Source organism: Salegentibacter echinorum (assembly GCF_900129445.1).
Taxonomy (GTDB): domain Bacteria; phylum Bacteroidota; class Bacteroidia; order Flavobacteriales; family Flavobacteriaceae; genus Salegentibacter; species Salegentibacter echinorum.
The window spans coordinates 1-57,671 of sequence record NZ_FQVT01000009.1; the positions used below are offsets into that span (position 1 = coordinate 1).

The 57,671-nt window shown below is 37.1% G+C and carries 51 protein-coding genes (1 of these 51 running past the window's edge); 16 read left to right on the forward strand and 35 right to left on the reverse strand.

Translation table 11 applies throughout. From position 1 onward, the window contains the following. Positions 1 to 218: 218 nt before the first annotated feature. From hisIE to BUA71_RS12540, 20 genes are all read right to left on the reverse strand, one after another. The gene (hisIE, locus tag BUA71_RS12445; protein ID WP_072880264.1) at positions 219 to 836 is read right to left on the reverse strand and encodes a bifunctional phosphoribosyl-AMP cyclohydrolase/phosphoribosyl-ATP diphosphatase HisIE; all 618 of its coding nucleotides are present in this window, start codon (positions 834 to 836) and stop codon (positions 219 to 221) included. Positions 837 to 972: 136 nt separating this feature from the next. Continuing rightward, on the reverse strand, positions 973 to 1,728 hold the full coding sequence (gene hisF / locus BUA71_RS12450) for an imidazole glycerol phosphate synthase subunit HisF (protein WP_072880266.1): 756 nt from the start codon (positions 1,726 to 1,728) through the stop codon (positions 973 to 975). Between the two features lie 55 nt (positions 1,729 to 1,783). After that, complete coding sequence (gene hisA, locus BUA71_RS12455) at positions 1,784 to 2,545, reverse strand: 1-(5-phosphoribosyl)-5-[(5-phosphoribosylamino)methylideneamino]imidazole-4-carboxamide isomerase (protein WP_072880268.1); 762 nt, start codon at positions 2,543 to 2,545, stop codon at positions 1,784 to 1,786. A 27-nt stretch (positions 2,546 to 2,572) separates the two neighbouring features. Beyond that, positions 2,573 to 2,929, reverse strand: a complete 357-nt coding sequence (locus tag BUA71_RS12460; RefSeq protein WP_245812585.1) for a four helix bundle protein — start codon at positions 2,927 to 2,929, stop codon at positions 2,573 to 2,575. Between the two features lie 35 nt (positions 2,930 to 2,964). Continuing rightward, positions 2,965 to 3,600, reverse strand: coding sequence for an imidazole glycerol phosphate synthase subunit HisH (hisH, locus tag BUA71_RS12465; protein WP_245812589.1), 636 nt, complete (start codon positions 3,598 to 3,600; stop codon positions 2,965 to 2,967). A 55-nt stretch (positions 3,601 to 3,655) separates the two neighbouring features. Then, positions 3,656 to 4,795 (reverse strand): bifunctional histidinol-phosphatase/imidazoleglycerol-phosphate dehydratase HisB, encoded by a 1,140-nt coding sequence (hisB, locus tag BUA71_RS12470; RefSeq protein ID WP_072880277.1) that lies wholly within the window; start codon positions 4,793 to 4,795, stop codon positions 3,656 to 3,658. Positions 4,796 to 4,876: 81 nt separating this feature from the next. Beyond that, entirely contained in the window at positions 4,877 to 5,923 is a 1,047-nt protein-coding gene (gene hisC / locus BUA71_RS12475) for a histidinol-phosphate transaminase (RefSeq protein ID WP_072880279.1), read from the reverse strand. 125 nt (positions 5,924 to 6,048) lie between these two features. Further along, positions 6,049 to 7,332 (reverse strand): histidinol dehydrogenase, encoded by a 1,284-nt coding sequence (hisD, locus tag BUA71_RS12480; protein ID WP_072880282.1) that lies wholly within the window; start codon positions 7,330 to 7,332, stop codon positions 6,049 to 6,051. Beyond that, positions 7,332 to 8,195, reverse strand: a complete 864-nt coding sequence (gene hisG, locus BUA71_RS12485; protein WP_072880284.1) for an ATP phosphoribosyltransferase — start codon at positions 8,193 to 8,195, stop codon at positions 7,332 to 7,334. The genes hisD and hisG overlap by 1 nt, the downstream gene beginning before the upstream one ends. A gap of 298 nt (positions 8,196 to 8,493) precedes the next feature. Further along, positions 8,494 to 9,312: a prohibitin family protein gene (locus tag BUA71_RS12490; protein ID WP_072880285.1), complete on the reverse strand. Its 819-nt coding sequence runs from the start codon at positions 9,310 to 9,312 to the stop codon at positions 8,494 to 8,496. 14 nt (positions 9,313 to 9,326) lie between these two features. Next, positions 9,327 to 11,357, reverse strand: a complete 2,031-nt coding sequence (locus tag BUA71_RS12495; RefSeq protein ID WP_072880286.1) for a hypothetical protein — start codon at positions 11,355 to 11,357, stop codon at positions 9,327 to 9,329. A 309-nt stretch (positions 11,358 to 11,666) separates the two neighbouring features. Further along, complete coding sequence (gene fabG, locus BUA71_RS12500) at positions 11,667 to 12,413, reverse strand: 3-oxoacyl-[acyl-carrier-protein] reductase (protein WP_072880290.1); 747 nt, start codon at positions 12,411 to 12,413, stop codon at positions 11,667 to 11,669. 130 nt (positions 12,414 to 12,543) lie between these two features. Beyond that, positions 12,544 to 13,419, reverse strand: coding sequence for a succinate--CoA ligase subunit alpha (gene sucD, locus BUA71_RS12505; RefSeq protein WP_072880292.1), 876 nt, complete (start codon positions 13,417 to 13,419; stop codon positions 12,544 to 12,546). Between the two features lie 269 nt (positions 13,420 to 13,688). Beyond that, a complete protein-coding gene (locus tag BUA71_RS12510) occupies positions 13,689 to 14,084 on the reverse strand; it encodes a nuclear transport factor 2 family protein (protein WP_072880294.1) in 396 nt (131 codons plus the stop codon). 8 nt (positions 14,085 to 14,092) lie between these two features. Further along, a complete protein-coding gene (locus tag BUA71_RS12515) occupies positions 14,093 to 15,022 on the reverse strand; it encodes a UDP-3-O-(3-hydroxymyristoyl)glucosamine N-acyltransferase (protein WP_072880296.1) in 930 nt (309 codons plus the stop codon). A 102-nt stretch (positions 15,023 to 15,124) separates the two neighbouring features. After that, entirely contained in the window at positions 15,125 to 15,691 is a 567-nt protein-coding gene (gene efp, locus BUA71_RS12520; protein WP_072880298.1) for an elongation factor P, read from the reverse strand. A gap of 8 nt (positions 15,692 to 15,699) precedes the next feature. Further along, on the reverse strand, positions 15,700 to 16,485 hold the full coding sequence (lpxA, locus tag BUA71_RS12525) for an acyl-ACP--UDP-N-acetylglucosamine O-acyltransferase (RefSeq protein WP_072880300.1): 786 nt from the start codon (positions 16,483 to 16,485) through the stop codon (positions 15,700 to 15,702). Beyond that, the gene (locus BUA71_RS12530) at positions 16,482 to 17,879 is read right to left on the reverse strand and encodes a bifunctional UDP-3-O-[3-hydroxymyristoyl] N-acetylglucosamine deacetylase/3-hydroxyacyl-ACP dehydratase (protein ID WP_072880455.1); all 1,398 of its coding nucleotides are present in this window, start codon (positions 17,877 to 17,879) and stop codon (positions 16,482 to 16,484) included. Before BUA71_RS12530 ends, lpxA begins: the two co-directional genes overlap by 4 nt. A gap of 4 nt (positions 17,880 to 17,883) precedes the next feature. Next, positions 17,884 to 18,909: a UDP-3-O-(3-hydroxymyristoyl)glucosamine N-acyltransferase gene (gene lpxD / locus BUA71_RS12535; protein ID WP_072880302.1), complete on the reverse strand. Its 1,026-nt coding sequence runs from the start codon at positions 18,907 to 18,909 to the stop codon at positions 17,884 to 17,886. 23 nt (positions 18,910 to 18,932) lie between these two features. Beyond that, the gene (locus BUA71_RS12540) at positions 18,933 to 20,162 is read right to left on the reverse strand and encodes an HD domain-containing protein (RefSeq protein WP_072880304.1); all 1,230 of its coding nucleotides are present in this window, start codon (positions 20,160 to 20,162) and stop codon (positions 18,933 to 18,935) included. Positions 20,163 to 20,331: 169 nt separating this feature from the next. On the opposite strand from BUA71_RS12540, the gene porX reads away from it, so the two are divergent. The 5 genes from porX to BUA71_RS12570 all read left to right on the forward strand — a co-directional run bounded on the left by porX (position 20,332) and on the right by BUA71_RS12570 (position 25,513). Beyond that, positions 20,332 to 21,885, forward strand: coding sequence for a T9SS response regulator signal transducer PorX (gene porX / locus BUA71_RS12545; protein WP_072880306.1), 1,554 nt, complete (start codon positions 20,332 to 20,334; stop codon positions 21,883 to 21,885). Positions 21,886 to 22,366: 481 nt separating this feature from the next. After that, positions 22,367 to 22,771 carry a tRNA (adenosine(37)-N6)-threonylcarbamoyltransferase complex ATPase subunit type 1 TsaE gene (tsaE, locus tag BUA71_RS12555; protein WP_072880310.1) on the forward strand — a complete coding sequence of 135 codons (405 nt, stop codon included), beginning with the start codon at positions 22,367 to 22,369 and terminating at the stop codon, positions 22,769 to 22,771. Between the two features lie 364 nt (positions 22,772 to 23,135). Further along, positions 23,136 to 23,732: a hypothetical protein gene (locus tag BUA71_RS12560; RefSeq protein ID WP_072880312.1), complete on the forward strand. Its 597-nt coding sequence runs from the start codon at positions 23,136 to 23,138 to the stop codon at positions 23,730 to 23,732. Positions 23,733 to 23,783: 51 nt separating this feature from the next. Beyond that, positions 23,784 to 24,983 (forward strand): alanine dehydrogenase, encoded by a 1,200-nt coding sequence (locus BUA71_RS12565; RefSeq protein ID WP_072880314.1) that lies wholly within the window; start codon positions 23,784 to 23,786, stop codon positions 24,981 to 24,983. A 152-nt stretch (positions 24,984 to 25,135) separates the two neighbouring features. After that, positions 25,136 to 25,513 carry a DUF4258 domain-containing protein gene (locus tag BUA71_RS12570; protein WP_072880316.1) on the forward strand — a complete coding sequence of 126 codons (378 nt, stop codon included), beginning with the start codon at positions 25,136 to 25,138 and terminating at the stop codon, positions 25,511 to 25,513. Positions 25,514 to 26,052: 539 nt separating this feature from the next. On the opposite strand, the gene bcp is transcribed toward BUA71_RS12570, so the two are convergent. Beyond that, positions 26,053 to 26,508, reverse strand: a complete 456-nt coding sequence (bcp, locus tag BUA71_RS12580) for a thioredoxin-dependent thiol peroxidase (RefSeq protein WP_072880327.1) — start codon at positions 26,506 to 26,508, stop codon at positions 26,053 to 26,055. Positions 26,509 to 26,744: 236 nt separating this feature from the next. Between bcp and BUA71_RS12585 the strand changes: the two genes are divergently transcribed. Further along, positions 26,745 to 27,404 carry an endonuclease III domain-containing protein gene (locus BUA71_RS12585; protein WP_072880328.1) on the forward strand — a complete coding sequence of 220 codons (660 nt, stop codon included), beginning with the start codon at positions 26,745 to 26,747 and terminating at the stop codon, positions 27,402 to 27,404. 319 nt (positions 27,405 to 27,723) lie between these two features. Here BUA71_RS12585 and BUA71_RS12590 read toward each other — a convergent pair whose 3' ends face one another. The 7 genes from BUA71_RS12590 to BUA71_RS12635 form a co-directional block, all read right to left on the reverse strand. Then, a complete protein-coding gene (locus BUA71_RS12590) occupies positions 27,724 to 29,715 on the reverse strand; it encodes an aconitate hydratase (RefSeq protein ID WP_072880329.1) in 1,992 nt (663 codons plus the stop codon). Between the two features lie 268 nt (positions 29,716 to 29,983). Further along, a complete protein-coding gene (locus BUA71_RS12595; RefSeq protein ID WP_072880330.1) occupies positions 29,984 to 30,700 on the reverse strand; it encodes an MBL fold metallo-hydrolase in 717 nt (238 codons plus the stop codon). An 802-nt stretch (positions 30,701 to 31,502) separates the two neighbouring features. Continuing rightward, the gene (locus tag BUA71_RS12605) at positions 31,503 to 32,297 is read right to left on the reverse strand and encodes an enoyl-ACP reductase FabI (RefSeq protein ID WP_072880332.1); all 795 of its coding nucleotides are present in this window, start codon (positions 32,295 to 32,297) and stop codon (positions 31,503 to 31,505) included. Positions 32,298 to 32,819: 522 nt separating this feature from the next. Beyond that, a complete protein-coding gene (locus tag BUA71_RS12620) occupies positions 32,820 to 33,515 on the reverse strand; it encodes a YiaD family glycine zipper/OmpA-like lipoprotein (protein WP_072880468.1) in 696 nt (231 codons plus the stop codon). 15 nt (positions 33,516 to 33,530) lie between these two features. Continuing rightward, positions 33,531 to 34,010, reverse strand: coding sequence for a lipocalin family protein (locus BUA71_RS12625; protein WP_072880334.1), 480 nt, complete (start codon positions 34,008 to 34,010; stop codon positions 33,531 to 33,533). A 287-nt stretch (positions 34,011 to 34,297) separates the two neighbouring features. Next, positions 34,298 to 34,459, reverse strand: a complete 162-nt coding sequence (locus BUA71_RS12630; protein WP_072880336.1) for a DUF1328 domain-containing protein — start codon at positions 34,457 to 34,459, stop codon at positions 34,298 to 34,300. Between the two features lie 130 nt (positions 34,460 to 34,589). Then, entirely contained in the window at positions 34,590 to 36,596 is a 2,007-nt protein-coding gene (locus BUA71_RS12635; protein WP_072880338.1) for an alpha-ketoacid dehydrogenase subunit alpha/beta, read from the reverse strand. A gap of 128 nt (positions 36,597 to 36,724) precedes the next feature. On the opposite strand from BUA71_RS12635, the gene BUA71_RS12640 reads away from it, so the two are divergent. Genes BUA71_RS12640 through BUA71_RS12655 form a run of 4 tightly spaced genes read left to right on the forward strand, consistent with a single transcriptional unit; the run spans position 36,725 to position 39,863 of the window. Next, positions 36,725 to 37,675, forward strand: coding sequence for an isopenicillin N synthase family dioxygenase (locus BUA71_RS12640; RefSeq protein ID WP_072880470.1), 951 nt, complete (start codon positions 36,725 to 36,727; stop codon positions 37,673 to 37,675). Positions 37,676 to 37,678: 3 nt separating this feature from the next. Beyond that, complete coding sequence (locus BUA71_RS12645; protein WP_072880340.1) at positions 37,679 to 38,032, forward strand: translation initiation factor; 354 nt, start codon at positions 37,679 to 37,681, stop codon at positions 38,030 to 38,032. Positions 38,033 to 38,059: 27 nt separating this feature from the next. Further along, complete coding sequence (locus BUA71_RS12650) at positions 38,060 to 38,992, forward strand: DUF1835 domain-containing protein (RefSeq protein ID WP_072880342.1); 933 nt, start codon at positions 38,060 to 38,062, stop codon at positions 38,990 to 38,992. 1 nt (position 38,993) lies between these two features. Further along, entirely contained in the window at positions 38,994 to 39,863 is an 870-nt protein-coding gene (locus tag BUA71_RS12655) for a nucleoside phosphorylase (RefSeq protein WP_072880344.1), read from the forward strand. Positions 39,864 to 40,178: 315 nt separating this feature from the next. Here BUA71_RS12655 and BUA71_RS12660 read toward each other — a convergent pair whose 3' ends face one another. Beyond that, entirely contained in the window at positions 40,179 to 41,747 is a 1,569-nt protein-coding gene (locus BUA71_RS12660; protein WP_139277101.1) for a hypothetical protein, read from the reverse strand. 371 nt (positions 41,748 to 42,118) lie between these two features. Between BUA71_RS12660 and ppk1 the strand changes: the two genes are divergently transcribed. From ppk1 to BUA71_RS12675, 3 genes are read left to right on the forward strand one after another with little or no spacing between them, the layout of a single operon-like run. Continuing rightward, positions 42,119 to 44,185, forward strand: coding sequence for a polyphosphate kinase 1 (gene ppk1 / locus BUA71_RS12665; protein WP_072880347.1), 2,067 nt, complete (start codon positions 42,119 to 42,121; stop codon positions 44,183 to 44,185). A 60-nt stretch (positions 44,186 to 44,245) separates the two neighbouring features. Then, a complete protein-coding gene (locus BUA71_RS12670) occupies positions 44,246 to 45,100 on the forward strand; it encodes a substrate-binding domain-containing protein (protein ID WP_072880349.1) in 855 nt (284 codons plus the stop codon). A 26-nt stretch (positions 45,101 to 45,126) separates the two neighbouring features. Continuing rightward, on the forward strand, positions 45,127 to 45,690 hold the full coding sequence (locus BUA71_RS12675; RefSeq protein ID WP_072880351.1) for a hypothetical protein: 564 nt from the start codon (positions 45,127 to 45,129) through the stop codon (positions 45,688 to 45,690). Between the two features lie 4 nt (positions 45,691 to 45,694). Here the strand turns inward: BUA71_RS12675 and BUA71_RS12680 are convergent, their stop codons facing one another. Beyond that, entirely contained in the window at positions 45,695 to 46,360 is a 666-nt protein-coding gene (locus BUA71_RS12680) for a uracil-DNA glycosylase (RefSeq protein ID WP_072880353.1), read from the reverse strand. Between the two features lie 135 nt (positions 46,361 to 46,495). On the opposite strand from BUA71_RS12680, the gene BUA71_RS12685 reads away from it, so the two are divergent. Next, the gene (locus BUA71_RS12685) at positions 46,496 to 48,685 is read left to right on the forward strand and encodes an endonuclease MutS2 (RefSeq protein WP_072880355.1); all 2,190 of its coding nucleotides are present in this window, start codon (positions 46,496 to 46,498) and stop codon (positions 48,683 to 48,685) included. Positions 48,686 to 48,779: 94 nt separating this feature from the next. Beyond that, positions 48,780 to 49,193, forward strand: coding sequence for a thiol-disulfide oxidoreductase DCC family protein (locus BUA71_RS12690; protein WP_072880357.1), 414 nt, complete (start codon positions 48,780 to 48,782; stop codon positions 49,191 to 49,193). Between the two features lie 126 nt (positions 49,194 to 49,319). On the opposite strand, the gene BUA71_RS12695 is transcribed toward BUA71_RS12690, so the two are convergent. The 3 genes from BUA71_RS12695 to BUA71_RS12705 all read right to left on the reverse strand — a co-directional run bounded on the left by BUA71_RS12695 (position 49,320) and on the right by BUA71_RS12705 (position 54,835). After that, positions 49,320 to 50,663 (reverse strand): dicarboxylate/amino acid:cation symporter, encoded by a 1,344-nt coding sequence (locus tag BUA71_RS12695; protein ID WP_072880359.1) that lies wholly within the window; start codon positions 50,661 to 50,663, stop codon positions 49,320 to 49,322. Between the two features lie 30 nt (positions 50,664 to 50,693). Continuing rightward, entirely contained in the window at positions 50,694 to 51,758 is a 1,065-nt protein-coding gene (gene aroC, locus BUA71_RS12700; protein WP_072880361.1) for a chorismate synthase, read from the reverse strand. 158 nt (positions 51,759 to 51,916) lie between these two features. After that, positions 51,917 to 54,835, reverse strand: a complete 2,919-nt coding sequence (locus BUA71_RS12705; RefSeq protein ID WP_072880363.1) for an FAD-binding and (Fe-S)-binding domain-containing protein — start codon at positions 54,833 to 54,835, stop codon at positions 51,917 to 51,919. Positions 54,836 to 54,974: 139 nt separating this feature from the next. Between BUA71_RS12705 and BUA71_RS12710 the strand changes: the two genes are divergently transcribed. Then, entirely contained in the window at positions 54,975 to 55,472 is a 498-nt protein-coding gene (locus BUA71_RS12710; protein ID WP_072880365.1) for a hypothetical protein, read from the forward strand. Between the two features lie 86 nt (positions 55,473 to 55,558). Here BUA71_RS12710 and bshA read toward each other — a convergent pair whose 3' ends face one another. Both bshA and BUA71_RS12720 read right to left on the reverse strand, forming a co-directional pair. Continuing rightward, a complete protein-coding gene (gene bshA / locus BUA71_RS12715) occupies positions 55,559 to 56,704 on the reverse strand; it encodes an N-acetyl-alpha-D-glucosaminyl L-malate synthase BshA (protein WP_072880367.1) in 1,146 nt (381 codons plus the stop codon). A 56-nt stretch (positions 56,705 to 56,760) separates the two neighbouring features. Beyond that, positions 56,761 to 57,671, reverse strand: partial view of a serine hydrolase domain-containing protein gene (locus BUA71_RS12720; RefSeq protein ID WP_072880369.1) — the final stretch only. Its footprint extends 2,014 nt past the window's final position; only the last 911 of its 2,925 coding nucleotides appear in the window; its start codon lies beyond the right edge, outside the window; the stop codon is at positions 56,761 to 56,763.

The following is a 57,671-nucleotide window of genomic DNA, read 5'->3' on the forward strand; positions in this document are numbered from 1 at the left end:
TCGAACAAAAACAACGAAATATCTTGAAAATAGCAAGAAAACTCGGATATGAACTTTCTGAAAAACAGTTGGTTACATAAATACGTCAATGATAGCGACGCAGGAGCGCGGCAATCTGTAGTGGTTCGGAGTTTGTTATTTGGAGTACTGAATACTGCAAGTAAAAACCTTGACTGCCTACTTGATTGAACTTTGAATTTGGAACCTTAAATCATTTTCTAATGTCTTTTTTCTAAAACTTCAGCTATATCTTTTAACGAATAGCCCTTCGCTTTGAGCAAAATGAGGTAATGAAATAACAAATCTGCACTCTCGTTTAGAAAAAGCTCTTCATTATTATCTTTCGCTTCAATAACAGTTTCTACAGCCTCCTCACCTACTTTTTGGGCAATTTTATTCATTCCGGCGTCAAAAAGTGAAACCACATACGAGTTCTTATCCTCTCGCAATTCTGGCTCAACTTCGCTCATTCGCTTACGCTTGTCGATAATTCCTTCCAACTGCGATAAAAACCCAAAATTAGGCTTATTTTCTTCTCCCCAACAGGTATCTGTTCCTTTGTGACAGGTAGGTCCTTCTGGATTCACACTAACTAATAAAGTATCATTATCGCAATCATTTTTAATAGCTATCAAATGAAGAAAATTACCACTTTCCTCTCCTTTGGTCCACAACCTATTTTTAGATCTGCTAAAAAAAGTAACTTTCTTGGTTTCGTTGGTTTTAAAAAAAGCTTCTTCATTCATATACCCCAACATTAGGACATTTTTTGTAGAAGCATCCTGAATTATCGCTGGAACTAATCCGTCGCTGTTTTTATTAAAATCTATGTTCATATCGATATTTTTAATGAATAAGAATAGAGAAGAAAGAGCAAAGAATAGAGATACAATATTTCACAGCTCTTTTTTCTATCCTCTATTTTCTCTTATCTTTGGTCTATTTTCTATCCTCTTTTTTCTTTTTTATAACTTACAACCTAACTTCCACACCATTTTCACGAAGTTCTTCCTTTAAATCTTTAATTTCTATTTCTTTAAAGTGAAAAACACTGGCAGCCAAAGCGGCATCGGCTTTTCCTATTTTAAAAGCATCGGTAAAATGCTGCATATTCCCTGCTCCGCCAGAAGCAATTATAGGAATTTTTAATGCTGAAGATAAAACCGCCAAAGCTTCATTGGCAAACCCCGCTTTTGTCCCGTCATTATTCATCGAAGTAAATAGGATTTCCCCCGCACCTCGCTCTTCTACTTCTTTTGCCCATTGAAACAAATTAAGGTCGGTTGGAACTTTTCCACCAACCAGGTGTACCATCCATTCGCCATTAATTTGTTTTGCATCTATGGCCACGGTGATACACTGACTGCCAAACTTAGCGGATAGTTGATTAATTAAATCTGGGTTCTTTACTGCTGAAGAGTTTATTGAAACTTTATCGGCGCCGTTTTTAAGCAAAATATCCACATCTTCCACAGAAGAGATTCCCCCGCCCACGGTAAAGGGTATATTTACTTTTTCAGCTACCCTTCGCACTAAATTGGCCAGGGTTTTTCGTTTTTCTTCCGTAGCAGAAATATCGAGAAAGACCAATTCATCAGCACCAGATGTTGCGTAAATTTTAGCCAACTCTACAGGATCACCAGCATCCCTAAGGTTTACAAAGTTCACTCCTTTTACGGTTCTACCATCTTTAATATCCAGGCAGGGAATAATTCTTTTTGTTAGCATTTTTTCAATTTAAAGTATAAAGTTAGAAATACGAAATTAGAAGTTTGCGCTATATCTATTCAGATTTGATTATATATCTCTCCAATTCTTTTAGCTGAATACGGCCTTCGTAAATCGCTTTACCAATAATAGTTCCTTCGCAACCAATTTCGGCCAGTTTGGGTAGCTCTTTAAAAGTGGAAATTCCACCGGAAGCGATTAGATGTAAAGATTGCTGCTCCTTCTCGACTGCGCTCGAAGTGACAGCAGTTTCCTCTAAAATTCGCCGATAAAGTTCAAAAGAAGGTCCCTCTAACATTCCGTCCTTAGAAATATCGGTGCAAATCACATATTTCACGCCTTCTTGCTGATATTTCTGAATAAATGGGATTAGTTCTTTTTTACTTTCTTCCTGCCAACCGCTTATCGCAATTTTTTCATTGTTGGCATCGGCACCCAAAATTATTTTTTCTGAACCATATTTTTGTAACCAATTTTTAAAGGTTTCGGGATCTTTTATAGCGATACTCCCACCCGTAATTTGATTCGCGCCAGATTCAAATGCGATTTTCAAATCTTCATCAGACTTTAGTCCTCCTCCAAAATCTATCTTCAAGCTAGTTTTAGAAGCGATTTCTTCTAAAATCCTGTAATTCACAATATGTTTTGATTTTGCACCATCCAAATCTACCAAATGCAAATATTCAATTCCGTGGGCTTCGAAGTTTTTCGCCACTTCCAAGGGATTTTCATTATAAATTTTTTTGGTATTATAATCGCCTTTGGAAAGCCTTACACACTTTCCTTCAATAATATCTATCGCCGGTATAATTCTCATTTGAAGTTAGAAGTTAGAGGTTAGAGGTTAAGAACCTTTATTCTTTTGATTTCGTCTTACGGTATTAATGGACGCTACTATAATAGCCAATATTTCCTCGGCTTCCTTATGTAACTTTTGAGCAATCTTAATTTCCTGATCTTTCATTATTTCCATAAATAATTCAAGAAAATACATGCTTTCATCCGCCTCCTCTTCCACAATTTTAAGTTTATTGATAAAATCAGCGGTCGATTTCGCTCGTTGCGAAGCTCTATAATTGGCACCAACAGAGCTGGAGCAACGTATAAGTTGATTAGCGTATGCATTGTATTCTCGCGAATATGGAATTCTTCTACAGAAAAACCAACACTCTAAAGCAAATTTTTTAGTTCTAATCTTCATATCTTGCATAACTTCTAACTTTTAATTTTGTATTTCTAACTTTCCAAAAAATTCTTTAAAATCTTCTCGCCTGCATCACTGCTTTTTTCGGGATGAAATTGTACACCATAAAAATTATCTTTTTGAATAGCCGAGGTATATTCCACCCCATAATTCGTGGAAGCTATGGTTTCTTCGCATTCTTTTACATAAAAGCTATGTACCAAATAAACGAATTCCTGTTCTGAAATCCCCTCAAATAACTTAGATTTTAAATCGAAAATTCGGTTCCAACCAATTTGTGGCACTTTTAAGCCGTTATTAAATTTTACCACCTCTGCCTTAAAAATCCCCAATCCTTTCGTATCGCCTTCTTCACAGTAATCGCACATTAATTGCATTCCCAGGCATATCCCCAAAACCGGTTGTTTTAAAGTAGGAATCACCTTATCCAGCCCCGTCTTTTTCAGCATTTTCATGGCGCTACTCGCCTCACCTACACCTGGAAAAATAACCTTATCTGCCAACCTGATTTCTTCGGCATCGCTGCTTAAAATAGCATTATATCCTAACCGCTTTGCTGCAAATTTTAAACTCTGAATATTCCCAGCGCCGTAATCTATAATTACTAAATCAACGCCCCCTCTAACTCCCCCGAAGGGGGAGGACGTTTCAATCTCTTTTTCTGAAATTCTCAAATTATATCAAATTAATAGTTTTTTATTCCCCCTTCGGGGGCTAGGGGGTTTACAACATTCCTTTTGTAGAAGGAAGGATCATTTTTTCTGCATCTCGTTTTACGGCCATTTTAATAGCTTTGGCAAAAGCTTTAAAAATAGCTTCAATTTTATGATGTTCGTTTTGGCCTTCTGCTTTTACATTTAAATTGGCTTTAGCACCATCGGTAAAAGATTTAAAAAAGTGGTAGAACATTTCAGTAGGCATTTTACCAACCATTTCCCGTTTAAAATCAGCTTCCCATACAATCCAGTTTCTTCCGCCAAAATCTATCGCTACCTGTGCCAGGCAGTCGTCCATAGGTAGGCAAAATCCATATCGTTCTATGCCCAGTTTATCGCCCAGGGCTTTGCTAAAAAGCTCTCCCAGGGCAATCGCCGTATCTTCTATGGTATGATGCTCATCTACTTCCAAATCGCCTTTAACCTGAATTTCTAGATCCATTTGTCCATGTCGCGCGATTTGATCCAGCATATGGTCAAAAAAGGATATTCCGGTACTTATTTTAGAATTACCGGTTCCATCTAAATTAAGTTTTATAAAAATATCGGTCTCGTTGGTCTTTCTACTAATTTCTGCCACGCGGTCTTCCAGTTTTAGAAACTCGTAAATAGCTTTCCAACTTCCGGTTTTTAAAACGATGCTTTCTTTGACTATGGCCATTTCATTTTGTACTTCCCCGGTTGCCAAATCCTCGTGCGTATCGATAAAAATTCCTTTTCCACCAAAATTATATGCAAACTCAACATCTGTAAGTCGGTCGCCAATCATAAAGGAGTGCTCTAAATCATACTCCTCACTATTCAAATACTTCTCCTCCAGCAACCCGGTGTTTGGCTTTCTGGTATGGGCATTATCTTTTGCAAAAGTTCTATCCATTAATACTTCACTAAATTCTACACCTTCATTTTTAAAAGTTTTAAGAATAAAATTTTGAATTGGCCAAAAATCGACTTCCGGGTAAGCTTCAGTGCCCAAACCATCCTGATTGGTAACCATCACTAATTCAAAATCCAGTTCGGAAGCAATTTTTTTGAGGTAATATAAAGCTTCTGGATAAAATTCTAACTTCTCTATGCTATCCACCTGGTAATCTTCCGGCTCGTGAATTAAAGTTCCGTCCCGGTCTATAAATAATACTTTTTTCATAACTTTATTTATGCTCTGCACATATTTCAGAGCCTTTTATTTAGTAATGTTTCTCAATATTTTAGAAAAAGCGTTTCGAAATTACTCAAGGCTCTTCAGCGCTTTAATTAATTTCTCAATCTCTTCTTTAGTTCCAACTGTAAAACGCAGGGTATTTTCACAAAGTGCCTGCGTAGTCCTATTTCTAATCACGATGCCTTTTTCTAATAATTGCTGATATCTTTTGTTGGCATCATCAACTTTTACCAATATAAAATTAGCATTAGAAGGATAAGATTTTTTCACAGTACGCACTTCAAGTAAAGCTTTATATAAAACATCCCTTTGATCAACTAGATCAGCTATTTCCGCATTTACTTCATCCATATTCGACACCCTATTTAGAGCGCGTTCCTGGGTGAGTGCATTTACATTATATGGCGGTTTAATTTTGTTGAGCACCTGTATGATTTCCTGGGCAGCAAAACAAAGTCCCAACCTAATTCCTGCCATTCCATAAGCCTTGGATAAGGTTTGCGTAATGACCAAATTTGGAAAATCATTAAGCTTACTAATCCAACTTTCTTCCGAAGAAAAATCAATATAAGCCTCGTCGATAATTATGAGTCCGTTGAAATTTTCTAATAGTTCCAGTATTTTTTCTTCAGCAAAAGCATTACCGGTAGGATTATTGGGAGAGCACAAAAATATCATTTTCGTGTTTGCATCTATCGTTCGTAGAATCTCCTGTAAATTAGGCTGGAAATCTTTGGATAACTGAACCTCTCTATTCTCAATATTATTGATATCAGCCAGTACTTTATACATTCCATAAGTGGGCGGCAGCGTAATCACATTGTCCTGTCCCGGTTCACAAAAAGCACGATAGAGTAGATCCAGGACTTCATCACTGCCATTGCCCAAGAGAATACTTTCTGGTCCTATCGAATTCATTTTAGCCAACTCAGACTTTAGACTGCGTTGCTGTGGATCTGGATAGCGATTTACGTCGGTTTGAAAGGGGTTTTCATTGGCGTCTAAAAACACCATTTCAGAGCCTGTAGCTTTAAATTCATCCCGGGCAGAGGAATAAGGTTGCAACTTCGCTACGTTGGGCCTTACCAGGTTATTTATATTGAAATTTATCATTTTATAATATTAAATCAGATTAAAAAGTTATTGTGATTTCCGAAACCACCAATTGCAAGTCAACCACAGATTGCCGCGCTCCTTTGTCGTTCCCAATGACGAGGTATATTGTCACTTTTAAACATTTATTCCAATTCCTTTAAACGTAAACTAACAGCATTCTTATGAGCGTGTAAACCTTCAGCTTCAGCCATAATTTCTATTGCCGGTCCAATTTTTTTAATACCTTCTTTGGAAATCTTTTGAAAAGTCATGCTTTTTAAAAAGCTATCCAGGTTCACTCCGCTATATTGTTTGGCATAGGCATTAGTAGGTAAGGTGTGATTGGTACCTGAAGCATAATCCCCTGCACTCTCTGGAGTAAAGCTCCCTATAAATACAGAGCCGGCATTTTGTATTCCTTCCACATAAAAATCTTCGTTCTTTGCAGCAACGATAAAGTGCTCCGGACCATACTCATTAATAAGTTTAAGCGCTGCTTTGTCATCTTGAAGATACACAAGTCTTGAGTTCTCTATTGACTTATTGGCTATATCTTTGCGTGGAGTTACTTCAAGTTGAGCTTCAACTTCTTTTTCTACTTTTTTCAGTAGATCTTTAGCGGTAGTTACAAAAATAACCTGGCTATCGGTGCCGTGTTCGGCCTGGCTCAAAAGGTCTGAAGCTATAAACGAAGCATTCGCGGTTTCATCTGCAAAAACCAATAATTCTGAAGGACCTGCCGGCATATCTATGGCCACATTGTACTTTGTAGCCAGTTGTTTGGCGACGGTTACAAATTGATTTCCAGGGCCAAATATTTTATAAACCTTAGGCACGGTTTGGGTTCCAAAAGTCATTGCGGCAATAGCTTGAATCCCTCCTATTTTAAAGATTTTTGTCACGCCACAAAGCGCTGCGGTGTATAAAATGGCGGGATTTATCTGGCCATTTTTATCAGGAGGGGTACAAAGTACAATCTCCTTACAACCGGCAATTGACGCCGGAGCTGCCAACATTAAAATCGTGGAAAACAAGGGGGCACTTCCCCCGGGAATATAAAGTCCCACTTTTTGAATAGGGCGCTTCTCCTGCCAACACAAAACGCCGGGTGAAGTTTCTATTTCAATTTTATTGGTTTTTTGTGCCGCATGAAACTTTTCTATGTTCTTTTTCGCAAGCTTTATCGCTTGTTTTAATTCTGAAGAAACCTTTGCTTCCCCGTTTTTAATTTCTTCGGAAGAAACCCGCGTATTTTCCAGGTTAACGCCATCAAATAGCTCTGTATATTTGGCGACTGCTTCATTTCCTTTATTCTGAACTTCTAAAAAAACCTGATTTACAGTTTCTTCAATATCTGCCACAGTTTGGGTTGGACGCTTTAAAATATCGGCCCATTCAGATTCTTTGGGGTTAACAAACTTTTTCATTACAATACCATTTTTTCGATTGGAGCCACCAAAATCCCCTCAGCTCCCTGTTCTTTCAATTCGTCTATTACTTCCCAAAACCGCTCTTCATTTATCACTGTATGAATAGAGCTCCAACCATCTTTTGCTAAAGGTAATACTGTGGGGCTGCGCATTCCCGGCAATAATTCAATTATATCATACAATTTTTCATTTGGGGCATTAAGCAGAATATATTTTGAAGTCCGAGCATTTAACACAGATTTTAAACGAAACTGTAACTTTTCCAAAATGGCTTTTCTCTCTTCTGAAATTTTTGGGGAAATTGCTAACACTGCTTCACTTTTTAGCATTACCTCTACTTCTTTTAAGCCATTTTTAAAAAGGGTGCTACCACTAGAAACTATATCACAAATCCCATCGGCCAGGCCAATATTAGGCGCAATTTCTACAGAACCATTAATTATATGAAGATCTGCCGAAATTCCCTTGCGTTCTAAAAATTCATTCACAGTATTTGGGTAGGAAGTTGCGATTTTCTTTCCGTCTAAATCCTCAATACTATTGTATGCTAAAGACTTAGGCACTGCCAGGGAAACACGACATTTAGAGAAACCTAATTTCTCACCTTTAACAATATCTTTACCCTTTTCAATAAGTACATTTTCACCTATAATAGCAACATCTACCACACCATCTCTTAAATACTGAGGAATGTCACCATTTCTTAAATACATCACTTCCAGGGGAAAGTTTCGCGAAGAAGCTTTTAGTTGTTCTTTTCCATTATCGATAGAAATTCCGGCATCTTTTAAGATCTTTAAAGAATCTTCGTTTAGGCGTCCCGATTTCTGAATAGCAATCCTTAGTTTTTCCTGACTCATATTTTAATTTTTCTTATACCTCACAGTCCCGAATAGCTATCAAGACCGTAGGGTTTCTTTTTAATAAACAAAAAACCCGTTTGAATAGCTCAAACGGGTTCTAAATATGTTATAAAATTACAACACACCAAATTCACCTCGCCTGAGCGCAGTAGTAAATATGATGGTGATGATGTAATTGAATATTCTCCATTGTGATTACAAAGCTAATATTAAATTTTAAATCGCAAAATTTCTTATGAAATTTTTATCGCTAAAATATGAGAAGCTCATACGACTTAAACTAACGATGTAAATATTAATTGTTCCCACCAAGGATAAGCGGCATTCCTCCTTCTCCAGACCCTATAATCACAGTTTTAGCATTGTTGGATTTGGCTAGTTCTAACGTAGCCTGAATTCCTTTTTCTTTTAAAACTTTTTCGGTTAAGGATTCACTTAAAATTCGGTTAGCCCGCGCTTTACCTTCCGCATCAATCCTTTGGCGCTCTGCTTCCTGTTCGGCCTTGGTTAAACGGAATTCATATTCCAAAGATTCCTGCTCCTGGCGCAATTTACGCTCGATTGCCTCTTTTATGGTAGGCGGAAGTGAAACATCCCTTACCAAAACTTCATTTACCTGTACATATTGATCTTTTAATAAAACCTGGGTTTCTTCCAGTATTTCATTTTGAATAGCCTCCCGCTTACTGGCATATAATTGCTCGGGATTATACCGGCCAACCACGGCCCTTGCTGCCGATCTTACCGCCGGCTGCAATAAACGTTGAATATAAGCATCTCCTTTTTCCTGGTGAAGCTTCCCAAGGTTTTGGTAAGAAGGCTGGAACCAGGTAGAAGCATCTATCCTAATTTCAAGTCCGTTAGAACTTAAAACCTGCATTTTTTCTTCCAGGGATTGTTGTCTTACTTCGTAAACAAAAACATTATTCCAGGGAGCCACCAGGTGAAAACCTTCGCCTAATGGTGGTTCTTCTGTCACAACCCCGCCACCAAAGGTTTTATAAAGCACTCCGGCCTCTCCAGAGTCTATTGTAACCGTAGATTTAGCAACAAAAATAATAAGCACAACGATCCCTATAATTATAGGTATTCCTAATTTGGGTAATCTTTCCATCTATAAAATTTAGTTTAAATTAATCCTTTATATTTTCTGAAAAACCATTCTGCGGCAAGTATTAAAACAAGCAGAAAGAGCAAGTAGTGCCAGTCTATCAAAGGTACAATATTTTCACGGCTTTTTTGTATTGGCTTGTATTTATCGTCCACTAAAAGCTTATTGATCAAATCACTAATAGAGGTGGCAGTATAAACATTTGTAGCAGAATTTTGACCTAATTTCCTCATCCCTGTCAGGTTTGCTGTATTAAATTGCTGCTCAACATTAAAAGCAATGATTTCGAAGCTCCCGGAACGTTTAATCCCAGTTTTTTTTTCTTTAATTGTAAAGTCGTAATTACCGGGAACGAGGTTTCCTAAATTTACTGTATAATTATTATTTTTTAAAACTAATTGCGCTTCCAAAATTTCCCCCTCTTTTTTTACTGAAATTTCTAAATTGGCATTGGGATCAAATTGATAATTTTGATCAAAGAAATTTGCGGTGAGCACTATTGGTTCGTTCTCGTAATAAAAAGATTGGTAATCTATGGTTAAACGATCCCTTCTCTTATTTGAAGCGATATTTTGCACCAATTTGCCCATAAAATTGTCGAAAGTTTCAAAACTATCATTTTTAAGAAAGGAAGCCGCACGCCAGCGCCATATATTTTCCCCAAAGATAAACCCGGTTTTATGATCTTGAGTTTCGGAAACGGAAAATAAAGGCTGAGTAGTGGATTCGTTTTCTATCTTCTGAAAAAAGATACTTTGCAAGGCTTTATTTGCTATTTTCAAACTTCCGAATTTATCTTCCAGGGGCGGGAATTTTTCGGCTTCAAAATCCTCAAATTGAAATTGATTAAAATTTGGATTCTTTAAAGCAAAAATTTCCTGGGATTGGTTCGAAAAATCTTTTGATACATAATCCTGAATTTGATTAACAAATTGCCAATTGGTCCCTGTACCCGTCACCAATAGATAGTTTTTATCCTGTTTTTTAATATCCTTTATTAAGGCTGAAAATGCCCTGGTAGGCTGATACAAAATTACCAGTTGATAATCTTCCAAATCATCAAAATTACCATCTATTGTTTTAATGCTTAGGCTTCGCTGTTCATTAGCTTCAATAGATTTTTTGAAAGCGCCTAAATCTGGATGAGAGATTGCAGTTGCCAGTAAAATCTTGCTGCGCTCGTCCACCACTTCAACAGCAAACTTTTTTCTATTGTTCAGTTTGTTTTTTTCGTTTTTTAAAGGAATTATTTCAGCTTCATAGGAAAGTACCCCAAGTCGATTAGCCGGTAATTCAGCCTGAATCACTGCGGAATTATTTTCAGCATCGAAAGCAACCTCTTCAGAAAAAACCACATTTCCTTCCGCTTTAATCACAAAACGCGACTGCAAAGATTTTTCCCCGGAATAGGAAAGGATAGCTTCCACGGGCAAGCGATTATTTAAAAACGCATAGGTATTGGTGTTTAACCTTGAGATTTTTAAATCCAGGTACTGCGCAGTGTCTCCCAGTACAACAGGAAATATCTGCTGATTATTCTTAGGCTGAAAATATTGAAAATCCCGCCCCAAACTTTGATTACCATCAGACAACAAAATGATTGCAGCCGGTTTTTCCCTGGTTAATTCTTTTAAAGATTTTAATGCTGCAGTAATATTGGTTTGTGGTTCATTAAAATTTGGAGATGTTCCCTGCACCAATTCGCTACCGAAATTGCATTGATTTATTTCAAAACGTGACTGTAATTCCTGATTATTCTTAAGCTTTTGCAACAGCCTGGTAAGTGTGTCTTGCTGTTTTAAATGAACAATAGATTCTGAGTTATCTACTGCCAGGAAAAGATTGGCTTTTTCCAGTTCAAAATCGGTTCTGGTAATTCTTGGATTGATAAACAATAAGAACAAAATAAAAACAGACAAAAACCTAAGTGTAGCAAAAATGTAGGTATCCCTATTTCTTTTTTTAGTTCTAAAGAAATATTGAAAAAAACTAAACCCCAACGATACTAAAATCGCCAGGGTTATATACAAAATCGTTATTATTTCCATAGAATTAAAAAGTACGAAATTTGCACGCTATTTATTTTACAGAAGTCAGTAGTATAGAATATGTTATGATTAAACCAGTTTTTCAGAAAGGCTGGTATTAATTAATCCTACAAGGTTTCGAAAACCTTGCAGGATGGTCTTGCGTGATCCTTTTAGGTGCTTTTGAGGGAGGTGCCCATTTATAGAATTCATCAGCTTCCCACTTTTAACCTCTTCTAAGAATTCATCATAACATTATACAATATACGATCTACACTATACATTTTAGACTCCCACTTCTAACCTCTAACTTCCCACTTCTAACTTCTTTTAAGTATTCATTCCGCCATCTACGTGAAGCACCTGTCCTGTAATATATGCGCTTAAATCGCTACCAAGGAACACGCAGGTGTTGGCAATATCTTCAGGAGAGCCTCCTCTTTTTAACGGAATAGCCTGTCGCCAGCCATCTACCACTTTCTCATCAAGTTTAGCGGTCATTTCGGTTTCAATAAACCCTGGAGCCACGACATTGGTCCTGATATTTCGGGAGCCTAATTCCTGAGCCATAGATTTGGAAAATCCTATAATTCCTGCTTTAGAAGCCGCGTAATTCGCCTGGCCGGCATTTCCGCTCACGCCCACCACAGAACTCATATTGATAATACTTCCTTTGCGTTGTTTGAGCATGGTGCGTTGCACTGCTTTGGTCATATTAAAGATAGACTTCAGGTTTACTTCAATTACCTTATCAAAATCCTCTTCACTCATTCGCATAAGTAGGTTATCTTTAGTAATCCCCGCGTTGTTGACCAAAATATCAATACTACCAAAATCTTCAGCCACATCTTTTACCAATTGATCTGCTTCTTTAAAACTTGCAGCGTTAGATTGGTATGCTTTTGCTTTTACGCCAAGTTTACTTAATTCTTCAGCCAAAACATTTGCGGCATCGGCAGAAGAATTATAGGTAAATGCTACATTAGCTCCCTGTTTAGCAAAAACTTCGGCTATTCCCTTTCCTATTCCGCGGCTCCCGCCGGTGATTATCGCATTTTTTCCTTCTAATAATTTCATATATGAATAAATTGTTGTTGTTCATTTTGTATTTCAAATATAGCAAAAGCAAGCACTTAGAAATAAAAAATCCTCCTGTATTTAGTTTTTGCACCAAATAAGGAGGATTCTAATATATATTCAGTTAAGCTTATGCTTTTAAAACTTCTGCTACGGTTTTCCCTATTTCAGCAGGAGAATCTACAACGTGAATTCCGTTTTCTTTAAGGATGGCTTTTTTGGCTTGTGCTGTATCTTCGCTACCACCAACAATCGCACCTGCGTGACCCATTGTTCTTCCGGCTGGCGCGGTTTCCCCGGCGATAAAGCCAACAACCGGTTTTTTATTACCATTTTCTTTTACCCAGGTCGCGGCATCGGCTTCCAGTTGACCACCAATCTCACCAATCATTACGATACACTCGGTTTCATCATCATTCATCAATAACTCTACTGCTTCTTTGGTAGTAGTACCAATAATTGGATCTCCTCCAATACCAATAGCCGTAGTGATTCCCAAACCTTGTTTTACCACCTGGTCTGCAGCTTCATAGGTTAATGTTCCAGATTTTGATACGATACCAACTTTTCCTTTTTTGAAAACAAATCCTGGCATAATCCCAACCTTCGCTTCCTCTGGTGTAATCACCCCGGGACAGTTTGGTCCGATTAATCGGCAGTCTTTATCCTTAATATAATTAGAAGCTTTTACCATATCTGCAACAGGAATTCCTTCCGTAATCGCGATAATTACTTTTATACCGGCATCGGCAGCTTCCATAATGGCGTCGGCAGCAAAAGCGGGTGGCACAAAAATAATGGAAACATCGGCTCCGGTTTTTTCTACAGCATCAGATACTGTATTAAAAACAGGTTTTCCCAAATGTTCCTGGCCACCTTTTGTAGGGGTAACCCCACCAACCACATTAGTGCCGTAATCTATCATTTGTTCTGCGTGGAAAGTACCTTCACTTCCGGTAAATCCCTGCACAATTATTTTCGAATTTTTATTAACTAAAACGCTCATAATTTTTTGATTTTTGCGATTACAAAAATAGGTTTTTAAAAATGAAACTTAAAGTTTTTCAACTGAAGTTTATTTCAATTTCAACACATTTAAGCCTTTAAATCTGAAAAAATACGTTAAATCTATTTTTACTACAGAAAATATTAAAACAAGAAAAGTAATTTAGGTTATATAAATCTTATTGTCCAATTGAAGTAACAAGATTTCCAAATGTCAAGACTACAGCAAAAGAAGAAATGACTAAGCTATACCCAATTAAAAATTAAATTTTAAGCCCAGGGATTATCGTCTATATCTTCACCTAATTGGGAGATTTGAACACCTTTAAAAAGTTTATTATCCTTAAGTTCCCAAATAGCTATAAAGTGTGCCAAAGGGATTTCTTCATCGGGATTTTCAATAGTTTCTACGTAATATGTGAACTCTATTGCAATTTGATCTTTCTCTCTTACTGTTTTTTCTATTTCAGCTTTAAAAGAAGTGAAGTTCCTGCTTAGATCTTCGCGAAGCTCATGAATTCCATCATAATCCAACCTTCTGATTCCGGTCGTACCGTACCAGGTAAGATTTACGTGGGGATGCAAATAATTGTTCAATAAATCGTCCTCTCCGTTAAATAATGAAGTGTATAATTTCTCGACAATTTCTTTACTTTCTAAGCCCATAAATTATTCTATTTTAATTTTTGCAGCAATTTAGGAATTTGCTTTAAATAAACCTGTTCTTTAAGAAAACTTCTTACTTCTTGCGCCGGGGTCCCCCAATAAGTTATTCCGGGTTTAGAAGATTTGGTAAGCCCAGCCTGGGCCATAAGCACAGTGCCTTTAGCAATTGTAACGTCACTTCTAATCCCGGCCTGGCCCCAAATAGTAACTTCATCTTCTACAATAACACAGCCGGCAATTCCTACCTGACTGGCAATTAGACATTTTTTACCGATAACAGTATCGTGTCCCACTTGTATAAGATTATCCAGTTTAGTGTCTTCTCCTATTGTGGTAGCTCCCGTTACCCCCTTATCTATGGTACAGTTTGCGCCAATTTCCACATTATTTTCAATAACCACGTGTCCTGAAGACCGTAACTTATCAAAGCCTGCCGGCCTGTTCTTATAGTAAAAAGCATCACTTCCCAACACAGTACCAGAGTGAATAATGACGTTGTCGCCTATTTGCGTATTATCATATATACTCACATTGGCATGAATGAGACAGTTTGTACCAATTTTCACATTATTGCCAATAAAGACATTTGGTTGAATATGGGTCCCCTCACCTATTTGTGCCGAATCTGATATTAACTTTTTAGATTTTTCAAATGGTTTAAAATATTGAGTGAGTTTATTAAAATCTAAAAACGGATCTTCTGAAATTAATAGTGCTTTACCTTCGGGACAATCCACTCTCTTATTGATAAGAATTATAGTCGCTGCAGACTTTAATGCTTTATCGTAATATTTGGGATGATCTACAAAAACAATATCCCCGTTTTGCACAACGTGAATCTCATTCATTCCTTTAACCGGAAAATTTGCATCGCCTATATATTCACAGTCAATGATAGTTGCGATTTGTTGAAGCGTATGTTCTTGCGGAAATTTCATAATAAAAGTTAGAGGTTAGAGGTTGATTCAACTCAAAATTCGCGTATAATTGCTTCGACAAGCTCAGCATGACATTGTGAAAATCCTCAGGCTAAGCTTGTTTTATTCTTTAATTCTCTCTTTATAAGTTCCCTTATCTGTTTCAATTCTAACTTTATCACCTTCATTGATAAATAAAGGCACGTTTACTTCGGCGCCTGTTTCAAGAGTGGCGGGTTTTGTTGCATTAGTGGCGGTATTACCTTTTACACCCGGCTCGGTATGAGCAACTTCCAATACTACACTAGCCGGCATTTCTACAGAAAGAGGTGCATTATCTTCGGTATTGATAATTACGGTTACCACCTCTCCTTCTTTTAGTAATTTAGGCATATCCAACGCATTTTCTACAAGACGAATTTGCGAGTAGTCCTCTACATTCATAAAGTGATAGAAATCTTCATCGCTATACAAATATTGGAATTTCTGCGTTTCTACCCGAATATCTTCAATTTTATGCCCGGCAGAAAAAGTATTTTCCACGGTTTTACCTGTGGTAACGCTTTTAAGTTTAGTACGCACAAAAGCAGGTCCCTTACCTGGTTTCACATGAAGAAATTCGATTATTTTGTAAATATCATGATTGTAACGAATACACAATCCATTTCTTATATCGCTTGTATTAGCCATAGTATATTTTAATTTGAGCTAAAGTATCCTTTCATGACACCTCGCTGTGAGTTTTTAATAAATTCTAAAATTTCATCTCTTTCTGCCGTGGCTTGCATTTCTGCTTCAATAATAGTTACCGCCTGGGAATTGTTATAATTCCGCTGATATAAAATTCTATATATATCCTGAATTTCCCTTATTTTATCGGTGCTAAATCCTCTCCTACGCAAGCCAATAGAATTAATCCCCACATAAGAAAGCGGTTCTCTACCACCTTTAACAAAAGGCGGGACATCTTTTCTTACCAAAGAACCACCGGTTACAAAAGCGTGCTTCCCAATGCTGCAAAATTGTTGTATGGCCGTCATACCGGCAAGTACCACATAATCTCCTACATTAATATGTCCTGCCAGGGTACTATTATTTGAGAAAATACAGTGATCTCCCACAATACAATCATGGGCTATATGGCAGTAAGCCATAATCCAGCAATTTTTACCAATTACCGTTTTCATTCGGTCTGAAGTACCTCTATTGATCGTAACACACTCTCTTATGGTTGTATTGTCGCCAATTACAGTGATGGTATCTTCATCATCAAATTTTTTATCCTGTGGAATAGCGGAAATAACCGCCCCCGGAAAAATACTGCAATTTTTTCCTATTCGGGCACCTTCCATGATCGTAACATTAGATCCAATCCAGGTTCCTTCGCCAATAACCACATCATTATGTATGGTAGTAAAGGGTTCTATTACTACATTTTTAGCAATTTTGGCACCGGGATGGACGTAAGCTAAAGGCTGGTTCATATTTTTTCTTTTGTTTTTACAATTTGCGCCATCAGCACGGCTTCGGTAGCTAATTTTCCGTTAACATAAGCATAGCCCTGCATTTGGCAAATTCCGCGACGAATAGGTGCCAATAATTCCAACTTAAAAATTAAGGTGTCACCGGGAACAACCTGTTGTTTAAACCGTACATTATCTATTTTCATAAAGTAAGTAAGGTAATTCTCGGGATCTGGTACAGATTTTAATGCTAGAATTCCGCCCGTTTGCGCCATAGCTTCTACCTGAAGCACTCCGGGCATCACCGGTTTCCCCGGGAAGTGCCCCACAAAAAATGGCTCATTCATCGTCACATTTTTAACTCCAATTACGCAACTTTCAGTACAGGTATATATTTTATCTACCAATAGGAATGGTGAACGATGTGGCAAAATATCCATAATATCATTCACATTCATTAAAGGCTTGGATTCTAAATCTACCTTTGGAACATTATTTCGTTTTTCAGCCTTAATAATTTTAGCCATTTTCTTTGCAAATTGAGTGTTTACAAAGTGTCCCGGCTTATTAGCAATCACCTTACCTCTTATTCTTGTGCCTATTAAAGCCAGATCTCCAACAACATCCAAAAGTTTATGGCGTGCAGCTTCATTAGGATAGTGTAAGGTTAAATTGTCTAATATTCCATTAGGTTTTACCGAAATATTGTCCTTATTAAAAACGCCACGTAATTTTTCGAAGGTTTCTTCACCAATTTCCTTATCTACATAAACAATGGCATTGTTAAGGTCACCGCCTTTAATAAGTCCGTGATCTATTAATGCTTCCAACTCGTGCAGAAAACTAAAAGTGCGGGCATTCGCTATTTGGCTCTTGAATTCTGATAGTTTATTCATAGAAGCGTTTTGCGTGCCCAAAACTTTAGTTTCAAAATCTACCATAGTAGTCACCTGGTATTCTTCTGAAGGCATCACAATTATTTCACTTCCACTTTCGTCGTCGTGGTAAGTAATCACTTCGTTAACCACAAATTCCTCACGATCTGCTTCCTGGGCAACCACACCTGCTTTTTCTAAAGCTTCTACAAAAAACTTAGAAGATCCATCCATAATAGGAGGCTCTGAAGCATTCAGCTCAATAACAATATTGTCTAAATTTAAGCCAACGCAAGCTGCCAGCACGTGCTCTGAAGTTTGAATCTTCACCCCGTTTTTTTCCAGGTTCGTGCCGCGTTGGGTATTTACCACATAATTTACATCTGCTTCAATTTGTGGCGCTCCTTCCAGGTCAACTCTTTTAAATATGAATCCAGTATTCTCTGCCCCGGGTTTAAAAGTCATTTTCACTTCTTGTCCCGTATGCAAGCCTACTCCTTCCAGAGAAATCTCCTTATCTATGGTATATTGTTTCGACAATTTTTCAGCCATTATTTATTTTTTTTTCTAATTGGTTAAGTCTATTAATGGTTTTAGGTAAGTTTTTAAAATGGACATAAGATTTATTAAAATCACCGTAACCAAAGGCCGGGGAACCTTGCAACAACTCATCATCTTTCACATTTCTACCTATTCCCGCCTGCGCCTGGATCTTAACCCGGTCTCCAATCTGCAAATGGCCTACAATACCAACCTGCCCGCCAATAATACAGTTTTTACCAATCTTGGTAGAGCCGGCAACTCCAGTTTGGGCGGCGATTACCGTATTTACGCCAATTTCTACATTGTGGGCTATTTGAATTTGATTATCCAATTTCACCCCCTCTTTTATGCGTGTAGCACCTAAAGTGGCACGATCTATAGTCGTACCTGCTCCAATTTCTACGTGATCTTCTATAATTACATTCCCAATTTGTGGCACCTTGGTGTATCTTCCCTCTTCATCTGGACTAAAACCAAAGCCATCACCACCAATAATCACCCCACTATGAATAACACAGTCATTCCCAATAATAGTTTCAGAATAAATTTTCACCCCGGGATAAATGATGACATCATTTCCAATTTCGGCATTATCGCCTATATATACATCGGGATAAATTTTCACATTGTTTCCTATCTTCACCTTGTTCCCAATATAAGAAAATGCTCCCAGGTAAAGATCTTCTCCAAATGTGGCAGAATCTGAAACATAATTAGGCTTCTCGATTCCTTTTTTATTTAGTTTTATCTGGTTGTAATATTCCAGGAGTTTGATAAAGGATTTATAAGCATCTTTTACTTTTATAAGTGTAGTGCTAATTTCTTCCTCTGCTTCAAAACTGTCATTAACAATGACAATAGAAGATTTAGTAGAATAAATATAGGAGGTATATTTGGGATTGCTTAGAAAGGTAAGGGAATCTTCCCCTCCTTCTTCAATCTTAGCAAGTTCAGAAACCTCGACTTCTGGATTGCCCTCAACTTTTCCATCGAGAATCTCTGCTATTTGTGTTGCTGTAAACTTCATTCCGGCAAAAATAAAAAAAATAGTTAATTTTTAGGTTTTGGATAGCATATATAATATTTAACCACTGTTTTAGACAGTGCTTTTAAGTTTAATTGATCAGATGTTTTGGCCACATCACTAATCTTCCCATTTTTATGAAGAATATTGATATTATCATTTTCGCTTTTATAAGCCGTATTGGTTACTTCACCACTAAATACAAAATAACCCGCTTCTTTTTCTGAAATCCCCATACGCTGCTGAAGTTCCAAAAGTCGTTTCTGCAATTTCTCCCTGGAAGGTTTCTTCTTTTTAATCTTAACTTTTAAGAGGTCGCGGTTAATGATCATTCTACATAAATTGCTAAGCACATAATCTTCCTCATACTGCCAATCTTTCATAGCAGATATAATATCATAATCATCTAAACGTGCAAAAATGCCTAATGTTTTATGGGTAAAATTCGACGGACCAATTTTATTATCCAGAAAATAAGCCAGTGCACTGCTGCAAGGTAGTTTAACTCCCCCGGCTACAAGCTCTTTAGCTCTTTTTAAAACTCTAATTATCAGCTGCTCGGCTACCAGGCTAGTTTTATGTAGATACACCTGCCAGTACATTAAACGTCTTGCAACTAAAAATTTTTCTACGGAATAAATACCTTTTTCTTCAATAACCAGGTTATCATCAACTACATTAAGCATAGTAATTAAGCGTTGGCTATTTATATTACCTTCGGCGACCCCGGTATAAAAACTATCCCGTTTTAGATAATCTAATCTATCCATATCAAGTTGGCTGGTTATTAACTGGTATAAAAACCTGCGCTTATAATTCCCTTTAAATATTTGGAGAGCCAACGTTAAATTTTGGTTAAACTCTTTATTCATTTCCTCCATAAAAAGCAGCGAAATACGCTCGTGATCTATACCTTCTACAATGCTGTGTTCCATAGCGTGGGAAAAAGGTCCATGGCCTATATCATGCAGGAGAATAGCGATTTGCAAAGCTTCTTCTTCAGCTTCAGAAATCTCAACACCCTTATACCTAAGCACCTGCACCGCTTTTTGCATTAAATGCACACAGCCAATCGCGTGGTGAAACCTGGTATGATGTGCCCCGGGATAAACTAAAAATGACATACCCATTTGGGAAATTCTGCGTAAGCGTTGAAAGTAAGGATGCTCAATAATATTGAAAATTCGCTCACTGGGAATAGTAATAAATCCGTAAATTGGATCGTTTAATATTTTAAGTTTATGAGATGAAGCCAAATCTTATTAAATGTTGATGTTGAACAAATATACATATATATTTTGCCCCACCCGAAATTGCGAAAATGCAATTTCCACCTTTCAAAGGAAGAGGTTATAAGCCTAGCAAACCATAGCAAAAGGGTGCCTGGCAACTTTAAAAAACACAAACGCATAAAAAGCATAAATCATGAATAAAATAAAAATACTTTGGGTAGATGATGAAATAGATTTATTAAAACCACATATAATTTTTCTTGAATCTAAGGATTATGAAGTAATGACTTCCCAAAGCGGAACAGAAGCTTTAGAACAAATAGAAGAAGAAAGTTTTGATATTGTCTTTTTAGATGAAAATATGCCTGGTCTTACGGGACTGGAAACTTTATCTGAAATAAAAGAAAAACAAGCCAGCCTTCCCGTAGTAATGATCACCAAAAGTGAAGAAGAGTACATTATGGAGGAAGCCATTGGTTCTAAAATTGCCGATTACCTTATAAAACCTGTTAATCCAAACCAGATCTTATTGAGTATTAAAAAGAATTTGGACCATTCCCGGTTGGTTTCAGAAAAAACAACTTCCAGTTACCAACAAGAGTTTAGAAAAATTGCGATGGAGCTTAGTCAAATAAATACTTTTGAAGAATGGGCCGAGCTTTATCAAAGACTTATTTACTGGGAGTTACAGCTGGAAGAGCTGGAAGACAGTGGAATGTTTGAAATCCTGGAATCACAAAAATTGGAGGCAAACACCCAATTCTGTAAATTTATTGATAGAGAATATCCAACCTGGTTTGATAAAGGTGCCGAGGCGCCCACAATGTCCCATACTATTTTTAAAGAAAAAATTGTTCCTGAAATTAACAAAGAACAGCCCACACTTTTAGTAGTAGTAGACAATTTAAGATATGACCAATGGAGGGCCCTGGAACCGGTAATTTCCAATTATTATAAAAAAGAGAAAGAAGAACCTTATTATAGCATTCTTCCCACCGCTACCCAATATGCGCGTAATGCCATGTTCTCTGGATTAATGCCCAGTGAAATGGAAAAATTGTTCCCGCAATACTGGAAAAATGACACCGATGAAGGCGGTAAAAACAATCACGAAGCCGAATTTTTGGCCGAACAATTAAAAAGACTCGGAAAAGACTATAAGCACGAATATCATAAAATCACCAGTTTAAAAGCGGGCAGAAAACTCGCCGATAACTTTAAAACCCAAAAAGAGAACGAGCTTACCGTGGTAGTCTATAATTTTGTAGATATGCTCTCCCATTCCAAAACCGAAATGGAGGTAATTAAGGAACTGGCCTCTAATGATAAATCATACAGATCGCTTACCCACAGCTGGTTTAAAAACTCTCCCTTGTTAGACATTATTCAACAAGCACGGCAATTAGGTTTTAAATTAATTATCACTACAGACCACGGAACTATAAATGTAAAGAATCCTTCTAAAGTAATTGGCGATAAAAACACCAGTTTAAACCTACGTTATAAAACAGGAAAAAGCCTAACCTACGATGATAAGGATGTACTGGCGGCAACCAAACCAAAATCTGTTCACCTGCCCACTATTAATATGAGCAGTTCATTTATTTTTGCAAAAGGCGATCTCTTTTTCGCATACCCAAATAACTATAACCACTATGTGAGTTATTACCGAAATACTTATCAGCATGGTGGGGTTTCCCTGGAAGAAATGGTAATTCCTTTTGTAGTGATGAATCCCAGGAATTAGTTGATGTGTTGATGTGTTGATGTGTTGATGCGAGAATGTGATAATATGATGATGTGATGATGTGATGATGTGATGATAAGTTAATATGACAATTTACATATTGGAGCAAACTTCAAAAAACATTTAACTACAACTGGGTGATTAGTCAGTTTTGTTAAACTAACTATACTAATTTCCCCCCGAAAACCCGGAAAAGTAACGCCCAGAAGCTCCTCCCCATTTTTCAACGGGAGGTGGGTTTTCTGCTTTTTCAGCAGAAAGGTCGGAGGGGTTTTGTTGATGTGATCATTTGACAATATGATGATTCGCTGATTTGCAAATTGGTTTAAATAAATTAAAACCGAGAACGACAATTCTTCCACAAGCTTCACCCATTCTATTTTACCATTGAATTATAAAAAAGGGGAATTTACCCCTAAACACGTAACTACATTATTTCTTATATTTGTAGTGTTGATTTAGTTAAAATCTAAACAAATTTATGCCATTAACCTACAATTTAGCGCAAATTGAAGAAGCTGCGCAATATATTCTTAAACATAGTAAGAGCAAAATAATACTTTTTTACGGGGACATGGGGGCTGGTAAAACAACGCTTATTACCAGTCTCGTTAAAGCTTTAGGAAGCGAGGATAAAGTGTCTAGCCCTACCTTTTCGTTAGTAAATGAATATAGCTCCCCTACAAATTCCATATTTCATTTCGATTTCTATCGAATCGATGATGAAAATGAAGCTTTAGATATAGGTCTGGAGGAATATTTAAACGAGGATGCCTTTATTTTTATAGAGTGGCCACAAAAAATTGGAGGTTTTCTCGAGGAAAACTTTCAAAAAGTTGATATAATAACGAAAGACAAAAATTTAAGGATGTTAATGTTAAGTTAATTAAATGTTAATAAACTCTAAATAATCTTCGGAATCGCATATTAGCATAAATTGAATATAGGTGACAGTTCAAAATAAAATACATTAGAATTTTCAATTTTTTTTAAAGTATTTGCATTATTGATTTAGTGGCATAAAGTATTTAATCTTTAAATAATCTCCATTTTTTCTTTTAAAAAGTCGGCAAAAGTACGATTAATGTATTAATTTTTAGCTTGTTATATTGCTGTAGGTTTGCTTCAGTAAACAAAACGAAATAACAATCTAAACTATATTATTATGAGAATTAAAGCAGTACTTTTCGCAACAGCAATTTTTGGAGCAAGTTTTTTTGTAACTTCAACCGCCGATAACGATAATCACAATGATCAACAAAAAGAACAAGCAGTGGACAAAAGACTCATCAAAGTTCCTTCTGCTGGGTAGTATTATTGCCTTAAGCATAGCTTTTTCACCTTATCTTTTTTACTTATATGAGATTTTCCCAAGCGGTCCCGTTTGGGAAACTTCTCTTTTTACTTATGAAAGTAAATATTATCAGGATGTATTGACTGCCGCCTGGACCTATCTTGGTAAAATCACCCCTTTATTTCTTCTTTTTATTTGGTTTTTCACCTGTAAACACTGGTGGTATCACGCTATATTAATACCAATCGCTATGTATTCCTATCAAATCATAGTAACCTTTTACGATGATGTATATGCCGATAATTCTTTTATTATGGACACCGACGGGCTTTTATATTTAGCTCCATTTTTTATAATTATCCTTTCGATTGTTTACCTTATACGTATCAAAATCTTTGATCGTATTTATGGTATTGACCTTAGTGAAATTGATGAAACAGAAGTTTCGGTATTTTCAAATATGTCTGAAAAAGACCGAAAAGAAATAAAAGCCTTTAGGCAGAAGGAAGAACAATGGCAACCTATTGAAGAAGAATACTATAGAAATCTTTAGCGATTGTTTTAAAATTAATTGTATTTTACCTTACTAAAGTAATGCATCACTATGGCTAAACAGGTTTCTCCTTTTACCAAAGAACAATTAATTCCGCAGGAAGAAACTCTTGAAATTCAACAAAACAAGGGAGAATTATTTATTGGCATTCCACAGGAAACTTCATACCAGGAAAAACGAATTTGCTTAAGTCCCGATGCTGTTGCGGCTATCACTGCTCACGGCCATCGTGTAATGATAGAATCGGGGGCGGGAAAATGGGCTCGTTTTAGCGATAAAGATTTTTCTAACGCCGGTGCCGAAATCACTAAAGACACACAAAAAGTATTCTCCTGTCCTACAATCTTAAAAATAGAACCACCTTCCCTGGACGAATTGGATATGATCAATCCGCAGACCATATTAATTTCTGCGCTTCAGCTTAAAACACAATGTAAAGCCTATTTCCAAAAATTGGCAGAAAAGCGTATTACGGCCCTGGGGTTTGAATTTATAAGGGATGAAGATAACACTTATCCGTTGGTGCGGGCATTAAGTGAAATTGCCGGCACCGCTTCAGTGCTTATTGCTTCAGAAATTATGAGTAACAACATCAACGGCAACGGGCTTATGTTTGGGAATATAAGCGGCGTTCCACCGGTAGAGGTGGTTATTCTCGGGGCTGGTACTGTAGGAGAATTTGCCGCCAGATCTGCGTTGGGACTTGGTGCCAATATTAAAGTTTTTGACAGTTCCCTTACCAAACTTCGTACAATTCAGAATAATCTCAATCAAACTTTCTATACTTCAACCATTCAACCAAAAAATCTAAGTAAGGCTATAAAACGTTGTGATGTACTTATTGGCGCTGTTCGCGGTAAAAACAGGAGTCCGGTACTAATTTCCGAAGATATGGTAGCAACAATGAAGCGCGGTGCTGTGCTTATAGATGTGAGTATAGATATGGGCGGTTGCATCGAAACCAGTGAGGTTACCTCGCATGATAAGCCTATTTTCACCAAACATAACGTCTTACATTACTGTGTGCCCAATATTCCTTCCCGGTACGCCAGGACTTCTTCTTTATCTATCAGTAATATCTTTACGCCTTATCTTTTACACATTGGAGAAGAAGGCGGATTGGAAAATACACTTCGATTTGATAAAGGTTTGAGAAATGGTTTGTACTTTTACCACGGGATTTTAACTAATAAATCTATCGCCGAGTGGTTTGATCTTTCTTACCGTGATATTAATTTATTGATTTTTTGATACTATCCCAAATTCCCGGTTTTCCGGAAACACAAAAATTTTAAAGCGTTTAAATGAGGTCAGCATGAAATGCTGAACGCAAAAACCAGCAACCCACAGGAAATGATAATAAACCTGTGCTGAATTTCTATAAAAAGATTAAAGAAATATATATGAAATTGATTCATCGAATAGGTTATTTCTCTGTAGGTTTATTCTTCGGAATAATGTTTTTAATATTCTTTCTTAGCGGAAAACGATCTTCCTGTGATTATCTCCCAGACGCCCGGGTTTTGAAAAATATAAGAATTAAAGAGCGCAAATTTTCTCCTGAAGCTTTTAGCTATTTTGAAGCCAATAAGTTAGATACCGCTTTGGTGTCTCAAAGTTTAAAAAATGGTGATGTGGATTTTGGCCGCAGCAATACCGATGGGGACCCGTGTAATGTTTTTTTAATCACCAATAAAGTGGAGAACAAAACGCTTGAACTAAAAATTGAAAATTGCGACAGCATCGCAACCGTGCAGAAAGTTGCTTTAAAGAATGAATAAAGTACGAGGTTAGAGGTTAGAGGTTTAAGGCTAAAAAAGTCAATAAACAACAAACTAATATTAAAACCCGAAAGTCGGAGAAAGGAAAGCCAAAAAGTTCCTCCCCTATTTTTTCAAGGGGAGGTGGATTTTCTGCTTTTCAGCAGAAAAGACGGAGGGTTTTTTGTTGATGGGTTGTATGGTAATTGAAATCAACCCCCGACCAGCAACAGATTGCCACGCTCCTATGTCGCTCGCAATGACCAGTAACCAGTGTCGCAGTATTCACTTGGTGCTGGAAACAGCTCAAGGTTCAAGGTTCAAGGTTCAAGGTTCAAGGTTCAAGGTTCAAGGTTCAAGGTTCAAGGTTCAAGGTTCAAGGTTCAAGGTTCAAGGTTCAAGGTTCAAGGTTCAAGGTTCAAGGTTCAAGGTTCAATTAACCGCATCGTCCTTCGTCCTCGCTCTCAACAAACAACAAACATTAAGAATTTACGAAACGACGTAACAAGTCAAGCAAACTGACAACCCAGAACTGAGAACTGACAACTGAGAAACGAGAACTATTCCTCCAGTATTTGATTGCTATGGTCTTTGGTTTTCACCTTTTTAATTACCTCTTCAATTTTTCCTTCTTCATCAATAATAAAAGTTGTTCGGTGGATTCCCTCATATTCTTTTCCCATAAATTTTTTGGCTCCCCAAACGCCGTAGGCATTTATCACTTCCTTATCCTCATCTGCCAATAGTGGAAATGGCAACTCGTATTTATTCTTAAAATATGTTTGTTTTCTTTGCGTGTCTGCACTTACACCAAGGATTGCATATCCTTTTTCTTCAAATATTTTCCAATTATCCCTTAAATTACAGGCTTCGGCCGTACAGCCGGGAGTGCTGGCTTTGGGATAAAAAAACAGCACCAATTTCTTTCCTTTAAAATCACTTAATTTTACAGTATTGCCATCCTGATCTGACACAGAAAATTCCGGGGCTTTATCACCAACCTCTAATGTTGTCATATTTCTTATTTTTGTAGTTATTCATTTTGACTTTAACCAAAGGTATGAAAAATCAAGTACCTCTTGAAAAGTCCAGGAGATACCCTTAGGAATATATTTTCCAGGAATTAGGATCTGGAGAAAACCATCTGGAAGGATTAGAGACTCTTCAAGATTTATACAATATAAAGAAGACAGAAAAACTACAGTATTTAAACACTCTTTTCAGAAATGAGTGACATTAAACAATATTAAATATGACCAAAAAAGAAAAAGTAAGTTTTGTTATTGATACTTTAAATGATATTTATCCTGAAATCCCCATTCCCCTAGATCATAAAGATCCTTACACACTACTCATTGCAGTTCTACTTTCTGCCCAGAGCACCGATGTGAGGGTAAACCAAATCACTCCATTACTTTTTGAGGTAGCAGATAACCCCAGGGATATGGTTAAACTTTCTGTAGAAGAAATTAGGGAAATTATCAAACCGGTAGGATTATCTCCTATGAAATCTAAGGGGATTCACGGACTGTCTAAAATATTATTGGAAAAGCACGACGGACAGGTGCCAGCAGATTTTGAAGCTCTAGAGGCCTTACCTGCGGTGGGACATAAAACAGCCAGTGTGGTGATGTCGCAGGCGTTCAACGTACCTGCATTCCCTGTAGATACACATATTCATCGTTTAATGTATCGTTGGAATTTAACAAATGGTAAAAATGTAAAACAAACCGAAAAAGATGCCAAACGCTTATTCCCAAAAGATCTTTGGAACAGGCTTCATTTGCAGATAATTTGGTATGGTAGGCAATACTCCCCGGCCCGTGGCTGGGATCTTGAGAAGGATATAATTACAAAAACAATTGGCAGAAAAACTGTACTTAAAGAATATGACCGGAAGAAGAAAAAATAAAGTGATATGAATTAATATACCGGGGGCTATTGAACAATGAGTAAACTTCTTTACAAAAACGAATGTTGTATAATGTAGATTGTATGTAAAGTTTGTTTGAGAAAAATCGCTATTCATAAAACGGGACTATTTCAGCTCCTAATAATTCGGGAAAACTTCATTAAAGTGATTAGTTTTCCTCATTTGAATACCAATAAAACTTTTGAAGGGGAGCGTGTAAAACCATTCGTATGTCTAACGTAGCCTTTTGAATTTTAAACATGAAAAAGGCTGTTTTAATTAATTTTAAAACAGCCTTTTATTAATTACCTAAAGTTTACTAAGCATCGGTGCCAAGTTGATTAGCATCAATACGCTCTTTAAACTCATTGATAATTCCACCTTTCAGTAGAATCTTAATCTGGCGGTCACTTAACGTATGCTTCGTTTCAAAGCTCACCGTGTCCCCGTTAGATTTTATGACATTTACCTTAATGTTATTTCTGTTTTCAATGTCTTCTCTAAGGTTTTCAAATTTCACTTTATCACCCTGTTCAATTTTCTCATAGTCTGCAATATCCAAAAACTCCAAAGGTAAAATTCCGAAATTCACCAGGTTTTGCCAGGCAATTCTAGCATAGCTATTTGCAATTACTGCCACCTGACCTAAATATTTTGGTGCAATCGCGGCATGTTCCCTACTGGAGCCCTGAGCATAGTTATCTTTTGCTACTACAATATGACCACCGTGATCTTCTTTCGCCTTCATAGCCCGATCATAAAACGTTTCATCTATAACCGTATAAGCGAATTTACTTATCTCAGGCAGGTTACTTCTAAAAGGCAATACTTCTGCCCCTGCTTTTAAAATTCCATCGGTAGAAATATTATCGCCCATTTTTAAAAGCACCGGTACCTCGCAATCATCTTTCATTGGTTCGATATGCGGTAAGGATTTGATATTGGGACCTTTCTCCAACTGTACCTGGGAACCATCTTCGGGAGGCGCTACCAACATATCTTCTTTAATAATATGATACTCGGGATATTCGAATTTAGGATACTTCATATCGTATAATTTCTCTAAATCCCGCGGATCTGTAATTTTACCGGTTAAAGCTGAAGCCGCCGCTGTCTCGGGACTACATAAATACACCTGGTCATCCTTAGTACCCGATCTATCTGGGAAGTTTCGCGGCATGGTACGCAAACTAATGGTATTTGAAGCTGGTGCCTGTCCCATTCCTATACAGCCCATACACCCAGATTGGTGAAAACGTGCACCTGCTTTTATCAAATTCGCAAAAGCCCTATTTTCAATCATATTTTGAATTATCTGTCTTGAAGTAGGGTTTATATCAAAAGAAACGTCATTATTTACGGCTTTATCCTCTACAATTGCTCCCGCTATCCAAAAATCCCGTAAACCGGGATTTGCAGAAGAGCCTATTACTACCTGGCTAATTGGTTTCCCCGCAACTTCACTAACGGGAACAACATTCCCGGGGCTGGTTGGTAAGGCAATTAAAGGTACCAGATCATCTAAAATAATTTCTTCATGAAGATCATATTCACATCCTTCATCTGCCAGTAATTCTCTCCAATCATCTTCACGCTCCTGAGATTTTAAAAATCTTTTCGTTTCTAAATCACTAGGAAAAACTGTAGTAGTTGCACCGAGTTCAGCGCCCATATTGGCAATCACGTGCCTATCCATCGCGCTTAAATTTTCAAGACCTTCTCCGTAATATTCAATAACTTTTCCCACACCACCTTTAACATCGTGACGCCTAAGCATTTCTAAAATCACATCTTTGGCACTAACCCAGTCTGGTAACTTTCCGGTTAATTTTACACCCCAAACTTTTGGCATTTTTACATAATAAGGTTGTCCTGCAATTGCAGCAGCAACATCAAGTCCGCCGGTACCAATGGCCAGCATTCCAAGAGAACCTGCTGCAGGGGTATGACTATCTGAACCTACCATGGTTTTCCCCGGTTTTCCAAATCTTTCCATATGCACAGGGTGGCTCACCCCATTACCGGGTCGGCTATACCAAAGTCCGAATTTTTTCGCGGCCGAAAGCAAGAATAAATGGTCATCGGCATTTTTAAAATCGGTTTGCAGTAAGTTGTGATCTACATATTGAACCGCTACTTCCGTCTGGGCTTTCTTTAATCCCATAGCTTCCAGTTCCAATTGCACTAAAGTACCGGTTGCATCCTGTAATAATGCCTGGTCTATTTTGATCCCAATTTCCTTTCCGGGAATTAGCTCGCCTTCCAGCAAGTGTTCTCTGATTAATTTTTGTGTTACATTTAATTTGGACATAGTTGATTAATTTTAACCTTTAAAATATTAATTTTTAGACGAGTAATAAGGCACTTTAACAATATCTTAAAGCATTTTACCACCATTATTCCTGGATCTGCGTAATTATGCAATCAAAACGGTTAAGCCAGGCTTCTTGCAACTTCATTTGATTTAAAAAACAACATAAAAAAGCTGTTTGAATACTACTTTTCGAATAATTAGAACCTCGCGATTGAAATATATTCTCAAAAACAGTATAGAAACAGCTTTTAAATTTCTTTATAATTTAGCTCTGGCTAAGCGAATTTAAAATATCTCGCTCCTGCCCCTCTTCAATGTTAAAGCCGGGTTTTCCTTTTCTAGGAAACAAATAAGAGAACTCTTCTCTAAAGGCGCTCCAACTTTCCGCAAGACCATAATCGTCATTAGACCTTTCCATTTTTGGCCTTTTAAAAGTATTTAGATCTGAATCGTAAGCAGAACCTTCTGCATCTTCCCCCGGAAATAACATTCCGTCATTAATTTCAGAATAAATAATTACCGATGCGCCACCATTGCCCGGTAAATCAAATACTTTAAGCCCAAAATCCTTTAAAGTTCCTTTGCGCTCTAAAATATCTTTAGTTTTAAACTTGTCTTTAAAATTGTTTCTCGGATGCGCAAATATTGGAGCGTTACCGGCATCTTTGGAAAGCGTTTCTAAATTAGCATAGGCATTTTCTAGAATTCCGTCGCAGGTAATAAGAATTCCCTTTATTTTATAACCGTCTTCTACCAGTTTTTTTACAGCTTTTTTGCTAGATTCTTCCACCACATCAATTAGCAAAATATCCTGTCTGTTTATATGTCTTAAAGCGTATCCCTGGTTGAAAACGCCATCTTTTTCTTCACCTTTAATAATAAAAGTATCGGGTATTAGTTTTAAAAATTTCCCGGTTTCACCTTTTTCAATAAATTCGGCAGATTGGCTATGTAATACCTCCATTTTGTCAACTGTCTTCATATTCTATTGTATTTAAATTAGTTGTTTGAAGATACGAATTGCACTTCTTCAGCACAAGGCTTTAACGAGGCTTTAGGAGAGTTTTAACTAAGCAGAAAAGAAGAATAGGCGCCGTGTTGCTAAAGACTAAATGCTATTTTTTGACGAGCGCCACAATAAGAGCAGAAAGGAATACCAAAACGGTCTTTTTCTATCGCTAAATGTCCTGGCTTAAGTGCTTTTTCCAAAGCTTTTTATTGGCATAAAGCAGCGTTTATTTTTCAGCTTTTTGCCGGTTTGATAAATTTTGAAATTGCGGTACAAGTATGAATATTTTAAAGTAAAAAGAGATTTGTTTTATAGCGGTCTATATTTAAACCTAGTATGGTTTTCCAGGAAATTTACTTTATTACAACTATACTTTCTTAAAAATTACTACCATTTACATTACCATTTTACTAAAATAGGAACCGATTTTTCTAATGTTTTCTTCGGAATTTTTACTTCGGAAACCATTTCTAAGATTTCAGGTTTAATATTCTCGCAGTTAATATTCCTAAAAATAAAATCTTTGGAAACCTGATGATAAGGTTTAAACTCTTTCCGCAGAATTTTCGTCAAAATGTAAGAGCCGGGCCACAAAGAGAAATGGCCAGCTATAAGACAATTGCTTAATTATAGAGTCGTATTTTAAAAAAACAACATTTCAGAAATGTAATCAACAGCCTCGACCCAGGGGTGCGCAGTATGCTTCCGAAAAAGCTCTTTTATTTCGAGCCCCCCGGGGATTAAACCCCTGGCTATCGCCCTGCGATTAAAAAAACTACTTAAGGTGCTCTCCCCCATTTACAGGAATAATGGTTCCGGTAACCCAATCTGCTTCATCTTTACTTAACAAATACACCATATTGGCGATATTATTTGGCACGGTGAGTCGTTTAAAAGGATTGTGCTTAAGAGCGTGAACTCTAAGAGTCTCATTACCGGGAATCATTTGAAAAGACCTGGTTACGGTCACTCCCGCCTGGATACAATTTGCCCTAATTCCGTGGGGTGCAAACTCTAAAGCAATGCTTCTCGTGATTGCTTCTAAAGCAACCTTTGCTGCCGAAACCGCTGCATAATTGGCCCAGGCTTTTTTATTGCCTTCGCTGGTAAAAGAAATAATTCTAGCGTCTTTGGCAAATAAATTGAACTTGTAAATCGCTTTGGTCCAATCATAAAGGCTAATCGCCATGGCATCTATAGTAACCTGAAAATCTATATTTTCGAGAGTTGGTTCCTCACCTGTCATTGGCTTTAAGTTTCCTTTAGAGATACTGTGAACTAAAGTCCTCACTTTTCCTTCTGTACCTAAAACTTCAGCGATTTGATTAATAAGGCTTTCTCGTTTTTCAGCATTTGTGGCATCCACATTAAAACTTTCAAAATTAACTTGTTGCTTCTTTATATCTTCAAAGGCTTCTTCAATTTCAGCAATATCTGCTCGCTTATCGCGGTGAACTACAATAATATTCATCCCGTGACGCGCCAATTTCCTGGCGGTAGCAAAGCCAAGGCCGCTACTTCCGCCTAAAATTATCGCCCAATAATTAGTGTCTTTAAATTCCTTTACCATTTTAATAAAACTCTTTGTGCCTGTTCCCTTGCTTCGGGTTGTTTTTTATAAACTCCTCCAAAACATAAAGCACGGTTACACTATTAATATTTCCATATTTGTAAAACACTTCTCGTGTTTTCGTTTATATTTTTACCTAAGTTAGCAAAAAGATCTTCAACTGTTTGCTTTATTTTCTTTCCACCGGGATGAAATGTAAAATGGTTTATATCTGGTAGCTCGTTTTTTGCGTCTATATTATTAACGACCTTTGTTACTTTAAAAATATCTATTTCAAAATTTTCAAAAGAGGGAAAAGTTTCAGTAGAAAGATTTTTAACCACAAACTTCTGGGAATATCCCTTTTTTGCAATTAAAATAATCTCCTTTATAAACCGGAAAAGATGAATGCCAGCGGGTAGCCAGCGAAATCAACAATAATAATGATTTCGATGTCATTCATGCCTTTAATGTAGAAAAAAGAATAAAAAAAATCCCGACTTGAAAGCCGGGATTTTTAATAAAGTGTATTTAGAACGGTAATTACTGGTTACCCGTCTTCTGCTTTGCTTCTCGTTTTAGATCTTCATTCGCGATAATAGCTAATTCTACCCTACGGTTTTTAGCTCTACCTTCAGCAGTAGAATTATCATATTTTGGCTGATTTTCACCATACCATTTTGTTTCAAACCTACCGTTACTTAATCCCTGTCCAGCAAGGTAATTTGTTACCGCCTGGGCACGGTTTTTTGAAAGGGTAAGGTTATAACTTTCTGCACCGGTATTATCGGTATGTCCTTCTATCAAAATGTTAGAATCTGGATATTCTTTAAAGATAGAAGCTAATTTATTTAAGGTTTGCTGGGATTTCGAATTGATATTGTATTTTTCAGTATCAAAATACACTCCGCTACTTTCATCAAAAGTCACATTAATCCCTTCACCTACACGTTCTACTTCTGCACCGGGCACTTCGCGCTCAATTTCTTTAGCTTGCTTGTCCATGCGGTTACCAATATAACCTCCGGCAGCACCACCTACAACGCCACCAATAATGGCACCCAGGGCTGTATTACCGTCTCCAACATTATTTCCTATAACGCCACCAATTGCAGCACCACTACCGGCACCAATAACAGCGCCTTTTTGTTTGTTATTTGCATTCTGTACAGCATCACAACCAAATAGCATAGTAGCTGCAAAGAGCATAGCGAACATTCTATTTATTGTCATCTTCATAATCATTAATTTATTTTAAAGTTTAGAAAAATTCATTCGAATCACAAATGGAGAACCATCAAGCATTACAGATTGTTCCCATACCATTTGCGTTGCAGAAACCGATCTTAAATTAAGTCTGAACCCCTGATTTCCAGTAGTCGAATCATAATCTGCGTTAGTTGGTTTTAGTAGGAAATCATAAACTCCTTCCGGCGTATTTTCTTCATCAATCGACCATATAAAATAACGCTGACCTCCATCACAATTAGGCCCCTGTACATTGTAAGCACCACGGTTGTTATTAGAAATAAAATTCCAGGTACTATTTTCAAAACAGGATGCATTGGCCTCATTAAATAAAGTCACGTCAAATTCCCCCGAATTTTTAGGATAGGTCACACTGGTAAGCGTCCAATCTCCATTAAAAGTTTTTCTCGCCTCTCTGGCTTGTTTACTTGGTCCACAGGCAGCAAATAAAATCGCTACCACACCAAGAATTAGAATTTTTCTCATCATTTATTGTTTTAATTTAAAAATAAACTACCTCGCAGCAAGCCTACTTAAGATTAAATAGGAAGATTACTTTGGTTTTGATACAAGTCTCGAGGTATTTAAATTTCGATTATCGAGTAAAAATCCAATGTTTTCGGGATTTACCGTTTTTAAAACATTGGATTTCTCATTTTAATTTTTTTCTTCTTCATAAGAAGTTAAAAAGGTTTCTATTTGGAAAGAAACTTTTTTAATCTTTATTTCCATTACCTACAAGCTGTAAGGTTAACAGCATTGCTTTCTACAAATTATCTTCTAAATAATCTACTAATAAGTGAAATCACCAGTAGTACCAGGAAAATGTAAAATATAATTTTTGCAATATCGGCGAATCCTTCTGCCATTCCTCCAAAACCAAAAACAGCGGCCACCAGGGCAATAATTAAGAAAATAACGATTAAACGTATCATAATATTAGATTTTTAGATTAGTTATCAACTAAATTACAGCAGCAAATGAAGTGACACAAAAGATTATTAATACTTTAACAAGCCTAATGTTAAGGAATCTTAATTCTATGTTTGATTTCGCTAATTTTTATTAATAAGCTATTAATTCCAGTAATTTTTCCTGAAAACGCTGCTTCGGGAGATAGCCTTCTTCCAAACCTGGTGCAAATGGAATGGGCGTTTCCAGACTACCTACCCGCATCACAGGAGCATCCAAAAACTCAAAACAAGATTCTGAAATTAATGCTGAAATTTCTGAAGCCAAACTGCCAAAAAGTGAATCTTCAGTAAGCACAAGAGCTTTTCCGCATTTTCTAACCGAAGCGATGATACATTCGATATCTAAAGGTTGCAAACTTCGTAGATCTATAAGTTCTATTTCTTCCAATTCATTTTTGGCTATGATTTCCATTGCCCAATGCACCGCCGCGCCATAGGTAATCACACTCACTTTAGAGCCTCGCTGTAAAACCGAAGCTTTACCAAAAGGTAAAGTGTAATAGTCTTGCGGCACTTCCTGGCGAATGCTTCTATACAATGCTTTATGTTCAAAAAACAAAACAGGATTAGGATCGTTAAAAGCAGTATTTAATAAGCCTTTGGCATCATAGGGAAAGGCTGGGTAGATTACTTTTAACCCGGGAACTTTAGTAAACCAGGCTTCATTGGTTTGGCTGTGAAATGGTCCTGCACCTACATCTGCACCACAGGGCATTCTTATGACAACATCGGCATTTTGGTTCCATCTAAAATTAGATTTTGCCAGGTAATTTACAATGGGGTTAAAGCCAGAACTCACAAAATCTCCAAACTGCATCTCTACCATAGCTTTCATACCATTTATAGCAAGACCCATTGCGGCTCCTATCACCGCCGATTCACATATTGGGGTATTCCTAACCCTATCTTTTCCAAATTTAGCGACTAAACCTTCGGTGATTTTAAAAACCCCACCATATTCAGCAATATCCTGTCCCATTAATACCAGCGAGTTGTGACGATGCATACTTTGTGCTACCGCCTGGGCGATAGCGTCTATAAGTCGAATATTTTCTGAGGCATCAACACTCTGTATATCTTCATATTTAAAATTCTGAAAAACATCATTCAACTCTTTTGTTTCATCAAAAGTAGTAATGGGTTCTTTGTTCGCAGTCTCTAAATGCGTATCAATCTCAAGTTTAATTTTCTCTTTAAAATCTTCATCCTGGGCTTCAGAAAGAATATTTTCATTCTTTAAAAACCTCCTGAAATTGTCTATAGGATCTTTCTGCTCCCAAAACTTCATCAAATCTTCTGGCACATATTTAGTACCGCTAGCTTCTTCGTGGCCACGTCTTCTAAAGGTTTTAAATTCTATTAAAACCGGCCTGGGATCATTTCTAATACTTTCGGCAATTTTAGAAACACGGGTATATACTTCAATAATATTATTTCCATCTATAATATGCGACTCCATACCGTAGCCCTGTCCTCTATCAGCTATGTTTTCACAACGATACTGCTCATTGGTAGGTGTGGAAAGTCCGTAGCCATTATTTTCAACACAAAATATAACCGGCAACTCCCAAACTGAAGCAATATTAAGCGCTTCGTGAAAATCTCCTTCACTGGTACCACCTTCCCCGGTAAAAACTGCTGTAAGCTTATTCTCCTTCTTTAGTTTATGTGCCAGGGCAATACCATTGGCCACGCCAAGCTGTGGCCCCAGGTGAGAAATCATCCCAATTATTTTATACTCTTGCGTACCAAAATGAAAACTGCGATCCCTACCTTTAGTGAAACCATTTTGTTTTCCCTGCCACTGCGAAAACAGTCTATTTAAAGGGACGTCTCTAGTGGTAAATACGCCCAAATTGCGGTGCATTGGTAAAATATACTCATCTTTATTTAAAGCTTTCGCTACACCAACTGAAATCGCTTCCTGACCTATCCCGCTAAACCATTTTGATACTTTTCCCTGTCGAAGAAGGATTAACATTTTTTCTTCAATTAATCTTGGTTTCAGCAACGCATTATATAAGTCTAATAGTTCTGATGAAGAAAGTTGGTTTTTCTGAAAAGTAATCTTGTTTTTTTCTGAAGTATCTGGCTGCATAGTGAACGTTTCTTTCTCAAATGTAACCAAAAATATAAATGATAAGAAATTTAAAAAGCCTCGGGAACTCTCATATTTTTAGTTAACTTTGATTGATAAATTTTGAAAAAACTTAGTAATATATGGCGATGAATAATATTCCCAGTGTAGATCTGGCCGATTTTCTTTCTAAAGATGAGGCAAAAAAGCAGAAGTTTGTTCAAGAAATTGGAAAAGCTTATGAAGAAATTGGCTTTGTAGCTTTAAAAAATCATTTCTTAGTAGAAAAACTGGAAACTAACCTTTATAAAGAGGTAAAGAGTTTTTTTGATCTTCCGCTAGAAGTTAAAAAGAAATATGAAATTGAAGGTTTGGCAGGACAACGCGGTTATATTTCATTTGGAAAAGAACACGCTAAAGGTAAGAAAGAAGGTGATTTAAAGGAATTTTGGCATTTTGGACAGATTCCAGATAAAGATGCAAATTTAACAGAGGATTATCCAGAAAATATTCAGGTTGAAGAAGTAGAAGATTTCAATGCCGTAGGAATGGAAGCTTATAAAATGCTGGAAAAAACCGGTATTTATGTTTTACGTGCCCTGGCTTTATACATTGGTTTGGAAGAACATTATTTTGATCATTGGGCCAGTAATGGAAATAGTATCTTAAGGCCTATACATTACCCACCAATCACCGAGGAGCCTAAGGGCGCTGTTAGAGCGGGAGCGCACGGTGATATTAATTTAATCACTTTATTAATGGGAGCATCCTCGGGGGGATTACAGGTTTTAAGAAAAGATGGAGAATGGATAGATGCGGTTCCTAAGAAGGATGAATTGGTGATTAATGTTGGTGATATGTTAGAAAGACATACCAATAATAAGTTACGTTCCACCATTCACCGGGTGATCAATCCTCCAAAAGAAGAATGGGACAAACCAAGATATTCTATTCCTTTCTTTATGCATCCTAGAAGTGAGATGCGTTTAGATTGTTTAGAAGAATGTATAGATGAAGAAAATCCCAAGCAATACGAAGATATTACCGCTGGAGAATTTTTACATCAACGATTAGTAGAAATAGGACTCTTAAAAAAATAATTTATGGCTAAGAAGAAAATGGGGTTGGAAGATCTTGGCGGTTTAGTATATTCCACCAATGATAATCTTGAAAACACAGCAAATGAAAATGAAGCTGAAGAATCTTTGGAACCCCGGGAACAATATTTAGAAGCACACTTTAGTAATAAAGGAAGGGGTGGTAAAACCGTGACTATTATTAAAGGTTTCCAGGGGCCTGAAGAAGATTTAATTGCCCTAGGAAAAAAGCTAAAAAAGAAATGTGGTGTAGGCGGTTCTACCAAAGACGGTGAAATTATCATACAGGGTGATGATAGGGAAAAAATTATGGAACTTCTTAGAAAAGACTCCTATAATGTTAAACGTGTTGGCGGATAATTTTATAATTGAGAATTAAATTTTGCTATGAGTAGTAATGCGCTGCACATTATTAATGGAGACGGTCTTACCGAAACGGTTAAAAGTCTCGAAATTCCCGGTCAAATTATTGTTTGGAGGGAATTACTTTGTGAAGGTCGGTGTATAAAGAAGGTTGGCTCAAAAGATTTTATAGAAGAAAGACAAAAATTCTTAGGAGAAACCTATGGAATTTCTTCAGAAGATTACCTGGATAAATTCGTTTCGCAACTGGAAAAGTTAAAGCAGGTAGAAAACTACGATCACGTAGTTTTGTGGTTTGAATTCGATCTTTTTTGCCATATAAATATGTTAGCTGCTATTAGCTTTTATTTGGAGCACAAAGTTGAAAAACCTTTTTATTTAGTTTGCAGCAAACGACTAAAGGGAGAAAATGAATTAACCCCGCTATCTCATTTATCCCCCAAAAACTTATTAAATCATTACGAGAATAAAATTAAACTTACCGAAGATGACCTGGCAATTGCCTCTTTAGTTTGGGAACTTTATTGTGGAAGCAACCCCCAAAAGCTTAAGAGACAAATTAAGAAAACTTCAAATTTTGAATATTTATCCAGTTGCATTAGGGCACATATTGAACGATACCCAAATAGTGTTACCGGTATTAATACTTTAGAAAAAAATATCCTTAAACTCATAGAAAATCAAAACATTACCTCCTATAACCAATTCTTAGGATATGCTTTGCAGTACCAGGGATATTATGGATATAGCGATTCTCAAATGGAGCGTCTATTGAAAAAACTGGAAATATTTTACACCTTTAAAGATGGTAAACTCACGTTAACGGAAAGTGGTAATAAAGTACTGGAAAGGGAAAAGAGTTTTTACCAGGACCTAAAAACCGATGAATATATGGGAGGTTCTAAAATCTTTGATTTTCTATACGATTCCGATTCTCATAAAATCTTAAAACTATAATATGGCCATAAAAGCTTCAGAGTTTATCCAAAATAAGGATGGTAGTGTTTACCATCTCAATTTATTACCAGAACATTTGGCCGAGACGGTAATCACCGTTGGAGACCCCGATCGCGTAGAGAAGGTCACCCGATATTTTGATTCCGTAGAACATAAAATTCAAAAAAGGGAATTTCATACCCAAACCGGTACTTATAAAGGAAAACGAATAAGTGTGATTTCTACCGGTATTGGGCCAGACAATATAGACATTGTTATTAACGAGCTGGATGCCCTGGTAAATATAGATTTTAAAACCCGTGAACTTAAAGAGGAAAAAACCAGTTTAGATATTATTAGAATTGGAACTACCGGTTCCATACAAAAAGAGATTCCGGTAGATGCTTTTATAATAAGTGAAAGCGCTATCGGTTTAGACGGATTGCTTCATTTTTATGAGAGCGAGCACATTCAGGACCTTGATTTTCAGGAAGCTTTTATTAAACATTTAAATTGGTTTGATAAAAAAGCAGCGCCTTACATCGTTTCGGGTGGAGATAAACTTATCGCGCGTATGCAGGGGAAAGACACTTTTAAAGGAATAACCGGAACAAATATAGGTTTTTACGGCCCACAAGGTAGAATTTTAAGGCTTACCCTTCAGGATAATGAAATGAATGATAAATTAGGTTCATTTTCTTACAAAGACCGCGAAATAACCAATTTAGAAATGGAAACCTCGGCTATCTATGGTTTATCCAAATTATTAGGACATCAGGCTATTTCAATGAATGCGATTATTGCTAATCGAGCAGCCGGAACTTTCTCTAGAAACCCTAAAGAAACCGTAGATAAGCTTATAAAATATAGCCTGGAGAAGCTGGTAGATTAATTTTCATCAAAAATCTCTTATAGAAAAACATGGTTTCTGTTTAACAGTACGTTTATATTTATCTCTTCATTCTCATTTTTTCGTTCTTAGATTGTCTTACGGGTAAAAAACCTATTCTAAGAGAGGACTCTTCTGTTCGGCGGCTATAGGTGTTGAATTTCAGCCTGTTACAACTATAACAGTTTAATTAAGCTGCAACCAAAATTATTTAAACCACATGTTGTTGCAAATAAGAAGACCGTCTCACAGTTAAGTGAAACGGTCTCTTTTGTTCATCAATAAATAAAACTTAACCTTATTAAATACTACGATGAACTACAGATTATATCCCAGATCTTGCAAAGTTTGGACGATAAGATCTGCATAATATTGAGCTGAATCCCCATCATTTACATCATATACATAGGCAAATTCACTCCTATCAGATAAACCATTGCTTCCGCTATAGTTACCGGTACCATCTTCTACGGCATGGATTAAGTCTTCAAAGTCATCAAACCCATCTACTTGAAAAACCACTCCTCTGTAATAATTTGTTGGGAATGAAGCCACTCGACCACGTAAAGTGGATATGTCAGTATCATAAGTGACGGTCCTTGGTGAATTAATATCCCACGATGCTCCAATATTATGATACACAAATTGCGCTTCATCCTGGAAAACCAAAGCAATTACATTCCCCGTTGGTGTATCCCCTTCAATATTAAGCATATTAAAAGTTCGTTCGGTAGGATTTTGAATTACACGTACTTTAGCGTCATATTCATCTTCATCATCTCCATACAGTGGTAATAAAGCATCTTTAAGTAAAGTATTTCTCATAGTTTGTAAAGGTGCTAAAGTACTGTTCATAGAACCGGAAGAATCAAAGTAAATATATATTTCGGTATCCTCATCTATCACTGGCGGTGGTCCTCCATTTCCTCCATTGTCTCCAAAAATGTTTGGAGTATCTGAAGAACTACATCCTTCGAAGAAGTGATAATAATCTACATTGTCTTCACCATCGAATAAACCTTTTACAGTAGCATCGGTAAAGGAACCAGAACGTACTACTTCCCCATCTATACTAATTTCAATATAATAATTGTCTTCACCTTCTCTATCGGGTAAGAAGAAACATAATGGATCGGCATATTCATCGCCATCATTATTTGTATCTACATTATTCTCAACATCGGCATATAGTACTGCACCGGTATTATCGGTACCAGACCAGATATTTACAGAATAGTCGGCAACTGCGTGTCTTCCATTCTCACCGCAAATATTACCAAAAATACAGAATTCAATTGCTTCGGTACCAATAATATCAAAGAATAGGTAACCGTATTGGTTTACCATGCGATCGTCAAAACAAAGTACATTTACATCAACATACTTTTTTACTCCCGCACCCAGTTCAATATCCATAGGTAAAGCCATATCTACCCAGTCTGCCATATCGCTTCCACTAGCTGGAGCAACCCAAATTAGGTTATCATCAGCATCGTAAACTGCAAAATAATCCAGACTATAAGAGCCGGGCATAAGTTCTAAATCTGAAGAATATTCTGTAAAATATTCATCATTTCCATCTCCATCAAAATCACCGGGAGTTGGATTTACATCGACCATTACCGGGCTGGCCATTGTTCCTACATTTTCTGGTCCTGTTAAAACCACATGAACATAAGCCGGAGCTTCTTCAGAACATTCCGGTAACTCTTCCAGCGCTTGTTTAGTAGCGGGATTTTTAGAAATCATGTCATTAATAACTGCACCAAAAGAAAGTGTAGCAACATCATCATTACCGCCAATTTCCTGATTTTCTTCTTTACTACATGAAACCATAACTAATGAAAGTACGGCCATGTACATCAAATAATGTTTAATTCTTTTCATAATTGATAATTTGTTGGTTAATAATATGGTTAAAAGTCAATTCGGAATACTCCAAATTTCTTGAAATTCGTAGGGAGATATAGTTGGGGAAGCTTTATCAAAGGACACCTAATTAAATAGGCTTACCTTTTAGATCGAATTAAAATTAAGCATAAGTTATTAGTATCGATATGGAGGAAAACCCACTATTTTTTCCAATATGCAGATGAAAAACAGGTTTTCACAAAAATACCTCTTCACATTATCAATTAGCTTTTTCAAAAACCCGGAAGAAAAAACCTTCTTGAGTCTATTTGCAATCTCGTATTTAACACAAAATTAAAAGCAATTTATAGGCTTATTCGTACTTTTGGTTAAACCACTAACCGATAATGCAAGATCCAAAGGAAATCCCCTTAAAGCATAGAGACCTTAACTGGCTTAGCTTTAATGCCAGAGTTTTACAAGAGGCCGAAGACAAGATAAATCCGCTATATGAGCGGATTCGTTTTTTGGCGATTTTTTCATCAAATTTAGATGAATATTTTAGGGTTCGGGTTTCCCAGCTACGCCAAATGAAAAGGGTAGAAAAAAGTATTAGGAAGAAATTAGCTTTAAAGCCTTCTAAAACCACCAAAGAAATTATCAAAAAAGTAAAAATTCAACAAGATAAATTTGGTGCAATTTACGAGAAGCAAATTCTTCCGGAACTTGCTGAAAATGGTATTTTTCTATTAGGAGCAGAGCATTTTACCAGTTCACAAAAAAGTTTTGCAGCCAGCTATTTTCAGAAAAATATTAAACAACATCTTGACCCCAGAATAATTAAGGTTCATAAAGAACAAGAACTATTTCTTGAAAATGCCGAGCTCTATTTAATCGTGCAGTTTGATGCAAAAGAGGAATTAGGTCTCGTTAATATTCCCGTGGATGCCTGCGGAAGATTTATAAATTTAGAAAATGACTCAAAAGGTCATGATATTACATATTTAGACGAAATTATCCGTAGCCAAATTGCTACAATTTTTGAGGAAAAAACGATAACTGGAATTTTTGAGATAAAATTATCCCGGGATGCAGAACTGTATATAGAAGATCAATATGAAGGAGTGCTTGCAGAAAAAATATACAATTCTCTTGCGCAACGTGACGATGGACAGCCCACCCGTTTACTTTATGACGCCCAGATGCCTGCTGCGCTTCAAAAAACTATAAGAAAGCTTTTAAAACTGGGAAAAATAGATATGATGCCCGGTGGGAAATACCATAATTTTAATGATTTTTTGTCGTTTCCCGATCCTACTAATAATCCTAATTTAAATTTTAAAAAGTTCCCAAACATAAAACACAGGGAACTAGAAAACTCGGCAGATTATTTCAAGACAATTTCACAAAAAGACCAGTCATTACACTTTCCTTTTATGTCTTTTGCCTATGTAGAGAATTTCTTGCAACAGGCAGTGAATGATAACAATGTGAGCGCTATAAAAATTTCCCTATACAGGGTGGCAGATGAATCCCGACTTACCAATCTCCTATTGCGTGCCCTGGAAAAAGGTAAAGAGGTTACTGTTTTTGTAGAAGCGAAAGCCAGGTTCGATGAAGAAAATAACATTGTTTGGGGAAAGAAATTTGAAGAAAAAGGTGCACACGTTATATATTCTTATCCCAAAATAAAAGTACACTCTAAAATTATGCTCATTCAACGAATGGAAAATGAGCAGGTAGTAAATTATGCCTATATAGGGACCGGAAATTTTAACAGCGAGACCTCAAAAATCTATTGTGATCACGCGATTTTAACAGCCAATAAAAATATTGCCAAAGAACTTTCCCGACTATTTATGGTACTGGAAGGTGAACTCATTATCCCAAGAGAGAAAAATTTACTTATTTCTCCTTTTTCCACCCGGCAGGAATTCAATAGAATGATTTACAACGAAATAGATAATGCCAGAGATGGTAAAAAGGCAAAAATTACAGCTAAAATGAATAGCCTGGAAGATCCCGGGATTATTGCTCTTTTGTATCGCGCCAGTCAGGAAGGAGTAGAAATTAGGTTATTAGTGCGGGGATTCACCTGCTTGATTCCGGGTATTAAAAATTTAAGCGAGAACATCTATATGACCAGTATTGTAGATAGGTATTTGGAACACGGTAGAATCTATATTTTTGAAAATGACGGTGACGAAAAAATTTACTTCGGAAGTGCAGATTGGATGACACGTAATCTTTCCCGGCGCATAGAAGTACTTGCACCCATTTTAGATAAAGATCTAGCGCAAGAATTTAAGGAAATTCTGGAAATCCAACTTCAGGATAATGTTAAAGCGAGAATACAGGATGCTGAAGAAACAAACAAATATGTGCCTAAAGCTGAAGGTGAAAAACCAATTAGGTCACAATATGAAATATACAACTATTTAAAGCAAAAGCATGAAACAAGAGGGCAGTCTTAGTAAGCATTCGCAGTAAGCGGTTTCCGACGGACAGTCTTTTAAAGTTAAAATATAAAATTTATGAAAACAATTAAAGTAGGCGGTGTTCCAGAGCATTTTAACCTGCCCTGGCATTTATGTATAGAAGAAAAACTTTTTGAGAAAGAAGGAGTAAACGTAATCTGGAAGGACTTTCCAGGTGGCACCGGCGCCATGAATAAGGCTTTAAAAACGGGAGAGATAGACGTTGCCGTGATACTCACCGAAGGAGTGATAAAGGATATTAGTGCAAATGCCAATACTAAAATTATACAAACTTACATAGGTTCACCTTTAATTTGGGGAATTCACGTAGCTGCCGACTCTAACTTTAATTCGGTTGAAGAATTAAAGAATACTAAGGCAGCAATTAGTAGGGAAGGTTCTGGTTCCCACCTTATGACTTATATAAATGCGCAGAATCATCAATGGGATACCCAAAAAGATCTAAAATTTGAAATCGTTAAAAATCTGGATGGAGCCGTTGAAGCATTATCAAAAGACGAAGCACAATATTTTATGTGGGAGCACTTTACTACAAAACCATTGGTAGATAAAAGGATTTTTAGACGCGTAGCAGATTGTCCCACACCCTGGCCCTGTTTTGTAATCGCAGCAAGAAACCATACAATTACCGCAGAAAAAGACCGACTCAAAAAAATGTTGCAGGTCCTTAATAATAAGACAAAAGATTTTAAAGACCTGCCCCATATTGCCGAAATATTGGCTGAAAAATATGATCAAAAATTAGAGGACATTAAGCAATGGTTAGCAATAACAGAGTGGAGCCAGGAACAACTCTCTACAGCCGAATTAGAAAAAATTCAGGATAAATTATTAGCGCTTAAATTAATTTCAAAAAAACAGCATAATTCTAAATTAATTTATAATTTGTAGCCAAATTCATCCCTCAATTATAATTAATGAAAAACTACTTTCTACTCAGTTTCCTTTTTATTTCCACTTTTAGTTTTGCTCAGGATTTAGATAATTCCCCAGACAAAAGGGATGTTACTCAAAACGAATTGAGTATTGGAGCCTTAAATATTGTGGCTTTTGGGGCTTTAGATATCACGTATGAGCGTATTATAAATGAAAATTCAAGCTGGGCAATAGAAACTTTTATTCAGGCTTTAGACCGCGATAGTGAAGATGTAGCCGATGCCTTTTATAAAGATTTTTCGCTTACCGGGAAATACAAATATTTTTTTGGCGACCGTTATGCTCGTGGCTTCTATGTACACGGTTTTGGTATGATCTCAAACGGTGAATTTGAAGATCGCTACGTGACAGACCCAAACGGAAATGGTTACTACGAAGACGAAAGATATACAGATTTCGCCCTTGGTTTTGGCCTGGGTGGTAAATTTGTATCCACCGGCGGCTTTTTTCTCGATTTGGGCGCCGGGATTGGTAGGAATCTACTAAATGACAGCTCCCCAACTATTGTAGGGCAATTTAATGTAAATGTGGGCTTCAGGTTTTAAAAAATCACCAATCGATAGGTTGTTTGCCATGTTGCTCTAAATATTCGTTTGCTTTACTAAAATGTTTATTTCCAAACCAATAACCACGGTTAGCACTCAAAGGCGAGGGATGACCGCTGGTTAAAATTAAATGTTTACTGGCATCAATTTTAGTGCTTTTTCGCTTTGCATAACCTCCCCACAACATAAAAACCACATGTTCTTTTTCTGCGGAAATAATCTCTATCACACGATCTGTAAATTTTTCCCATCCCTTTTTTTGATGCGATCCCGCTTCATGCGCCCTAACCGTGAGCGTAGCATTTAACAATAAAACCCCTTGATTAGCCCATCGCTCTAAATTACCGGATGACGGAATAGGTTTCCCTAAATCTTCCTGAATTTCCCTAAAAATATTTTGTAGGGAAGGCGGAGTTCTAATCCCATCATTAACCGAAAATGAAAGTCCGTTGGCCTGGCCGGTACCATGATAGGGATCCTGGCCCAAGATCACCACTTTCGTATTCTGAAAACTGGCGTGATCAAAAGCAGCAAAGATTTTACTACCCTTAGGAAAGCAGGTATATTCGGTGTATTCCTTTTTTACAAAAGCTGTGAGTTCTTTAAAATAGTCTCTTTCAAATTCGTCTGTTAGTTCTTTTTTCCAGCTGGAGTGTATGGCCACGTTCATATATTTATATTTAAATCACAATTTGAGAATTCAGCACAAATATATAATCATCTACCTGCCCATTTTCACGTTTAGCATCAAGATGGTTTCATTTTATTGAGTAAATTTGCAGCACCTCAAAAGTAGGGAAATTTTATGATTAAAATAACAGCTAAGAGCCTTACAGACCTGGAATTTCCAACCGTATGTCAACAAATATCAGATTTGTGCATTACCGGGCCCGGGAAAGAGAAGGCATTAAAAATACAACCATACAAAACTTATAAAAGCACCATTTTTGGACTTGATCAAACCAATGAATATGTGAGTTCAAAAACCAGGGAAAGCCGAATTCCTAATCATGGATTTGATGCTATAAAATCTGAATTACGCACCCTGGAGATTGAAGAAGCTGTCCTGGAAGTGAGCAGCTTTAGGAAAATTTTTAGCCTTTCAGAAACTGTAAATACACAAATTAAGTTTTTTAGGAAATTTAAAGAATATTATCCCAATCTTTACGAAACTACTGCTCAAGTAGAATTTACCACCGAAATTATAGACAATATCGCACGGGTAATAAATAAATTTGGCGAGTTAAAAGACGATGCCACTCCCCTGCTGCAATCGGTGCGACGTTCTATAAATTCGGTTAAGGGCCAGATCAATTCCAGTTTTGCTAAAGCACTTACTACCTATCATTCCTATGGATATTTAGATGAAATTAAAGAGAGTGTCGTAGAAAATGTGCGGGTTTTAGCTGTAAAAGCAATGTACCGCCGTAAAGTAAAAGGCGGGATTCTGGGAAATTCCAAAACCGGAAGTATCGTTTATATTCAGCCCGAAGCCACTTTCCAGTACACCCGTGAGCTTAACAACCTGGAATATGAGGAAAAAGAAGAAATAAAACGGATTTTAAAAGAATTAACCAATAAAATAAGACCTTTTAAACCGCTTTTAATCGATTATCAAAGATTGCTCTGTGAGATAGATGTAATTGCCGCCAAAGCAAAATATGCTGAAATGATTAACGGCCTGCTTCCTAAAATCACTACCGAACGGGAAATGCAGCTCAAAGACGCCTATCACCCCTTGCTTTATTTAAATAATAAAAAAAAAGGAGATAAAACCTATCCGCAAAGTATTGAGCTGACACAAAATAACCGCATTATTGTGATCTCTGGACCCAATGCCGGCGGAAAAAGTATTACTTTGAAAACTGTTGGTTTGCTACAACTTATGCTGCAAAGCGGTATTTTAATTCCCGTCCACGAATATAGTAGAATGTGCCTTTTTGATAAAATACTTACCGATATTGGGGATAATCAATCTATAGAAAATCATTTAAGTACCTACAGCTACCGACTTAAAAACATGAATTATTTTCTTCGGAAGTGTGATAATAAAACCCTCTTCCTAATTGACGAATTCGGTACCGGTAGTGACCCCGAGCTAGGTGGTGCTTTGGCTGAAACTTTTTTGGAAGTATTCTACGAAAAAGAATCCTTTGGTATTTTAACCACGCATTACGCCAATTTAAAAAAGTTGGCCAATGAGACAGCTTATATGAGCAACGCTAATATGCTTTTCGATTCTCAAAGCCTGGAACCCATATTCAAACTTCAGGTTGGGGAAGCCGGAAGTTCCTTTACCTTTGAAGTTGCTCAAAAAAATGGTATCCCCTACAGCTTGATAAACCGTTCCCGAAAAAAGGTAGAAAAAGGAAAAATAAGGTTTGACCGCAGTATTGCCAAATTGCAAAAAGAACGTTCTAAACTGCAAAAAACCACAGATTCCTTAAAATCTAAAGAACAAAAAGCTGCTAACGAAAAAGAAAAACTGGAAGCCACCAATAGCCGAATTCAGGAGAAATTAGAAAACTATCAGGAGCTTTATGACAGTAATCAGCGGCTTATTTATATGGGACAAAAGTTGAATGATCTAAGTGAGAAATACTTCAGCAATAAAAATAAAAAAGAACTCATTGGGGAGTTTTTAAAGTTTGTAGAAATAGAAAACTCCAAGCGCAAAAAAGAATCGGCGAAAAAGCGTAAGATTCAAAAGGAAAAAGAAAGGAAAGTTCAGCAAGAAGTTAAAAAAGAAGTGGCGGTAATTCGCAAAAAGAAAAAAGAAGAGAAAGCCAAAACTTCGGCCGAAGACCGAGAAAAAGCCAATAAACCCAAAACCATCCCAAAACTTGGTGATAGGGTGCGCCTGGAAGATAGCCGTTCTGTAGGTACCTTAGACGATATTGAAAAAGGAAAAGCTACCGTGAATTACGGTATGTTTACCACAAAAGTAGATTTAGATAAACTGGAGTTGGTACAGGCGATGAAGAAAAAAAGTTGATGTGGTGATTGGATAATGTGTTAATTTGATGAATTGCAAATGAGAGTATATTGCAATGCTTTACCAAAGCCTTGAAAAAAATAAATAGGTTAAAATGAAGTTACCTGAAAACAAAAAAATCATTCTTTTTGATGGCGTTTGCAACCTCTGTAATAATGTGGTTACTTTTGTGATTAAGCACGATAAAAAAGATGTGTTTCGCTTTGCTTCTTTGCAAAGTGAGCTGGGTAAAAAGCTTGTTGCAGAGCGCGACTTAGATCCAAACGATCTGGATTCCGTTGTGCTTATAGAACCCGGGGTAGCGTATTACCGTAAATCCACCGCTGCTTTAGAAATCTCACGGGAACTTTCTGGGGGCTATTCCCTACTCAAAAACTTTCTTTTTATTCCCGAAGGCTTACGGGACAGCGTTTATAATTTTGTCGCCAATAATCGGTATAAATGGTATGGTAAAAAAGAAAGCTGTATGATCCCCACACCAGAATTAAAAGCAAAATTTTTGGATTAAACGCCTTCAGGCTTCTGCAAAATATAATTCTTTACTATTCGGCGACTTCGTTCATTTGCCTTTAAGTATTAAGAAAATAGCACAATTCTTTAGATAAATATTTTCGGGTATTGTAAAAACTTCGAATTACGCCTTCTCTTCTTTTACCTCTTTTACTGTAGTTTCACCTCCTGGATGATAATCGTCGTCCCAGTTTTTAACATTAGGAGGCCCCATTTTATCTACAGATTTTGCAACCATTAGCGAAACAGCAGCGTCTCCAGTTACATTAACCATAGTTCTACACATATCCAAAGGCCTGTCAACGGCAAAAATAAGTGCCAGGCCGGCTTCAGGGATTCCCGCCTGTGCCAAAACAATAACCAGCATCACCATTCCTGCTCCCGGCACTGCAGCAGAACCTATAGAAGCCAGGGTTGCTGTAGCGATAATTCCCAATTGTGTTGCGATACTTAGATCCATTCCAAAAGCCTGCGCGATAAATACTGCTGCGACAGCCTGGTACAAACTTGTTCCATCCATATTAATAGTCGCTCCTATGGGTAATACAAAACTTGTTACTTCGCTGTGAACCCCCATATGCTCCTCTACCCTTTCCATAGTTACCGGCAGGGTTGCAGCACTAGAACTGGTTGAAAACGCCAATAATTGGGCAGGTGCAATCCCGTTCATGAAGAAAGTGGGTTTGTTTTTTGTAACGACCCAAACCAATAAGATATAAAACCCTATCATAAGTGCAAGACCAAGAAGTACGGTTCCACCATATAAAGCCAGGGCTGCAAAAAGATCGGTGCTAGGTGATTCTACCACTAAAGCAGCTAATAGTGCAAACACACCATAAGGCGCAGTTAGCATAATTATATCGATCATCTTGAGGATGACTTCATTAAAACCATCAAAGAATTCTTTAACCGGTTTGGCCGTTTTTTCAGGAATTAGAATAAGGCCTATTCCAAAGAAAATAGCAAAGAAAATAACCTGTAACATATTGGCGTTGTCACCGGCAGCGGCAAAAATATTATCGGGCACAAGATCTTCAAGAGCTTGTAAAGGTCCTGTTTCACGTTGTTTATCGGCATCAGCTTTAATACCCGAGGCATCGCCCTCATAACTGGAAATAAGATCTTGTTGGGTTTCTGCAGATATTGCATTACCCGGTTTCACGAGATTCACCATAAGTAAGCCAATAGATACCGCAACGATCGTGGTAAAAATATAAGCTCCTATAGTTCGATATCCCATTTTAGAGAGCTTGGAAATATCTTTAAGATCTGAAATTCCTTTAATAAGAGAAGCCAGGATTAAAGGCACTGCAATTAATTTAAGGGCGCTTATAAAAATATTACCAAAAGGTTTAATCCAATCGTCAATAAAATCGGCTCCCCAGGTAAAATTTGTCAGGATAAGGGCAAAAATAACCCCGGCGGCCATTCCCAATAAAATCTGCCAATGCAGTGCAAGTTTTTTCATATTATAATGTTTCTGCTTCTTTGTAGTTACTTATATTTTTGCTGTTTTATTCTGAAGTAAGTAATCGGCAATCACCAATGCGGCCATTGCTTCTACAATGGGGACCGCGCGTGGTACCACACAAGGGTCGTGTCTTCCTTTTCCTTCCATTTCTACATTCTCGCCCTGTTTATTTATGGTATCCTGTTTTTGCATAATGGTTGCAACCGGCTTAAAAGCCACATTAAAATAAATATCCATACCGTTAGAAATCCCTCCCTGAATGCCGCCACTTAGATTGGTTTTGGTTGTGCCGTCTTCATTAAAAAGATCGTTGTGTTGGCTACCTTTCATTTTGGTACCACCAAAACCGCTACCGTATTCAAAACCTTTTACAGCGTTTATAGAAAGCATTGCTTTTCCCAATTCAGCGTGTAATTTATCGAAAACCGGTTCTCCCAGGCCTTTTGGCATATTTCTAATTACACACTGCACGGTTCCGCCTACGGTATCCCCTTCTTTTCTAATTTGCTTAATATAGGCTTCCATTTTTTCTGCAGAAGCCGCATCTGGACAGCGCACGGGATTTGTTTCTATGAGATCAAAATCAAGATCTTTTATAGCTGTTTCCAATTCAATTTCCCCAACTGAGGCAGTATAGGCATTAAATTGGATTTCTTTTAAAAATTGTTTGGCTACGGCTCCTGCCACTACCCTACAGGCAGTTTCTCGAGCCGAAGACCTTCCTCCGCCGCGATAATCGCGTACGCCATACTTTTCATCATAAGTATAATCGGCGTGACTGGGACGGTAAGTATCCTTTATATGTGAGTAATCTTTTGATTTTTGATTGGCATTCTTTATCACAAAGCCCATAGGTGTTCCCGTAGTCATTCCTTCAAAAATACCAGAGTGAAATTCTACCGTATCTGGTTCTTTTCGCTGGGTAACAATTGCCGATTGTCCCGGTTTTCTTCTATTTAATTCGGTTTGTATCTTTTCCAAATCAAGTTGAATGCCCGCGGGACACCCATCTATTATCCCTCCAATTGCCTGCCCGTGAGACTCTCCAAAGGTGGTAAGTTTAAATAATTTTCCGAAGGAATTTCCTGCCATTTTTATGATTTTAAACAAATGTAATTTTTTCAGGGAATATTTAAAAATCTATATTCACTTAAAAATTTTAAATTAATTTCAATTTTTGAGCATCAGGATAATTTTATCCTGAAATATTCGTAAATCCTATACCTGTTTTTTTAAAATAATAAGCTCAGCTAAACAAGCGCCTCCCTTAAAATACTCACGGGATGCTTTGAAACTCGCTTTGTACCATCATAAATTTGATGCCTGCAACTTGTTCCGTTGGCCGAGATCACCGTTTCTTCAGGGGTTTTTCTTACCGCCGGAAAAAGTGTTTGCTCGCCAATATTCATACTAATATCATAATGTTCTTTTTCATAACCAAAAGAACCTGCCATCCCGCAACAACCGGAAGGAATTATGGTCACTTTAAAGTGCTGCGGAAGGTTTAAAATATCGAATGTATGCGAGATGTTAGACAATGCTTTTTGGTGACAGTGCCCATGTATTTTTATATCTTTTTTTGCTGAAGTAAACTGCTGCGCTTTAATATTGCCTAAAGCTATTTCTTTTTTGAGAAATTCTTCAATCAAAAAGCAATTTTTCGCCAGGTTTTCCGCATCTGTTTTATTATTGGCCAAACGTAAATATTCATCCCTAAAAGTAAGTATTGCTGAAGGCTCTGTGCCTATTAATGGGGCTTCTTTAGAGATTATATCTTTAAAAATTCCAATGTTTTTATTGGCAAGTACTTTCGCTTCTTCCAGAAATCCCTTAGAAATATGGCTTCTACCGCTTTCTTCGTGTTTTACAAACTCTACGCGATAATTTAGTTCGTGCAACAACTCTAAAGCGTCAATACCCATTTCTGCGTCCAAAAAATTAGTGAACTCATCATTAAAGAAATAAATAGTTTTAATAGGTTTTTCCAGCTGAAAACGTTTTTGATTCTTTTGGTAATAAGCGCCCAGACTTTGTTTTGCCAGGGTTGGCAAGTTGCGCTTAGGTGCTACGCCCATAACTTTCTTAGCAATCCCTGAAGTCAGGGAGTTTTTAAAAAAGAAGTTAGCAACTCCGGGAACTTTAGAAGCCAAACGGTTCATTTTACCATTATGAGCAAAACCTTTATTCCGCAGGGATTTTCCGTTTGATTTTTGGTATTGATATTGAAATTCTGCTTTTAAAGCTGCGACATCTACACTAGAAGGGCATTCACTTTTACAACCCTTACAGCTAATACATAAATCGAAAACCTCTTTAAGCTCTTCATTATCAAATTTGTTAGCTTTATCTGAATTGGTTAAAAATTCCCGCAAAGCATTGGCACGAGCACGCGTCGTATCTTTTTCATCTTTTGTAGCCCTAAAGCTGGGACACATGGTTCCACCTGCTTCGGCAGATTTACGGCAATCTCCACTTCCGTTACATTTTTCAGCAAGTTTAAGAATCCCTTCTGATTCCGAGAAATCCATTAAGGTTTCAACCTGTGGTTCTTTCCTATCTGTTTCATACCGCAACGATGTGTCCATAGGCGCAGTATCTGTAATCTTGCCTGGATTGAAAATATTATGAGGATCAAAAGTATATTTTATATCTCTTAAAATCCCATAATTCTTTGGGCCAATCATCATCTCGATGAATTCGGCCCGAACCCTTCCGTCACCGTGTTCGCCACTTAAGGAACCATTATATTTTTTTACCAGTTTAGCTACAGCGGTGGTAATTTCCCTAAAGAGTTTTACATCTTCAGATTTTTTAAGGTTTAGAATGGGACGTAAATGCAATTCGCCGGCACCGGCGTGTGCGTAATAAACCGCATCCTGCCCATAATCTTTCATTATTTCGGCAAATTCGGAAATATAATCTGCAAGGTATTCTATTGCCACTGCGGTGTCTTCAATACAAGCCACTGCTTTTTTATCGCCAATAATATTCCCCAGTAAGCCCAGACCGGCTTTGCGCAATTCCATAGCCAGCTCAATCTGTTCGCCCATTAAAACCGGAAAGGCATAACTATGCCCGGAAGCTTTTAAAGTTTCCAAAACTGCTTTGCTCTGTTTTTGAACTTCCTGCTGTGTATTTGCACGAATCTCAAGCATCAATATGGCTTTAGGGTCTCCTTCTATAAAAAAACGGTTTTCTTTATATTTTAAGTTTTGTTTGGTACAATCTAAGATAGTTTTATCCATCATTTCACAGGTGTAAAGCGAATGTTCCATAACCGGCACCACGGCTTGCATGCAATCTTCAATACTGGTGAAATGTGCTGCGATCATTGCTGCTTCCGGGGGTTGCAAGTCGTCTAGCTTCAACGTGATCTCTGTGGTAAACGCTAAAGTACCTTCACTTCCACACAATAGTTTACACAGGTTTAAAGGTTCTTTTTCAGCTTCAGAAAAAACATTGGTATAAATAAGCTCATCTATAGCGTACCCGGTATTTCTGCGATGCAGACTTCTGGGAGGAAACTTATCAATGAGTTCTTTTTTATTTTCTTCGGAAGAAAGATGTTTATTAATACTTCTGTAAATATCTCCTTCCAGATTCTCTAATTTCAGTTTTTGCTGAAATTCTTCCGCAGAAATATCTTTAAATTCAGCTTCATTCCCATCGCTTAATATCGTTTTTAATGAAACTAACTTTTCGCGAGTTGTACCATATTTAATAGAGGTTGTTCCGCTGGAATTATTTCCTACCATTCCGCCAATCATACATCTATTAGATGTAGATGTGTTAGGACCAAAAAATAAACCGCATTCCTTTAATATACGGTTAAGATCATCGCGAATAACGCCCGGTTGAAGTGTTACCGTTTTTTCCTGCTCATTTATAGCGACGATATTGGTAAAGTGTTTGGAGACATCTACCACAATACCATCTCCCACACACTGGCCGGCGAGAGAAGTTCCTGCGGTCCTGGGGATTAAAGATGTGTTATTCTTTTTAGCAAAATGAATAAGTTTTTTTAAATCTTCGTTATTCCTGGGATAACAAACGGCTAAGGGTATTTCACGATAAACGGAAGCGTCTGTGGCAAAAATAGACCGCCACAATTTATCGTCATATAATTGGCCCTCAAGCTCTTGTGCAAAATGCCTAAGTTTCTCTTTCATAATATGGCTAAAGTTAAAGAATTTTACAGAATAGACTTAACAGATTTTTAAAGAATATTAACAATAGATTGGCTCAACAAGGGTTTTAAGATAAATTTTAACATCTAAATTTGCGACACTAACACATAAAAAATCAAAGATGAAAAAACTGTTTTTACTTGCCGCTTTTGTGATCGGCGCCGGACTTTATAATCAGGCAGAAGCTCAAACTATTTCAGATAATGCTTTGGGGTTAAGATTTGGTGGCGGTGATGGTGTAGGAGCCGAGGTTTCCTACCAAAGAGCGCTGGGAATGGACAACAACCGTCTGGAAGTGGATTTTGGATGGCGAAATAATAGCGATTTCGATGCGGTTAAACTTACTGGATTATATCAATGGGTTTGGAATATTGAAGGTGGCTTTAACTGGTATGCTGGTGTAGGCGCCGGACTATTAAGTGTTAATGCCGAAGATTATTATGACGACGACGATGGTACTTATTTATTTGTAGCCGGTGATATTGGTATTGAATATAGTTTTGATATCCCATTAATGTTATCGCTAGACTTTAGACCAGAATTTGGTTTCTTTAGTGACAACGATGTCTTGAATGAATTCGCTCCAGATATTGCGCTTGGAGTAAGATATCAATTCTAAAGAATTATAGTTTAATAATAAAAAAGGGACGGTTTAGCCGACCCTTTTTTATTATTAATTTTGACTACAAGCAACGCTTATAGCACTTACTTTAAACTTAAATTAGCAGCGTTTAAAGCTTTCTCATAAATTTCTTCATAGAAAGGCAGCACATTTTCTAAATCGAATTTAGCGGCTACTTTTTTAGCATTGGCTTTAAATTTCTCCAGGTTTTCTTCATTTTCTAAAATTCTAATGGCATTATTTGCCATATCCTGAACATCCTCAACATTGCTTAAATAACCAGAAACCCCGTGAATATTTACCTCGGGCAAGCCACCGGTATTCGTAGAAATTATGGCTACCTCATTAACCATAGCTTCCAGGGCAGAAAGACCAAAACTCTCTTTTTCCGAAGGCAATAAAAACAGGTCTGAAAAACACAAAATTTTATCAATCTCGTGACTTTGCCCCAGGAACATAACCTTATTAGTAATATTTAATTCATCAACCAAATCTTCAGCCATAGCTTTTTCGGGGCCTTCGCCAACCATCATTAATTTAGCATCAACTTTTTTCTGTATTTCATAGAAAACTTTTATTACATCATCTATTCGCTTTACTTTTCTAAAATTACTAATATGTGTGATAATCTTTTCCTCATGCTCGGCCATCATCTCCCTCTGGCAATCGGTAAATTCTTTTTCATCATACTTACTACAATCTATAAAGTTGGGAATTACTTCAATGTTTTTCTTAATCTTAAAAGATTTTAAAGTATCTTCTTTTAAGCTTTTAGAAACCGAAGTCACTACATCGCTGTTGTTTATACTAAAAGTCACGGCCGGTTTGTAAAACGGGTGATTACCAACCAGGGTAATATCTGTCCCGTGCAGGGTTGTGACCATGGGGAGTTTATAGCCTTCTTCAGCTAACATTTTTTTGGCCATATAACCGGCATAAGCGTGAGGAATGGCATAGTGAACGTGTAAAAGTTCTATCTTAAATTGTTTGACTACGTTTACTAATTTACTACTCAAGGCCAATTCATAGGGCTGATAGTGAAAGAGAGGATATTCTGGCACGTGGACTTCGTGAAAACGTACATTTCCAGAAAGCTGATCTAAGCGCACCGGCTGGCTATAGGTTACAAAATGTATTTCGTGACCACGTTTGGCCAGGGCAAGCCCCAACTCTGTAGCAACTACTCCGCTCCCACCAAATGTAGGATAACAAACAATGGCTATTTTCATTAAAATTAGTTTTAAACTGTAGTATTAAGCAGGTGCTAAACGCTTTTGAGTCTCTTTTAAAAATCTATAGCATCATAAATAACCTGTTGTATTTTTGTTCTAATACTTTCCGTAATGAGCTTCCGGTTGGTGGCATCTGGAAAAGTTCGATTAGACAAAAATACATAAACAATTTCTTCTTCGGGGTCTGCCCAGGCAAATGTCCCTGTGAAGCCGCTATGGCCAAAGCTTTTCATAGAAAGACAATTACAGGTAGGACCGGCAGTTCCCAGTTGGGGTTTGTCGAAACCAACGCCCCGCCTTACATTTTCATCACAATAATAACAGGTGTTGAACTTATCTACGGTACTTTCTTTTAAATACCGGGTACCTCCATAATAACCACCATTAAGGTAGAGCTGCATTATTTTTGCCACATCGCCCGCATTGCTAAACAATCCTGCATGCCCACCAATACCGCCCTGCAAAGCCGCTCCCTGATCGTGAACAGTCCCCTGTACCAATTGCCCTCTCCAAAATTTATCGACTTCTGTAGGAACAATTTGCTCTAGTGGAAAGCGGGATTCCGGTAAATATGAAGTATGATTTGCACCAAGAGATTTATAAATTTTTTCCTGGGTAAGATTATTTAAAGTATTTCCATAAAAAGATTCGAGATAGTACTTCATGATATAAAAGGGAAGATCACTATATCTATATTCTTTCTTACTCCGCAGTTTACTTTCTTTGATAGTATTAATAATAGAATCTTTAAAATCGCTGCGCAAATACATTTTATTAGCAACCCTGGTATTGAATGAGTCTGAAGGGGTTTTCCTAATATAATCCTTAGATAGTTTTTTTGTTTCAGAGTCTATCGTACTAATATGAAAAGGGATCCACGGTGCCAACCGGGCATAATGCATAAGCATATCCTGTAATCTTAGATTCGCTTTGTTCGAACCTCGAAAAACCGGCATAAGTTCTC

What these genes read in the sequence shown, in the direction of transcription:
- BUA71_RS12705 (WP_072880363.1), bottom strand. Translation starts at nt 54,835, where the DNA reads ATGAAAGAGAAACTTAGGCATTTTGCACAAGAGCTTGAGGGCCAATTA.
- BUA71_RS12710 (WP_072880365.1), top strand. Translation starts at nt 54,975, where the DNA reads ATGAAAAAACTGTTTTTACTTGCCGCTTTTGTGATCGGCGCCGGACTT.
- lpxA (WP_072880300.1), bottom strand. Translation starts at nt 16,485, where the DNA reads ATGAACCAGCCTTTAGCTTACGTCCATCCCGGTGCCAAAATTGCTAAA.
- hisF (WP_072880266.1), bottom strand. Translation starts at nt 1,728, where the DNA reads ATGCTAACAAAAAGAATTATTCCCTGCCTGGATATTAAAGATGGTAGA.
- BUA71_RS12680 (WP_072880353.1), bottom strand. Translation starts at nt 46,360, where the DNA reads ATGAACGTGGCCATACACTCCAGCTGGAAAAAAGAACTAACAGACGAA.
- sucD (WP_072880292.1), bottom strand. Translation starts at nt 13,419, where the DNA reads ATGAGCGTTTTAGTTAATAAAAATTCGAAAATAATTGTGCAGGGATTT.
- ppk1 (WP_072880347.1), top strand. Translation starts at nt 42,119, where the DNA reads ATGCAAGATCCAAAGGAAATCCCCTTAAAGCATAGAGACCTTAACTGG.
- BUA71_RS12670 (WP_072880349.1), top strand. Translation starts at nt 44,246, where the DNA reads ATGAAAACAATTAAAGTAGGCGGTGTTCCAGAGCATTTTAACCTGCCC.
- BUA71_RS12510 (WP_072880294.1), bottom strand. Translation starts at nt 14,084, where the DNA reads ATGGGCTTAGAAAGTAAAGAAATTGTCGAGAAATTATACACTTCATTA.
- BUA71_RS12570 (WP_072880316.1), top strand. Translation starts at nt 25,136, where the DNA reads ATGAAATTGATTCATCGAATAGGTTATTTCTCTGTAGGTTTATTCTTC.
- aroC (WP_072880361.1), bottom strand. Translation starts at nt 51,758, where the DNA reads ATGGCAGGAAATTCCTTCGGAAAATTATTTAAACTTACCACCTTTGGA.
- fabG (WP_072880290.1), bottom strand. Translation starts at nt 12,413, where the DNA reads ATGAAATTATTAGAAGGAAAAAATGCGATAATCACCGGCGGGAGCCGC.
- BUA71_RS12685 (WP_072880355.1), top strand. Translation starts at nt 46,496, where the DNA reads ATGATTAAAATAACAGCTAAGAGCCTTACAGACCTGGAATTTCCAACC.
- tsaE (WP_072880310.1), top strand. Translation starts at nt 22,367, where the DNA reads ATGCCATTAACCTACAATTTAGCGCAAATTGAAGAAGCTGCGCAATAT.
- BUA71_RS12495 (WP_072880286.1), bottom strand. Translation starts at nt 11,357, where the DNA reads ATGGAAATAATAACGATTTTGTATATAACCCTGGCGATTTTAGTATCG.
- porX (WP_072880306.1), top strand. Translation starts at nt 20,332, where the DNA reads ATGAATAAAATAAAAATACTTTGGGTAGATGATGAAATAGATTTATTA.
- hisG (WP_072880284.1), bottom strand. Translation starts at nt 8,195, where the DNA reads ATGAGTCAGGAAAAACTAAGGATTGCTATTCAGAAATCGGGACGCCTA.
- BUA71_RS12515 (WP_072880296.1), bottom strand. Translation starts at nt 15,022, where the DNA reads ATGAAATTTCCGCAAGAACATACGCTTCAACAAATCGCAACTATCATT.
- BUA71_RS12690 (WP_072880357.1), top strand. Translation starts at nt 48,780, where the DNA reads ATGAAGTTACCTGAAAACAAAAAAATCATTCTTTTTGATGGCGTTTGC.
- hisIE (WP_072880264.1), bottom strand. Translation starts at nt 836, where the DNA reads ATGAACATAGATTTTAATAAAAACAGCGACGGATTAGTTCCAGCGATA.
- bshA (WP_072880367.1), bottom strand. Translation starts at nt 56,704, where the DNA reads ATGAAAATAGCCATTGTTTGTTATCCTACATTTGGTGGGAGCGGAGTA.
- BUA71_RS12490 (WP_072880285.1), bottom strand. Translation starts at nt 9,312, where the DNA reads ATGGAAAGATTACCCAAATTAGGAATACCTATAATTATAGGGATCGTT.
- BUA71_RS12650 (WP_072880342.1), top strand. Translation starts at nt 38,060, where the DNA reads ATGAGTAGTAATGCGCTGCACATTATTAATGGAGACGGTCTTACCGAA.
- BUA71_RS12565 (WP_072880314.1), top strand. Translation starts at nt 23,784, where the DNA reads ATGGCTAAACAGGTTTCTCCTTTTACCAAAGAACAATTAATTCCGCAG.
- BUA71_RS12645 (WP_072880340.1), top strand. Translation starts at nt 37,679, where the DNA reads ATGGCTAAGAAGAAAATGGGGTTGGAAGATCTTGGCGGTTTAGTATAT.
- hisC (WP_072880279.1), bottom strand. Translation starts at nt 5,923, where the DNA reads ATGATAAATTTCAATATAAATAACCTGGTAAGGCCCAACGTAGCGAAG.
- BUA71_RS12590 (WP_072880329.1), bottom strand. Translation starts at nt 29,715, where the DNA reads ATGTCCAAATTAAATGTAACACAAAAATTAATCAGAGAACACTTGCTG.
- BUA71_RS12695 (WP_072880359.1), bottom strand. Translation starts at nt 50,663, where the DNA reads ATGAAAAAACTTGCACTGCATTGGCAGATTTTATTGGGAATGGCCGCC.
- BUA71_RS12460 (WP_245812585.1), bottom strand. Translation starts at nt 2,929, where the DNA reads ATGAAGATTAGAACTAAAAAATTTGCTTTAGAGTGTTGGTTTTTCTGT.
- BUA71_RS12640 (WP_072880470.1), top strand. Translation starts at nt 36,725, where the DNA reads ATGAATAATATTCCCAGTGTAGATCTGGCCGATTTTCTTTCTAAAGAT.
- hisA (WP_072880268.1), bottom strand. Translation starts at nt 2,545, where the DNA reads ATGAGAATTATACCGGCGATAGATATTATTGAAGGAAAGTGTGTAAGG.
- BUA71_RS12595 (WP_072880330.1), bottom strand. Translation starts at nt 30,700, where the DNA reads ATGAAGACAGTTGACAAAATGGAGGTATTACATAGCCAATCTGCCGAA.
- BUA71_RS12660 (WP_139277101.1), bottom strand. Translation starts at nt 41,747, where the DNA reads ATGAAAAGAATTAAACATTATTTGATGTACATGGCCGTACTTTCATTA.
- lpxD (WP_072880302.1), bottom strand. Translation starts at nt 18,909, where the DNA reads ATGAAGTTTACAGCAACACAAATAGCAGAGATTCTCGATGGAAAAGTT.
- BUA71_RS12620 (WP_072880468.1), bottom strand. Translation starts at nt 33,515, where the DNA reads ATGAAGATGACAATAAATAGAATGTTCGCTATGCTCTTTGCAGCTACT.
- BUA71_RS12630 (WP_072880336.1), bottom strand. Translation starts at nt 34,459, where the DNA reads ATGATACGTTTAATCGTTATTTTCTTAATTATTGCCCTGGTGGCCGCT.
- BUA71_RS12635 (WP_072880338.1), bottom strand. Translation starts at nt 36,596, where the DNA reads ATGCAGCCAGATACTTCAGAAAAAAACAAGATTACTTTTCAGAAAAAC.
- hisD (WP_072880282.1), bottom strand. Translation starts at nt 7,332, where the DNA reads ATGAAAAAGTTTGTTAACCCCAAAGAATCTGAATGGGCCGATATTTTA.
- efp (WP_072880298.1), bottom strand. Translation starts at nt 15,691, where the DNA reads ATGGCTAATACAAGCGATATAAGAAATGGATTGTGTATTCGTTACAAT.
- BUA71_RS12655 (WP_072880344.1), top strand. Translation starts at nt 38,994, where the DNA reads ATGGCCATAAAAGCTTCAGAGTTTATCCAAAATAAGGATGGTAGTGTT.
- BUA71_RS12675 (WP_072880351.1), top strand. Translation starts at nt 45,127, where the DNA reads ATGAAAAACTACTTTCTACTCAGTTTCCTTTTTATTTCCACTTTTAGT.
- BUA71_RS12605 (WP_072880332.1), bottom strand. Translation starts at nt 32,297, where the DNA reads ATGGTAAAGGAATTTAAAGACACTAATTATTGGGCGATAATTTTAGGC.
- bcp (WP_072880327.1), bottom strand. Translation starts at nt 26,508, where the DNA reads ATGACAACATTAGAGGTTGGTGATAAAGCCCCGGAATTTTCTGTGTCA.
- BUA71_RS12625 (WP_072880334.1), bottom strand. Translation starts at nt 34,010, where the DNA reads ATGAGAAAAATTCTAATTCTTGGTGTGGTAGCGATTTTATTTGCTGCC.
- hisB (WP_072880277.1), bottom strand. Translation starts at nt 4,795, where the DNA reads ATGAAAAAAGTATTATTTATAGACCGGGACGGAACTTTAATTCACGAG.
- BUA71_RS12585 (WP_072880328.1), top strand. Translation starts at nt 26,745, where the DNA reads ATGACCAAAAAAGAAAAAGTAAGTTTTGTTATTGATACTTTAAATGAT.
- BUA71_RS12560 (WP_072880312.1), top strand. Translation starts at nt 23,136, where the DNA reads ATGATCAACAAAAAGAACAAGCAGTGGACAAAAGACTCATCAAAGTTC.